We start from the raw sequence: 57,671 nt of genomic DNA, 5'->3' as shown, positions 1-57,671 counted from the left end.
TAAAAATGCCATTATTATTTGCATAGTATATTGAATGAATGCCATCATATCTCCAACTTGCATCATTCCTGAATCTACACCTTTCGCTCCATTCCATACTATAAGTACCGTAATACTATTCATCACAAACATCATACCTGGCATCATACATGCCATAACTCTATTAACAAAAATATTTGTTTTTGTTAAATCCTTATTAGCCTTTTCGAATCTAGCTTCTTCATGCCTTTCTGTACTAAATGCACGTATAACTGGAAGTCCTGTAAGCATCTCTCTTGCTACTAAATTTAATTTATCAACTAAACTTTGAACTATCTTAAATTTCGGCATTACTACAGCAAACATAAATATAACTAATACTAATATAGAAACTACTGCTACACCTATAATCCATGACATTGATGTATCTGTATTTAATACTTTAAGTACGCCTCCAACTCCAAGTATTGGTGCATAGAAAACTACTCTAAGTAAAATTACCATTAACATCTGAATTTGTTGAATATCATTTGTACTACGTGTTATTAGCGAAGCTGTAGAAAATTTAGTCATTTCAGCATTTGAAAATGACATGACTTTTTTAAATACTCCACTACGTAAATCTCTACCTAAAGTTGCTGCCACTCTAGACCCTAAGAATCCTACTAAAATTGTAGCTAACATACTTATTATTGTTATACCTAACATTTTAGCACCAGTTGTTAATATATAATTATTTTGAGTCTTTTCAGTATTTATTCCTATATTTTCATATTCAGCCTTAACATAAGATACTGCACTCTGACTAATTATACTTTCTGGCATATCATTAAATTTTTCTTCTATACTTTTAGTAATTTCATCTAACTGTTTACTTGGCATCTTTGATAATATATTAAAAAAATCATCATTTCCTTTTTGAGTCATTTGAGGAGGAAGATTCGATAATATTCCTTCCTTCATTTTTTTCGTTTCCTCATTATCTGAAGATATACCTGAAGCTATTAAAATTGGCTTTCCCATTATATTATTTAATTCTTCTATTTTTTCTTTATTATCAGTCGTTAATTTATAAAGAGATTCTTGATTTAACTTTGGATAAAGCTCTTTATATTTATTAAATTCTGATTTTGTAAAAGAATTTTTATCTAACAAATCATAATTATTCATTACTAAGTTTTTATCATTATCGTTCATAAACAAAATAATTTTGTCTAATTCACTTTTTCTAATTATTTTTGGAACAGCATTTTCTACTCCTCCTTGTTGTATACCTACATTTACTATTTTTGATGTATAGTCTGGTAAAGAGAGGTCACATACCGCTTGAATTACCAACAAACCTATTATGGCTATTATAGCTACAGTAGATTTTTTTAAATATTTTATTAATTTAAACATACTCTTCTCTCCTTCCTAAAGTTGATTTTCTCTTAATGTCTACCAATTTTTAATCCATACAAGATTTTAAATTATCTTTTATCTGAATTAATAATCTTCTTATTATTATTTTTTCTTCCACTGTGAAATTTTGAAGACATTCTTTTTCCATCTCTTCATTTATTTCATATAATTTTTTGCACTTCTCTCGACCTTTTTCTGTAATAAATATTCTTGAAGTTCTTTGATCATTTTCATCTTGTTTTCTTTCTATTAATTCAGTCTTTTCCATTCTCTTTATCATTACATTAATCGTTGATGGTTTTACTTTTAGTTTATCCGCTAACATTTTTTGACTTTGACCATTTTCTTTTTCTAATAATAAAAGTAACGGAGGTTGACCATGGTATAATCCCGTTTCCTCAAGTAATGAATGTGTTCTTAAAAAATGAACTCTCATTACTTGCATCAAAATACCATTTAAAGTTTCCTCACATTTCATATACACAACACTCCCTTTAATTAGTCGACTAATTATTATATTATAATATTTTTCTTATTAAATCAATAAAATATTATTTTTTATGTTTATGTTAATGAATTTAAATTAATTCCCTTTATTTTATGTATTTTATATATGTTAATTAGCCAACTAACTATATCTTTATTTTAATTATGTATGTAATTAATATAAAATCTAATTCTTCAATAATAATTTACTCAAACTAAAAATAGTTATTTCTAATTTAAATAAAACAATAAATTAAAATAACTATTTTTAATATTATAAATAAATATTTTTAACTATTCCTTAATAACATCTATTCCGCCAAGTGCAATATGTGCAACTCCTGCTCCAACTAAAAGAGCCCCCGCCATATTTTTATAATCATTTTTCTTAAAATGTCTTTTTTTATTTTGATTTGAATCTAAAGCTAACCCTGCTGCTGTAACTGCTGTACCTACTGCCATCGGTAAAATTCCTTTTTTCATAATTTTAAACCTCCTTGATGAAATTAACTTAAATATAGTTTATGTATTATATTAAATATTTATAATAAGTAAAATATCTTTGCTTAGTCATTTAAAACCATTTATTTAAATTTTAAATATTTCAAACTTATTGTAATTGTTTTATTTGATATTAATTATCATTTTTATTTACATTTCAATATCATTATGTTATTATTTAAGTAAATTAACAATAAGGGGGTAATTTTATATGAATAAAATTAATATAATTTATTGGAGTGGTTCAGGTAACACAGAAACAATGGCTGAATCTGTATACTCTACTTGTAAAGATAATGCTCATTCAAAACTATTAAGTGTTGATAAAGCTAGTATAGAAAATATAAACGAAGCAGACATTTTATTTTTAGGTTGTCCATCTATGGGCGATGAACAGCTTGAGGAAAGTGAAATGGAGCCTTTTATGGAAACTATCTCTTCATCTATAAAAGATAAAAAAATAATATTATTCGGATCTTATGGTTGGGGTGATGGTCAATGGATGAAAGATTGGGAAGAAAGAATCAAATCTCTAGGTGGAATATTAATTGAAGATAGTATCATTTCAAACTATGAACCATCTGAATCTGAAACAGATTTACTTAAATCTTTAGGTAAGAAATACGCTTAAAAATATTAATATCCTTGGGGATTATCTCAAAATAAAATTTTATGATTAACATATCGATTCGCCTGAGTATAATTTTGAGACACCCCATAGTTTTTAGGTTTCTAAATTTGTAATAAAAAATAGCAAAAACACGATATAAATATCGTGTTTTTTAATATATATTAAAATCCTTTTTTAATGCATTTTGTAGGACAAGCTTTTACGCACTCTCCACATCTTATACAATCTATAGTATTCGGTTTTTTATAAACTTCTATATTCATATTACATTTTCTTTGACAAGCCTTACATCCTGTACATTTTTCTTCATCCACTTTATATTTATAAAAACTAAATTTATTAAATACAGAATAAAATGCTCCAAGTGGACAAATGTATCTACAGAATGGTCGATAAACAAACATAGATAGTACTATAATAGCAATTAATATAAAAAGCTTCCATGCAAATAAAAATCCAATTGTTTGTCTTAATGATTCATTAAGTAATACTAATGGTATTCCGCCCTCTAATGTTCCTGCTGGGCATATAAACTCACAAAAATATGGTTTAGCCATACCAAATTCATTAGTTAAAAACATAGGTAATATTACTACAAATAATATTAAAATCACATATTTCAAGTATTTAAGCACATTATCTACTTTTTTATTTACATTTATTTTTTTTACTTTTACTTTATATAACAAATCTTGAATAAATCCAAATGGACATAGCCATCCACATATTAATCTTCCAAAAATAACTCCGAAAAATGACATTATTCCTAATACATAAAGAGAGATATTGTACTTCATACTACCTATAACAGCTTGTAATGATCCTATCGGACAAGATCCTAATGCTCCAGGACATGAATAACAGTTCAGTCCTGGAACACATAGTTTCTTAGTATCTCCTTTAAATATTCCTTTTTCAAAAAAACCTTTTAAATTAGCATTAGTAAGTATAGTAGCAATTAATTGAGTGAAATTTCTTTTATCCAATTCCTATACACTCCAAACATATATTAGTAGCCTTATTTAAAACTATTTTAACTTCATTTCTATATACTCCACCTACTATAAAACAAATGCTCATAAATAATACTATACCTCTTAATAATCTTACTTTCATAGAAATTCCCCTTTAATTAAAATCATTATTAAAGCTGACCTAAAACTTTTTCTATCTGTGCTTTGTATTCTTCTTTACTTGCCGTTCCTACTAATGCATTTCCAACTATCTTTCCATCTTTGTCTACAAATATTGTAGTTGGTGTTCCTTTTACATTTTCCATAATCCATTTACTTAAGTTTTTATCTGGAGTTATATTATCAAATTTAGCTTCTTTTTTATCTACTATCTCTTTTGCTAGTGCTTTATTTTCATCATCAGTTGCATCTGCTACTATACCAATAACATTAACATTGTTACTCTTAACTTCTTTTGATAATTTTTCTAGTTCTGGCATTTCATCTATACATGGCATACAGCTTGTTCCCCATATATTTATCATAGTAAGCTTATTTTCTTTAAATATAGAACTATCTATATCTTTACCTTTTAAAGTTTTTGATTTAAAACTAATAGTTCCTTTTAAAGACTCTTCTTTAGCCTTTTCTTCTTTCTTTTCAACAGGATTTTTCACTGGATCAAATGCTTTTATACTTTCTTTAAAAGTATTCATATTATCATAAATTGCTTTCATTTCTTTTTTACCGTTGTCAGATAAATTACTTTCATCTCCTTGTTCATTGTATAAAAGATAATATTCATAGTTATTTAATTCTCCTACTTTATCTTTCTTTTTATATTTTGAACACTCTTCATTGCTTAAAAAATCTTTTGCTTTATTTTTTTCTATTTTCACTATTGCACATATTTCTTTATTTCTTTGTGCATATTCTTTAATTAAATTTTCTTGTTCTTTTGAATCTGTTTTTCCATCATTTTGTATTGATTTTTCTTGAATTTTTTTAGACATTTCTCCTATATATTTTGCATCATCTGTACTCATAAAATTAAAAACCATTTTATTTGAATCTTCGACTATTGGTTCTATATTTTGCCAAGCTTTAGGTTTAACTAATTTTATTCCTAACTCTTCTAATGCCATTTCATCTTCATTTTTTTCCTGACTTGTACTTTGAGTTTGTGACTTAGTATTTTTAACTTCATTATTTTTACCCTTTGTACATCCACTTAATGATAATGTTGCTATTAAAAATCCTGCTATTAAAAATCTTTTTCTCATTTTATTTATCCCGCCTTTTATTATAATTTATAATTCTATAATACATTTTCTATATTAACAGTTAATAACATAAACCTTAAATATTCCTTAAATAAAGTAGATTTTTAACAACAAAAGAAATCTTAATTAAATTTAACTAAGATTTCTTTTATAAAATTTATATTTATAAATTATTTTATTATAATTCTTTTATCTATAACAAATGCTATTTTTCTTATTATCCAAGTTATTACTAACATTAAAGGATAAGTTAGTATAATAAATACAAGTAATAATAAAATTTCTCTTATACTTACATGATGAATCATAAATACCTTTCCTAAAAATATAATAGATATTAAAAATAATATAATCATACTTCCTATTAATATGATCCTTTTATAATTAAACGGTTTTGAAATTCTAAATAAAATTAAAAATCCAGTATATCCAGTTAATATCGTAGCTAAAGTAGATATATCACTTGTGCTTAAATTCATCCTATTTGAAATACTCATTATTCCTACTATGTTTATTACTATAGTAATTGCTCCTATTAAAGCATTTCCTATTACATTTTTTATGAAATTTCCTTTTACTATATTTGTATTCGATTCCAAGGCGAAAAAGAAAGATGGTATCCCTATTGTCAATCCACTTATAAGTGTCAGTTGAATCGGTACAAATGGATATGGATTTTTAAAAAATAAAACCAATATAGATAGTAATAATGAATATATTGTCTTTACTAAAAATAAAGATGCGGTTCTTTGTATATTATTAATTACTCTCCTTCCTTCCATAACAACCTTAGGCATATATTTAAAGTTTGAATCCATTAAAACCAATTGAGATATATGACAAGCTGCATCACTTCCTGATGCCATTGCAATACTACAATCTGCATCTTTAAGTGCTAGAACATCATTAACTCCATCGCCTATCATAGCAACAGTATATCCTATATTTTGAAATTCTTTGATTATTTCTTGTTTTTGATTTGGTGTAACCCTTCCAAATATAGTATAGTTTTTTATTATCTCTTGAATTTTATCTTTTGATGTTATCGATGAAACATCTAAATATTTGTCTGCATCTGAAATTCCAGCTCTTTTTGCAATTTCACAAACTGTAACTGGATTGTCTCCTGATATAACTTTTATATTCACTCCTTGTTTATCAAAAAATTCAAATGTTTCATTTACATTATCTCTAATTTTATCTTCCAATATTATAAGTGAAATTATTTCTACATCTTTGTCTATTATGTCTGTATTAAGCTCTCCATTATACTTTACAAGTAAAAGTACCCTGTCTCCCTTTAAAGAATATTCTTCTACTTGAGACTTTATTTTTTCATAACTACTGTTTAAGACAAACTCAGGTGCTCCAATAATATAAGTTCCTTGTTCATTAAATGATACTCCACTCCACTTTCTAACTGATGAAAAAGGCACCTTTTTTGAGACATTCCATTTTGATTCTTCTTTAAAATGCTCTTTTAATGCATTAAAAGTTGAATTATCATCATTTAGTGCTTGAGTAAACTCACTAATTATTTTTGAAATTTTATTCTCATCGTAATTTGAGTTATTCAAAGATGCTATATCTTTTACTTTCATTTTACCTTCTGTTATTGTGCCTGTCTTATCTATACATATCATATCAACTCGAGCAAGAGTTTCAATACAATATAATTCTTGCACAAGAGTCTTACTTTTCCCTAATCGTACAACTGATACTGCTAAGGCTATGCTCGTAAGAAGATATAATCCTTCTGGAATCATTCCTATAACAGCTGCTACTGTTGTAACTAGAGATATTTCAAATCTACTGTTTAAAATATAAAATTGTTTTATAAAAAGAATCATTCCTAAGGGAATAATAATTACAGCAATTACTTTAATTATTTTATCTAAAGAATTCATTATTTGAGAATTTACTCTTTTTTTCTTTTTTGCATTTTGTGTAATTTTAGATGCATAACAATCTAATCCTACTTTTTCTGTTCTTACACGACACTCTCCTGAAATAATAAAGCTTCCGGACAATAAAGTTTCATCTAATTTTTTTAATATCGCATCTGGTTCTCCTGTCAAAAGTGATTCATTTACTTCTACTTCACCACTTACAATGATAGAATCCACACAGACTTGGTCTCCTGATTTTAGAATTATAATATCATCTAATACTACTTCATCTAAATTGACTTGTTTTTTACTAGAATCACGAATCACATTAGCATAAGATGCTGAAAGTAACGAAAGCTTATCTATCGTTTTTTTTGCTCTAATTTCTTGTACTATACCTATAATTAAATTAGATATTACAACCCCCATAAACAGTGCATTTCTATATGAACCTACTAAGATAATAAGAGTTGCTAATGCAAAATTTAAAAAGTTAAAAAATGTAAATACATTACTTGTTATTATTTCTCCTATAGTCTTTGATGGCTTGTCTATATTTATATTACAAAGACCTTCTTTTATTCTATCTTGAACTTGCTCTTTTAAAAGACCCTTCTGAGGATTCGGATTAAATCTTTTTATATTAATTTTTTCTTTTTTATCCTTACCCATAATATATCCTTTCTTTTATTTTTTTCATAAAATAATATTTTTCAAACTAAAAAACAACTTTATATAATATTATTTCTATATTTACATAATCCTATCCTTATCTCTAAATTTATATAGATATAAAAAAGCTGCCTCTAAATATAATAATTTTGAGACAGCTTTTTTTAAATTTCAAATTTTACTCTTCTAATAAATTTATTTAATACACTAACTATAATTAATTGTATCACGCTTACTATAACAATAATCCCTCCTGGAGCTAAATCCATATAAAAAGATAAAATCACCCCACTAAGTATTGCTATTTCTCCAAATAATATAGAATAAAATAATGCACTTTTAAAACTTTTAGCTATTTTTAAGCTTGTTGCTACAGGTATTGCTATTAATGAAGATACTAATAATACTCCTACTATTCTCAATGTCATAGTTATACTTGCTGCTACTAAAATCATAAAAATTGTATTTATAAACTTAACTGGTATTTTAGATAATTTTGCTCCTTCTTCATCAAAAGTTATGTATACGAGTTCTTTAAAAAATAATTTTATAAAAGTTATTATTATTATTGATGTAATAATTATAATAATAACATCTTCCTTTGTAACTGTAGCTATACTACCATACATAAAAGAAAACAAATCAAAGTTCACATTTGACATACTCATTAGTATTCCGGAAATACCTACACCTAGTGCCATTATTATTGATATTGATAAATCTGCATATTCTTTTAAATTCACCCTTAATTTATCAATTATTACAGCCGCTATACTTGATGCAATTAAAGACCCAATTATAGGATTTCCATTAAATATTGTTGCTGTAGCTATTCCTGATAATGCAATATGTGATAAACTATCTCCTATTAAAGATAGTCTTTTAAGAACTACAAACATCCCCATAAGAGGGCATATCAGTCCAACTATAGAAGCTGCTATAATTGATCTTATCATAAAATCATATTGAAAAATATCCATATTTCCCCCTCCTTTTTACATGTCAAAAAGGTCTATTAGTATGTCATTATTTATATCATCCTTAGTATTTTTCATTACTTTAACTTTCTTATCCTTTATAAAAGCTATCTTTTTTACTTCCTTCTTAACTATGAATAAATCATGAGAAACTATTATTATAGTAAGACCTAATTTACTATTTAATTTATTTAAAATTTCATAAAATTCCTTTTGACCATTTACATCTATACCTACTGTTGGCTCATCTAAAATTAATATTTTAGGAGATTTAATTAAAGCTCTTGCAATAAATACTTTTTGTTGTTGTCCACCAGATAAACTCCCTATTAACCTATCTTTATATTCATAAAGCCCTACTAATTTTAAAACTTTATATACTTCATCAAGATGATGTTTTTTAATATGCTTAAATAAGCCTATTTTAGAAGACAAGTTCATAGAAACAACTTCTGTTACCGTAGCTGGAAATGAAGATGTGAATGAATTTGATTTTTGGTTAACATATCCTATTTTTTCCCATTTATTGAAATTTTTTATATCATTACCTAAAAGTTCAATATTTCCCTTTATTGGACTAACCTGATTTATTATTAATTTTAACATAGTACTTTTACCTGCACCATTTGGACCTACAATACCAATATAATCACCTTGTTCTATATTAAAGTTTATTTCTTCAAGTATTGTTTTATCTTCATATCCAAAACTTACATTTTTAAACTTTATAACCTTATCCATAATATCTACCTACTTTAAAACTAATTTTAATGTTTCTAAATTTTTTTCCATTAAAGATATATATCCTTCATTATTATCAAAGTCTTGCTTTGTTAATCCATCTATTGAATATAATACTTTTGTTTTTATTTTTGCTTCACTCGCTATAGTTTTTGCTACCTTTGGATTTACTAGCCCATCTAATAATACATAATTTAGATTTTTATCTTTTGCAAAGTTTGTAAGTTCTATAATTTTATTAATAGATGGCTCTTGATTTGGACTTATTCCTGTTATAGATATTTGATTTATTCCATATTGTTCACATAAATATCCATATGCATCATGTGATACTAACATGTTTTTATTCTTTATACTTGATAAACCTTCATCATATTTACTTTTTAAATTTTTCAACTTATTTGTATACTCGTTATAATTTCTTTCGTAAAAATCTTTATTGTTTTTATCTGCCTCTATTAATGCCTTCTTTATATTTTCACATTCCTTTATTGCTAAATCTACATTTAACCAAACATGAGGATCGTATTCTCCATGATTATGTACATCTTCATGCTTTAATTCATTGTCATGCTCTTTTTCATATGCTGTAGGTTTAATACCTTCTGTAGCAACTACAATCTTTAAATTTTTAGATTCACTTTTAATTTTATCAGCAAAACCATCTATACCTAATCCATTCTTTATAAGTAAATTTGCATTTTGTATATCTTTCATATTTTTTGCCGTTATCTCGAAATCATGCGGTTCCCCTCCTGGTGGTACAATATAGTTAACATCAATTTTATCTTGTCCTATATTTCTAGTAAAATCATATATAGGAAATATAGTTGTATAAACTTTAATCTTTTTATTTTCTTGAGTTTTATTTATTTTATTTTCTTTAGAACATCCCATAACCCCTATACCTACTAATATACTCAATATAGATATATACCATTTTTTCATAGTAAATTCTCCTCCTTAATATCTATGTTTTATTTATTGTATAAATCTAATTTAAAATATAATTATAAAATAGATTCATTTTAATTGATAATTAATATCATTGTATATTATAACTCTTTTACACACCTTAGTGTCAATATATTTATTAAATAAAGATACTTATTTCAAATTTTATGCTAAAAAATAAGCTAAAATACTTATTTAGAATAAGTATTTTAGCTTATCTCAAGACTACTTTTCACTTTCTAGCAATTCATTTAATGCATCATACGTAAAATTGATTATTTCATCACAGCCAACTTTATTTCTTTTTAAATTTAAACATATCTCTGAATTGTATTTTTCTCTTACTTTATTCATTAATTCTTTTGTATACTTTCTAGCTTCATTTTGCTCTAGCTTATCATTTCTACCTTTTATAAATCCTATTATAATAGCTGCAGCATTTACAGCTCCACATACACTACCTACTGTCATTCCAACTCCCAAACCACTTCCTAAAGAAACTGGTATATTAGTTTTATGTTCTTCGTTATATGATTTTATTAAAGCTTCTGCACACGTATATCCTTCACTATGGTAAATAGATGGTCTAGTCATATTAAAGCCTCCTTCATTCTCTCTAATTTATTTTTTATCATTAGGTTCTTATATATACTATTATTTTTTTTAAGTTTTTTCTGTGACTTTATCACTAAAATATATTAAAATTTAAATATAAAACTTAAATAAATATGAGGTGATACATTATAAATAAAAATAAAATTAATTATTTAAAAAATAATCTTCCATTTTTTAAAGATTTATCATCAGAAGAATTAAATAACCTAATTCTTATTAGTTATCTAAAAAAATATTCTAAGGGTGAATTAATTCATTCAAAAAATTCTAACTGCACAGGAGTTATCTTAGTAATAAATGGTCAACTTAGAAGCTTTCTCGATTCCTCATCAGGAAAAGAAATAACTATGTTTCGATTAATAGATAGAGATATTTGTCTTTTATCTGCATCCTGTGTTTTTAAAAATTTGACTTATGATATAAGTCTTGAAGCTGAAAAAGATTCCTTAGTTTTAATAATTGAAGGAGCGTACTTAAAAAAATTATCTGAGTCAAATAGCCATGTTCAAAAATTTTTATTTGATTTAACTCAAGATAAGCTATCAGAAGTCATGTGGATAATTGAACAAATAGTATTTTTAAACTTCGATCGTAGACTTGCTAATTTTCTTTTAAATCAAAGTTATCTAGAAAATTCTACTACGCTTAAAATCACTCATGATGCAATTGCTAATCATTTAGGTTCTGCTCGTGAAGTAGTTAGTCGTATGCTTAAGAGATTCGAAAATGAAGGGCTTATTAAGATGTCTAGAGGTACTATTGAAATCATTAATTTAGAAAAATTAAAATAAAAAAAAGAGTGAATCAAAATAATTCTTTATTTAAAAGATAAATTTTTGATCACTCTTTTTTATTTATATATTATTTTGCTGCACTTACACATTGTTGTAATACAGTTTTATCTATTCCACCTATTTCTATAAACTTACTAGCTCCTTTTAATATACTCTTATCACTGTTATTCTGTACTAATACCATCGGCTTATCTTTTGCTAATGGTGAAGCTGTTAATGAATCTACTAACTGATATCCTTTTGCTAAATAAACTTCATCTATATCATCATAAAAATATTGTATAACCTTTTTATTTGTTTCAAATCTATCTATTCCTCCCAATCTAGTTGAATTGGTTTCATTTAATAAATTTTGGCTCATAACTGACGTTGATCCTATAACATAATTTTTCGTATTAGAAGGTTTAAATGTTGTATTATTTCCATTAGTAAGTATTATTGGATTACCTTGCTTATTTGCTACTGGTGAGATACTCATAGCATCTGCTTCTCCCTTATATCCATTTGCAAAAAATACTTTGTCTATTGTTTTAATACTAGATATTTCTTTTGCTACTATATAACTAGTTTCAAATCTATCTGCTCCTCCTAGTCGTTTTACTTCTATTCCTTTTGATTGTAATTCTTTTTCTACTTTAGTACTGATTACATTTGTACTACCTATTATATATACTTTAGTTACTCCATTTATTCTTTTATATGTTTCTGATGGTATTGAATCTTTTTGAGTAAGTAAAATTGGTGCATTTACTGCTCCAGATAATCCACTTGCACTTAATCCATCAGCTAATGAGTTTGTAGAATTCACAAGTATAACTTTATTATAAGTTTGCTTATCAGCAATTAATCCTGCCGTTTCATATCTATCTTTACCCTTTATAGATTGTATATCTATTTTCGTTGTGTCTTCTACATAATCCATACCATTAATATATGAATACTTAGTACTGTTACATGCATCGTAATTACTTCTTATCCAAGTATGATCTTTTTCTATTTGACTATCAGTAATATTAAAATAGTTATAAGAAACTGTATCTTTTATATCGATTTCATTTACAATTGGATCATCCCAAGTTACATCTACATGATATTTTTCATTATCTATAGTTACCATATTCCAAACATGATTCATTTCTTCTGAATCAACTCTTATACACTCTATTCCAATTTTATTTAAAAACAACTGAAAAGCTTTAGAGTATCCATCACAAACTGCCACGTTTTCTATTAACGTTCCATATACATTATGAGAATCAATAGGTATATTACTTCGTTGATCATATTCCGTATTTAACACTAGATAGTCATGTATAGCCAGTTCTTTTTCTAAATCACTCATATTAGAATTTATAACATTATTAAGAATATATTGTATCTTATTATCTAACGTACTCTTCATACTTAATATATTTGCTTTTGGATAAGCATATGAAAATTCTAATTTAAGTATTGTGTCATTTCCACTATATCTAATTTGATTAGTCATATAGAAAATTTGAGGATTTTCCTCTAATACCTGTGCATATATATTTGCTGCATCATCACCTGTTGAAAATGTAAAATATTTAGACAAATCTATACTATCTTCTAAATTAATAATCGCTTGATATATTTTGTTATAAATTTCATCGTTATTTCGTGTATTTAAAGTTGTTGTAACTTCTTTTTCACTATTTCTTAATTCTCCTACATTAACTACTTTACTTTTTTTGTAATAAGTGTCAGCATAAGTCGTATTACTTTCTCCAAGCATGGCAATACCTATAACTAATATCAGAGATATTTTACTAATATTTTTTAATACTGATTTCATCTGTTTCCCCCTTTATTGTTTTTTGCTTTTGATAAAATATTATATCATATTAAAATTCATAATTATATTTATATTTATACGGATATAATCATAAATTTTTCATACTAAAAATAAAAAAATAACTCTTAACTTAAATAAAATAAGTTAAGAATTATTTTTTATCACATATCCTGCTTTTTTTCATTAAATGTTATGTATGTAATATTCAATCCATTAATAGTCTATCTTAAAATAAATATTTATACTTCTTTTACAGATTCTATTTTTTGTTGTTTTTTATAATTACCTGTATTTATAAATGCAAACACAATCGTAACTATTGGAGCAACAAAGCAAAGTAAAGCAAATCTAAAGTATTCTGTACATGAAATTCCAGTAACTAAATTTACTATTAAGGCATTTATATTCCACGGTATAATTGGAGCAATTATAGTGCCTGTATCTGATATAGTTCTAGCCAATATGCTCTTATTTACTCCAAGCTTTTTGTATTTTTCCTTTAATAACTTTGACGGTAATACTATTCCCATAGTCTGGTCACAAGTTATAACGGTCAATATACTACTAATTACTCCTGTTTTTAATATTAAATCTTTTCTGCTTGTGATTTTTTGTATTATATCTTTAGTTAAATAACTTATAATTCCAGTACCTTGTAATATAGATGTTAAAGCTATTGCTCCAATCACAATAAATATTACAGATACCATAGATATCATTCCACCACTAATTAAAGTTTCATTTACTATTGTCGATGTTGAATTTGCATTAAATCCAAATATAATATATTTTAAAAGTGATAATACTTTTATTTTTTGAAAAAAGCAAGTAACTATACTTCCTACTATTATGCCTGAAAACATACAATAAGATGATTTAATGCCTATTATAGATAATATTATTATTACTATCGGTAAAAAAAGTAGATATGGAGATATAAAGAATTCTTTTCCCATTGCATTCTTTAATTCTAAAATACTATTTATTCCTACTGAATCCTCATATTTTATTCCAATAATATAATATATAATCGCACAAATTATCATTGTTGGAATCATAGTATATATAGCTGATTTTATAGCTTCCTTATAATTTATTTCTGTTGTTGCAAGAGTTAAATTTAAAAGTCCTGATATCGGAGATATTTTATCAGCTAAAAAAGCACCTGATACTATTACTCCTACTAGTATGTTCATTGGTATTCCAAATCCTTTTCCTATTCCAAGTATAGCCACACCTATCGTACTTATCGTTCCAACTGCTGTTCCCATAAAAATCGCACTTATAGAAATTAACATAAATGAAGCAAATAAAAAATTTACTCCTTGCATATATTCTAATCCATAATATATCATCGTTGGCACAACTCCAGATGATAGCCATACAGATACCGTAGCACCTATTAGTAATATTATCAAATATAAACTGCTACACTCTTTCACTCCTTCATATGCCATAGATTTAATTTCTTTTAGCTTAAATCCACTTTTTAAAGACACTATTGTAGTGTAGATTATTCCTACTACAAATGCATAAATTAAAGATATATCTTTAATTACACAAATAACAATAGATAAAATACACAAACACAAAATCTCATATATTTTTTTCTTATTTATCTTGCAATCATTCATAAAGTTCCCCCATTTTAATATTGTTAGAATTCTACTATATATTTTATTTAAATTTACCCTTGTATAATTTAGATTAGATATAAAATCGGTAATCGTCAACAACTTTAATATTAATTATATATAAATCAACTAATTTATATCTCTGTATTTTTCTATTTTATTTTTTATAGAATTAAAATAACCCATCTAAAAATAAATTATTATACTTTTAAACGGGTTATCTTTAAATTATTTAATTTTATTTACTCCTTCAGATTGATAATGATCATTTATTTTATTTCTTATATTCGGTCCTGCTCCAGCTTTATTTTCTAAATGCTTATTTCCATTTGCATCTATTTCTAATACCTCTGATTTATCTGTATTAGTATTTTCACTTTCACTGTATAAAAATTGCTTTACTAAATTATTTGTATCTCCTGAAGATGAATTATCCTTCATTTTTTAATCACCTCTTAATTAAATATTATATTTTTATTATATAAATATACTTCCCATTCAAATAATATCTATGAGTTAGTTATAAAATATTATTTTGATAATGAATTTCATTTACATTTATTCAAAATTATGTTATATTATATTTAAAGTTAGAATTAAGGCAAATAATTTAACCTAATTTTAATATATTCAAAATAATATAAAACCACTTTACACCACGAAAATATAATATTTTTCAAAGGATATATTATTTAAATTAAATTTTATTATTGATGCTCTTATTCTTGCCATTAGTTAACGCAACTTTATGATAATAAAGATGTTTGTTAATTTTAAATTACACTCAATTTTACATAAAAATCACGATAAAGTTGTCATATCGTGATTTTTTATTTTTTTGATAATGAATTTCATTTACATTTATTTTTTTTTATGATATATTATTTTTAGGCTTTAAATTATCGCGGCAATTTCTAAAGATTTTTAAGGAGATGATAATTATGGCAAAAATGATGGGACCTAGATTTAAAAAATGTAGAAGATTAGGATTAAATGTATGTGGACATCCAAAAGCAATGGATAGAGCTGCTAAAGGGATTGCTCGAGATGAAAAAAAACTATCCCCTTATGGGACTCAGTTATTAGAAAAACAAAGATTAAAAGCATATTACGGAGTACTAGAAAAGCAATTTGCTAATTACGTTAAGAAGGCAACTAAATCTAAATCTTCAACAGGGACTGCTTTAGTAGAGATGCTAGAGTGTAGATTAGATAATTTAGTTTATAGGTTAGGTTTTGCTTCATCTATAAGACAAGCTCGTCAAATGGTAGTACATGGGCATATTTTAGTTGATAATAAAAAAGTAGATATTCCTTCTTACAATGTTTCAATAGGTGAGGTAATTTCATTAAGAGAAAAATCTCAACAAAATAAATTATTTAAAGAAAACTTTATTGTTAATACAACTAGTACTTACCCTTATTTAGAAAAAAATATAACAAATTTATCAGGCTCTCTTATAAGACAACCTGAAAGATTTGAAGTTCCAATCGAAATTGATGATATTTTAGTTGTTGAATTCTATTCAAAACTTAAATAAAAAATTTCTAAAAAAAATAGAAATGCCTATGATAAATTATCTGGCATTTCTATTTTTTTATAATATTTTAATTAGATTAAATTATCTTTTTTTAATAAATTATATAGAGTTGGATTAAAGTCAAATTCATTAATTAAATTATTAGCCTCATTTAAAGACTTTTCCCTTTTATCACTAGATATATTAGATTTTGATGCTCTAATTAGTATATTCTTAGGAGAATGAGCTATATCTATAAATTCTAAAAGTTGAGTCTTATATCCTACACTCTCTAATAGATTAGCTCTCACAGCATCAGTCATAAGAGCTGCTACTCTTTCTTTTATAATTCCATACTTAGTTAATATAGATAAAGATTCAGATGTCATCTGATGATTAAACTCATGTTGACAACAAGGTACTGAAAATATCATTTTACTGTTCCATTTAATTGCATTATACAAAGCATAATCCGTTGCTGTATCGCAAGCATGTAATGTAATTACCATATCAACCTTATTGTTATATTTAAATCCATTTATATCTCCAAGTTCAAAATGTAAATTTTCATAATTATATCTTTTAGCTATCTCATTACATTTTTTAATGACATCTTCCTTTAAGTCTAATCCTATCATTTTTACATTTATTTTTTTTATTTCTACAAAATAATAATATAATACAAATGTTAAATAAGATTTTCCACAACCAAAATCTAAAATAGTAAGTTCTTTAAAATCATTTTTCTTAATCTCATCATCAATAATTTCTACAAATCTATTAATTTGCTTGTATTTATCATACTTAGAGTTAACTACTTTGCCTTCTTTTGTAAATACTCCCAAATCAATAAGAGGCTGAATTAACATTCCTTCTTTAAGTATGTAATTTTTTTCCTTGTTATGTTCTTTGTTAACAAGTTTTATATTGTCATCTTTCTTTTTACCTAAAAAGACTTTCCCTTTTTTAGATACTTTTAAGTCAAATGTAGTCGTATTCGACCATGCTGATGCTTGTTTATAGTCAGAATACATAAATTCTAATATTTTTTCACCCAAAGCATCTTCTTCAATATTTTCATGAAAAACCTGCTTATCAGTATATTTTTCTATTTGATAATATTGATTGCTATTTTTTTCTTTTAAAAGAAATACTATTTTATTGTATTCTATTTCTTTATTCTTTTTATTACTAATAACTACTTTTATAATATCTTGTTGCACTATTTCATTAATTGCTTTTTTTAAATCTTCCATTTAGACACACCTTATCATTTATTTTTGAATTAATTTTTCTATACAACAATATTATTATATATATCAGATTAATTCAAATTGTTTTTATATAATTTTATTTAGCAAGTCCAAAAGAAACATTTATAAAACTATTTAACTATATAATGTTATTTATTATTTTTATCAAATATAGTTTTTGTAGTATCTATATCTTTTGTTACGCATCTTTGACTATTTACTCTTTCTGATACTAGCATCATTTTAACTAAATCTTTTAATTCTTTAATAATATTTTCTATATCAGATTTATTAACTTCTTCTGATTTATCATTATTGTCAAATATAGTTTTTGTAGTATCTATATCTTTTGCTACACATCTTTGGCTATTTATTCTTTCTGATACTAGCATTTCACCTACGATACCTTTAACTTCTTCAGTTAATTCTTTTATATCTTCTTTAGTAAATTCTTTATTTTCATCACTTGAATCAAATATAGTTTTTGTAGTATCTATATCCTTTGCTATACATCTTTGACTGTTGATTCTTTCTGATACTAGCATTTCATTTGCTATACCCTTTATTTCTGTTGTCAATACTTCTAACTCTTTACCTATTGAATTTAAATCATTTTGAGTAAATTCTTCTGTTTCATCCTTATGATTTATAATAGTCTTTGTAGTGTCTATATCTTTTGCTACACATCTTTGACTATTTATTCTTTCTGATACTAACATTGTGTTTAAAATTCCTGATAATTCTCCTACTAAATTATTTAAGCTTTCTTTTAAGTTTTTCATATGACCCACCTCGTTGATTAAATTTTTATATTTTATAAAATTCACAGAATACAAATACTTTTTATTTTAACTGTGAAAAATTCTTTTCACTTTATTTTACTTATACCCTAAATTTTAAAAATCAATCAAAAATACATAACCTATATTTATAAAAAATTTAGGTTTTTATTTTTTTAATATTAAAACTCTTTAATATCTAATTAAGTTAAACGTTTGCATTAAATCCTTACTAATTATACTATTTTCATATTTATTAATCATTATTCTAATAATGTTTTTCTTTTTCTTCCCTCTATAAGTTATTTTCGTCTTTTTTTCCTAATACTTTAATATTTTCACTATTACAGATATCACATTTTTATAATTCTCCATAGATTGTTTTTTCTTAATTTTTACTATGGTTATTGATAATTTTTTTCTTCTAATATTATATCCTCATAATTTCTAAAAAATAATTTATTCTATTTTATTTTTACCAATCACCTTAGAAGAATACGCATTTGTTTCCTATTTTTTAACTTATGTTGACACACTCCCCATAGATAAATCTAGGGGATTCTTGGTGGCTAACTCACTTATTCATACTTAAACAGTACAACAGAGGTGGTTACAAAGCCAAGCTACATGGACGGTGTCTTCGCCACTACTACCTTAAACGGTAGATACTTTTAAATTAATTGGTTGCTTGTGGTTTATTCTAAAGTCTACTAAATCATATTTATGTTTTTTATTTAGAATATTCCATGCTCCAACTATATCTCTATGAGTTTCATAACCACAAGTGCAACTATAATTTCTTCCTGTTGGTTTGTGTTTTTTAGAACACTTTGGGCAAGTTTGGGAAGTGAAATGTTCTTTAACCATTTTTACTTCGATACCTTGCTCTTTTGCTTTATATTTTATATAGTCTTTAATTCTACCATACTCCATTTGAGATATTTTCTGCCTATTAACTCTATTTAATCTTTTCTTTTTCTTAGTATCTTTTTCAATTCCTTTTATATCGCCAAGAATTATTTCACAGACCTTTTGCTCTACACAAAAGTCTATAAATTTTCTAGTTGTTTGATGATATAAATTCATTAATTGATTATCGGTTTTACTTCTTATCTTATTCTTTAATTTCCATAACTTCTTTGATTGCCTACTGCCTTTTTTGCATCTACTTAGTCTTTTAGATATATATGCATACATCTTATTTCTAAATTGTTTAATACTTCTACCTTCTCGATTAGAGAGTATAAGCCCTGCACCTTCATTTGTTACTGATGCTATTGAATGTATTTCACCCATATCAACACCTATGGTGTTAGTGCCTTCGGCTACAATTCCATCTAATCCATTATCAAATGTATAATATAAATAATAACCATTTCTCCAAACTATTTCGGCAGTTTTTATATTTGGTATATAGAAGTCTAACTCTAAGTATCTACCTTTAGACATTGATAGTTTTAGATTACCTTTAGCATTAGTATTTATTGCACTAGCCTTAAAAGGTATTATATAAAACTTCTTAGTCTTATATGGATATTTTGCTTTAGTGTTACCTTTCTTTCTTAACTCTGAAATAGTCTTTCTATTAGCATCAAACTTGTCTGATATAGCTTGAATAGTTTGACTATGTAGATTATATTTACCTTTGATTAACTTCTGTATATCATTCTTTTTAATCCATTGTTTATGTTCAAAATAGTATTCTTTTGACAAGCTAACTATGTGATTCCAACAATTAGCTGATTCCATTTGCTTTTCTCTTACTAATTCAAATTGTGGTTTTGTTAGGTTTAATTTTACTCTATGTGTTTTTATCATTTTTTCTTTGTCCTAACTTGTTGATTTTCTATATATTGCTTGACTGCTTCCAAGCTAACTGAACCAACTGTTCCAACAAAATAACTATTAGTCCATAAAGTAGGCATAGTTGATTTTAGGTGAGGAAAATTTTCTCTAAGAACTCTTGAACTAAATCCTTTTAAACCTTTCACAACTTTATGAATACCATATTGAGGGTTGCAAGATACTAACAAATGAACGTGGTCGAGGTCAGTTTCCATTTCAATTATTTCTGCTCCTAAAGTTTCGGCTTTAAATGGCAATATTTCTTTTAACATTTTTTCAACATCACCTTTTAATACAGGTTTTCTATACTTAGGACACCATATAACGTGATATTTACAGTCATAAACTATATTATTATTTGATTTATACATTACAAATAACACCTCCTAAGTATTAATATAACTTATCAAGTGTTATTTTTCAATACCCTATATAACATTTCGAAATATTAAGACCTTGCCTTTCATCTCCCATAGCTAAAGCGAGGGGCTTTTCGGCAATTTTATTGTAAAATAGTTATTTTTTATAAGTATAGCTATAAAGTCAGATATAGGTTGAGAAATACAGTATAAATAAAAAAGAGTAGTTCCAAGTACTTGGTTCTACTCTTATATATCAATTTTAATTATTTCTTATACTGTAGTTCCAGTAGATCCAAATCCACCTTCTCCTCTAACTGTTTCATTTACTTCATTTACTTCATTAAATGTACAGTGATATACTTTTCTTAAAACACCTTGAGCTATCTTAGTATGTTTAGGTATTGTTATTGAAAATTCCTCTTCATTTTTTAACATTATACCAACTTCACCCCTATAATCCATATCTATAGTTCCCTCATATACTGTTATATCTGCATTTTTTCCTGAAGTTGTTGGAACACCTTTTACTGTTATACCTGATTTATTCTTTATTTGAATACCCCAACCAGTTGGTATCTCAAATATTAATCCTGTTTTAGCAATTGCTTTTTTTCCTGCTTCAACTACTACATCTTCAGCTGTGAATAAGTCAAATCCACTATCAGTTGGATGAGCAAAAACTGGTATTGTAGCATTTTCATTTGTTTTTTTAACATTTATTATCATAAGTAGTATCTCCTTTTAGTCAATTATTTTGCTTAAAAATATATAGAGAAGAATGTCCACATTCTCCTCTATATAAAATATAATATTTTATTTTATCATAGTTTATAAATTATTACATTATTATTAATTAATGAATTTTTCACATCTATAATTCTTTGATTTGAAGATCCTCTTAGCATAATAGATAAATTTCTCTTTTCTTCTTCGAATTTTCCATCTATAAGAACATCTATATATTTTAAAACTTCCACTTGAAGCTCATTGAACTGTTCAAAAACATATCCTGTCCATAAATATATAATTTTTTCTGGATAATTTTTTTTAAATTCTTTACAAAGATCTATTACTCCATCAATATTTTGGGAACATAATGGCTCCCCTCCTAAAACAGATAAGTTTCTTTGAATATTATTTTTATCTATATTGTCAAATATATATTGTAAATCATTGTTTGTAAACTCTTTTCCACCCTTAAAATCCCAAGTTTCTGAGTTAAAACATCCTTTACAATGATGAGGACACCCTTGTGTCCAAAGCGACATTGTTATTCCTATTCCATTTGCTATATCATTATCTTTTATCTTAGAAAACTTCAATTTTCTCACTCCAAATCTTATAGATGTAGTACTCTTTCTCCTATTTCTTGAGTACGTCCTTTACCCCACATATTAGATCCTATATATCCACATGTTCTTCTCATAACTTGCATTTCATCCTTATTTCTATTTCCACAGTTAGGACAATACCACTCTAGATTTTCATCAAGTTTTATTTCTCCTGTGTAATCGCACTTAAAACATACATCTGGCTTAGTATTAATTTCAGCATATTGTATATTATGGTAAATAAAATTAATTATTTGTTCCACAGCAGGTAAGTTTTTACTCATATCAGGAACTTCTATATAACTTATACATCCACCTAAACTAATGTCATGGAATTGACTTTCAAATTTAAGTTTTTCAAAAGCATCTATCTCTTCTGAAACATGTACATGATATGAATTTGTATAATACATTCTATCTGTTACATTTTTTATTTCTCCAAATTTTTGCTTATCTATTCTACAGAATCTTGAAGTTAAACTTTCTCCTGGAGTTCCATATAACCCAAATCCAAGTCCTGTATCTTCTTTCCATTCTTTACATTTTTCATTTAAATAATGCATAACTTCTAAGGCAAAATCTTCTCCTTCTTTAGTTGTATGAGAAATTCCAAGCATTGCCTGCGTCATTTCATATATTCCTACATAACCTAAAGATAGTGTTGAATATCCATCCTTTAATAAAGAATCTATTTTTTCACCTTTTTTAAGTCTTGCTATACCTCCATGTTGCCAGTGAATTGGAGATACATCTGATGTTGTTCCTAGTAAAAGATTATGTCTTACCATTAATGCTTCTTTACAAAGATCTAATCTTTCATCTAGTATTTGCCAGAATTTATCCATATTTTTATTTGCTGTTAATGCCACTTGTACTAAATTTAAACTAATTACACCTTGATTAAATCTTCCATACCACTTGTAATCACCATTTTCATCTTTCCAAGGGCTTAAATGAGACCTACAACCCATTGGTGGGAAGGCTTCGCCTTCATAATTTTTTCTCATTATCTTTGCACTTTGATAATCTGGAACTAATCTTTTAGTATTACATTTTGCAGCTAGCCTTGTAATATAATCATATTTACCACCCTCTAAACAATTATGTTCATCAAGTAAATATACTAATTTAGGGAACTCCTCACCTATTTCTTGACCCCTATAATTCTTCATTCCCTCTAATCTCTGATGTATCATTTCTTCACAAATTAATGCCATTTCTTTTTCATATTCATGTCCTTCTTCAATTTCTAAATATATAGTTGAAAAAGGAGCTTGACCATTACTTGTGTGTAATGTAGATAATTGATATCTTATCGTCTGTATTCCTGATTTTAGCTCTTCCTTCATTCTTTCTTCTGCTAATTCATGAGACATATTTTCAGAATATCTTTCCTTATATTTATTTAAATATTTATCATATGAAACCCTTAAAAAAGGAGCGATATGTTTTATAGTTATAGAATTACCACCATATTGACCACTTGCAATTTGAGCTATTATTTGAGTTACTATAGTACAAACTGTTCCAAATGATTTAGGTGGTTCTACTAATTTATTATTAATTACTGTTCCATTACTAAGCATATCTTCTAAATTTATAAGCATACAGTTATGAATTGGTTGCATAGCATAATCCATATCATGGTAATGAAGAACACCTTCATCATGTGCATGTACAATATGTGCAGGGATTAATTTTCTTCTTGCTATATCTTTCGATACTTCTCCTGCTACTAAATCCCTTTGCGTTGAAGCAAGTAGACCATTTTTATTAGAATTTTCATTTAAAACATCTTCATTTGTTTTATCAAGCAAACCTAATATACTATCATCTGTTGTATTAGTCTCTCTCTTAAATGATTGAACTGCTCTATAACCTTCATAAGCTTTAGCAGTTAATTCTTTTTTATAATTAATTAGTTTTTGATATACCATATCTTCTACTTTATATACTGTTGGTGAAGTCAATTTTTCGTGACAATTATTTTCTATTTCAGTTGCTATTTTTTTAGCTACATCTTCTTCATATATTCCACTACCATACTTCATCGCCTTTAGTATTGCACTTTCTATTTTTTCTTTATCAAATTCAACAATACTACCATCTCTTTTAATTATATTTAATTTACTATCCATAAAACTCTCCTTTTGTCTACTTCTTTAATGTATTATATTACATAAAGTTGTATCAAATTTTGCAAAAATAAATCTAATTTATTTCTGCGAAAAGTATTGACTTTTCAAGTTTTATATACCTTGTACAAGGAATATAAATACTATATGTAGTAACACCTTGTCTATTCTATACTATATATAGTATAGTATCAAGTTTTTTTACAGTGTTTTTATAAATTTATTTTTGTCAATATGATAAGGATAAAAACATTTAATTTTTATAAAAATCAAAAAGTCTCAAAAGGTATTTTTAAATCAAAATACATTTTGAGACTTTATTTATTTTCTAAATATAAGTATTAAATATTATTCATAAATAAACACCTTATTTATATAATCACATGCTGTTAAATAAAGAACATTTCCATAGAATAATTTAAAACAAATTATATCTCCTAATTTATATTCTTTATCACTATCTTCTATATCTATTATTAAATGGTCACTACTGCTACCCAAAATTTCAATACCACTTGCTAATGGTATTAAACTATCATGTGAAACAAAATCTTGTTTACCTACGCCTAATATAGCTCTTTTTCTTGTTCCTCTATCCTCAAATGACGGTTTATTCCCAAATGCATCTACGTACATCTCACCAATTGGTTGTGATGGCTTATTTTTAATTTCTATAATTTCTGCTTTTAATATTACAGTATCTGAATACATATTATCTAAATCATGGCCCCAATAATATGGTAAATCCTGGCCAACTAATATAGCTTCTCCTACCCTCAGATTATTTATTTTTTTTGGAATTCTACCTTCTAATACCAGAGGTAATGTAGTTGTAGCTCCTCCTGATATTATATCTAACTCTCTATGTATTTTATCTTCTATTTTACAAGCAACATCACATAGTTTACTTAAATTATCATATGTTGGCTTTATTGATCCATAGCAACTTAAATTTGTTCCTATTCCATAAAGTTTTACATATTTTAATTTATTTTCTATATATAAACAAACGTCTATTAATTCTTTCTCATCTATAAATCCTTCTCTTAAATCTCCCAAATCCATCATAATAACTACTTTATGTTCTTTATTTTGTTTTTTACACTCTTCTTCTATTTTATTTATTATCTCTATTTCTGAATTTAAACTAATATCTACGTATTGTACTAAGTCTTCTATTTCAGTTAGCATCGGAATTCGTATTAGCATATTTGCTTTATTTAAACCATTGTTTTTTAAATCTATCAATTGTTCTATTCTAGAACTAGAGATATATTTACAACCCCCTTTTACCATTTGTTCAACAATTGTAGGTTGTGCATTTACCCCTTTTATTACTCCTGTTATATTTATCCCCTGTTTCTCACATATATTTACTAAGGTTTTTGTATTTTCATAGATTTTATTAATATTTATTTCTATTAATGGATATTTTATTTTTTGTGGCATGTTTTATATCCCCCTTGACTATATATTATTTTAATTAATTAAATTCTATTATTAAATACTATTTCCTTCTTTTATTTACAAATTATCTTTTATTTTTTCAAAATTCCTATTTTTATTTAATTTTTGTAATTTACTATATTAATTCTTATCATATTTATACATAAAATTCAAAAAATAAAGTTTGATTTTTCTAGCAAATATTGTTTTTATTACTTTTAATTGCGTTTGCCTCTACAATACTCTACACTTAAATTATCAACGGGGATTTTACAGTAAAAATATTTTTATCTTAGATTTTAGGGGGAATAGAAAATGAAAAAATTAGTTGTTACAGACAGATCTCAATGTCAAGCATGTCTTTCTTGTGAAATAGCTTGTTCTGAAGCATTTTACAAAATGTATAATAATTTTGATACTCCATGTATTAGAATTGATGTTAAAAAAGATAATTCTTTAAATGTAAAGGCGTGTAATCAATGTGGTGTATGTGCTAAAAAATGTCCTGAAGGTGCTATCAAACAAAATGCTAAAGGCGTATATATGATAAACAAAAAACTATGTACTGGATGTCTTACTTGCGTAGATGCCTGTCCAAAAGGTATTATTGCAAAAGTTGAAGACAAGCCTACTCCATCTAAATGTATTGCATGTGGTATCTGCGTAGATGCCTGTCCAATGGGAATTCTTGAAATTCAAGAAGTTACAGATTAATTGCATATATTTATATAATTGAGTAAAATCTAAATAATTATTTTATTTAGCATCATCAAAAAAAGTTGTCCTAAAATTTAATTTTGGACAACTTTATATTTACTAAGAATCTAATTTTTCTTTTAAAAATTCATATGCTTCTTTTATTTCTATAGTCTTTTCATGTATTTTTTTCATTTCTTCATCTGATAATCCCTTACTTTGATGTAAATCTGGATGATATTTTTTCATAAGTTTTTTATAAGCCTTTTTTAACTCCTCTAATGTAACATCTGTATCTACATCTAGTATTTTATAGTATTCATCCAATGATTTTGATTGACTTTTCTCATATTCAAAACTTGAATTAAATCTTTCATATTCAGTTCTTGATATTCTAAATATATACATTATATCTTCTAGTATTGATTTTTGTTTGGAACTTTGTTCACCATCTACTTTGCTTATTTTAATACAATTGTACAAAATAGTTTTTTTTATATCTACATCTCCATCACACAGTGTATCTATAATATCATTTAATTCTTTAACTATTTTATTGTCATAATTATATTGTTTTGTTTCGTTAAAAACATTAGCACACCACATTATCTTACTACTTGAAAGTTCAAAATCATTTTTTAATATACTTCTTAAACTCTCTACTTCGTTTTTAGTAACTACACCGTCTGCTTTTGATATATAAGCCGTTAACTTTACAAAATCTTGCATAATATCATCAACAGTATCTTCTTCCTTATATATCTCATTTCCAACTTTTCTAAATTTTTTGCCACAATCACATACATAAAATCCATCATCTGCATTATAACTTACTTTGCAATATGGACATATACAATTAGCCTTTGAATTATGATTATTATAGTGCCCAAATTTTTTATTTTTAATTTCATCTTTAATACCAATTCCAACTCCAACTAAAAATACTAATCCCAATATAAACACAATTGGTAATACTATAGGGATAACAACTGTAACCCCTAAAAAAATAACTATACCTATAACACAAATAAGTCCTATATTTTTTAAAATATCATCCATAAATATTCCCTTTCTTCCCTTACTATAACATTATGTCTTTTTTATTTACTAAATCATATATTAGCTACTTTAGTTTAAATCTTATCGTTACAGGATTATGGTCTGTATATTTAAAATTAAAATTACTTCCTTTAACTTTTGATATTTCTATGTTATCAGAAACTAAAAATCCGTCTATTACCGATAATAAATTTTCACCTTCTTTATAAGATATATCCAAAGTACGGCATGTAGGAACTTCTTTGTCTACTGCCCAGTTAAATCCTTTTAGATTGAAATCTTTTGGTATATCTTGTAGCCAACCTGGTTTTTCTTGTGTTGTTTTAAATAAATTATAATCTGTTCCTGGCAATTGTTGATTAAAATCTCCGCCTAAAATCACATAATTTCCTTTTTTATATTCTTTATTTAAAAACTCTTTTACAAATCCTAATTGTTGGACTCTTATTTTTCCACCCTTGTCATATGCAGATAAATGTGCATTTATTAAAACTAACTCACGTTCATCTTCAACAGATATTCTACTAACCATCATACATCTATCTAAATCAGCAAGTTGGTGTATAAAATTTTCTTTTCCTGGTAAATCATATCTTACTGTATTTGCTACATTGTATTTTGACATAGTCGTAATTCCTGCCAATACCTTTCCATGAGGTTTACTTAATGGAACAGGAACCCACGGTACTTTATAATTTATAGCAAACATACATCCATATTCTTTAAACTTATTTTGATAAGCTTCATACTGATTTACTTTAAAGCTTCTTGTCGCACTTTTATCTACTTCTTGTAAAAAATAAATATCCGAATTTAACTTATCCATAATATTAATTATTCCATTTACATTTTCATTTACTCTTTCTTTGCTTATTGCTCTAGACATAGTTCCTCCATCCATAAAGAAATCTACATCCTTATCTGTACCACAATATCCTGTGTTAAAAGTTGTTAGAGATATCTCCTCATTTTTGTTAATTTTATTAGATTGATTATTTTCATTTACTATATTTACCTCACTTTTAGGCTTATAATCCGTAATAATCATAAATAGTACATATACTATTAAAATCAAAAGTATTATTGAAATTATTATCAATCCAATTTTAAATATTTTGTTAAACTTCAATGATGCTCCCCCTTATAATGTTTTTTATTGTAAAAATAAATTCACAAATTATACTATAACATTATTATTGTAAAAATTACCAGCTTAACAATTATTTTTATTTACAACCACATAAAATCTGCCTATTATAAATGGAGTTATAAAACTTCCAAACCTATATATAAGCATTGAAGATGCTACTGTTACTTATTCTATAAAAGCAATTCCTGTAGGAACCCCATAATCCTCGACTAGAGGTAGAGTGTGCTTTTATATAATGCTACTTAGAATTTTTTGAACTTAAGTTTAAACAAAAAAACCACTTTCTATTTAGCATAGAAAAGTGGTTTTTTATTTTATCATTTCTTACATAGAATTTAACTGTAGAATCATTTACTATCATTCTATTAAAATAGAATCTCAAGTTACCTTCTAGGGATTTTAGTACCGTGTTTTGGCTATACTTCATTTGATAAAAAAATATTAGTTATCTACTTCTATGTCTATACTTATCAATAATTTCAGATGATACAAGTTGTAATTGAGCATTTTCAATTATATAAATACTATCACAAAGTTGTTCTATATCCTCAAAGTTATGGCTTGTTAACAATATAGTTCGACCTTCATCTTTAAGGGATTTTATTATATTTTTTATATCTTTATAAGTATTATAATCTAAGGCATTAAAAGGCTCATCTAAAACTAAAATATCTTGATCTTCCATTATAGCTTGAGCAATTCCTAACTTTTGTTTCATGCCAAGAGAATAATCCTTAACTTTTGCTTTATTGTCTGGATTCAAGCCAACACTTTCCATAGTAATTTTTATTTTTTCATTGTCTATTTTTTTATTTATATCAGCTAAAAATTTTAAGTTTTGAAAACCATCAAATATACTTATATACCCTGGTTCATTAATAAAAACACCTACATTTTCAGGAAAATCTATTTTTTCACCTAGCTTTAATCCCCTTATATATGTGTTTCCATTATCAGGAGATATAAATCCACAAATCACTTTAAATAAGACTGATTTCCCACTCCCATTAGCTCCTATAATACCGGTAGTTTTTCCTTTACTTATTTCTAAATTTATATCATCCAAAATGGCCATCCCATTGTATGACTTAGTTATATGTTCTAACTTTATTGCAGCATTCATATTAATTCACTCCCCTTAAATTTACTTAACTATTAATTTTTTATGTCTTGAATTTAGATAAATAAGTATTATAGCAATTAATATTGATAATTCTAAAAGTACATTTTTTAAATTGAGGCCATAATTTATTCCGTAGTTATTTAATATAAATTGATATCTACACAAGCTTGAAATACCAAAAGGTATGTAATAAATAAATTCAAATGGAATTATACTAATGAGATTAAATATTATTAAACTAAAAAATGACATAGTTATATTATTGGTAAAACTATAAATTAAAAATAAAATAAGGAATTCAAATATTATATTCAGCAATTTGATACTAAATATTGTGAAAATCAATCTATATAAATCAGTTTCTGGACTTAGACCAAGCAATATACTTATACAAATAGGTATCAATATACTTAATACTGTATATATTAATATATATTTGAATGAAACTTTTATAATAGATTTAAACCATGCTAAGCTGGTCTTTAATCTTATGTTTAGAAATATAGTTCTATCATTGCATTCCTGCTCAATGAATACACTTAATAAGTATATAGGTGTTAAGTTGAATACTAGCATCTCCAATATAATAAGTGGATTAAATTCTCCAATCGAAGAGCCCGAAAAAACATTTAATAGGTATTTATTAATAGATAGATTATCATTTGATGATACTAGTTTCCACATACTCATTATTAATAATACAAATACAATAGATAATATATTGTACTTACTAAATAAAGACTTATTATGATATCTATAAACCCCTGAGCTTTTTGAAGTATTTTTAATAATATTACTAATAGTAATATTATTTATATTTAAGCTAATATCTTTATTCCAGTAATCTTTATTTATTTTACAAAAAATTAAAATAAATAAAATTTCTATTACTAAATTTATTTTAATTTCAAAACCAAAAATAAAACCATGATAAAAAATTATATAAGTATTAATAATTAAAAAAGATATAAACTTTAAGCTTAATATTTTAATGCTACTAAAAGAAAGTAAATAAATAAATATAATTATCTTTATGGCTGTTTTTTTACTAAAAAAATTATTTATAGTACATATAACTAAGCTAATCATAAAAAATCCTAAAATCATATAAGAAGTTATATACAAAATAAGATTACTTGGAGTAGAAAATTTATTGGAAAAAAAATCTAGAATTTTATATACCGTAGGATTTATACCTTCAAAACTATTATTACTTTGTAGTCCTATAGACATAATCGCTATTATTAAAGCTTGCGATAAAACAAATACTATAGAAAATGTACCATAAGCATATATCTTTGATTTAAAGTAGTTCCAATAGTTTTTACTTCTAATTAATATATACTCATTATCATCATCTAAGCTTGAAATAAACATTAATAAAAACATAGGTATCATAAAATTTATTATATAGAAATAGTTAGATAAGGCATCTACTATAAATTGTTGTGAAGATAAAGTGCCATTTATTCTAGCATCAAGATTACAAATAATCAAAACTAACCATAAAAATATTAATTTTTTAGATAACAATTTATTCATTTCTAATTTATATAAAGAATTCATAATATCACCTACAAGTTATACACTTTTATTTTTTTAAATTTAAAAATTATTAAAAATACTATTATAAATAAAAGAGCTATATTTGGCCCAACTAATAAATTAAATATATTAGTATCAGTCATACAATTAATATAAAACGACGCAATTAATCTTTGTTTATGAAAGCCTAAAGTAGCCATTGTAAAATTATCTAGAATAACATAAATAAAAGGTCCTGTAAGAATTACAAATATATTGTCTAGGTAAAGGGATAATACAAATCCAATAGTAGCTACAATCATTGCTAAAAATCCATCCCATAAACAATGAATAAATACGTATAAATAAGTATGATTTATTAGAAAATCAGGCATAAATAAATTTGTATAAAAAGGAGGCTCATAAGATGCCGGTGGATGAATATTATGTAAAAAGGATAATGATACTAATCCACCTATAAGCATAGGTATAAATATAATTAAAAATGCACTTAATATACAAACAATCCATTTTGAAAGTATATAGTCTTTTTTAGATACTCTCGGAAATGTATAGAGTAAAAAATTATTTTTTCTTTCATAATACATAACCCAACAAGTAGGGCATACAACTAAAATTGGGAATATTATAGCTATATAATCAATTGATACCTTCCAAAACTCAAAATTATTTTGTACATAATAATAATTTCCCATGTTTATCACAATAGCCAAAAACAATATCGTTGTAATTATTAATGTTGCAATGACTGGTTTTAATACTTTCTTTATTTCTAATTTAATTAAATTGACCAAATTAATCACACTCCTTAAATTAACTATGGGAACACCGAGATGCGTGTCAAAATCGAATATATCATTAATATAGTAATGAAAAACAGTCCTATAATCCTATAAATACACATAATAATTAATGCTAAGTTTGGTAAAGTAGTATATATAAAAATAGTTTTCCGTTTTTTAATCATTTACTTGGACTATTATAACATGGTATTTATTACAATTTATGCTTTTTTATTACAAAAATTACGACATATTACTACAAATTAACTATTTCAATAAGCAACTTAAAAAAGAATAACAAGTTGGGACTAATATAATAACTTTAGTCTCAATTATAGTTACTATATTAAGTATTATAGTTGTATTTATAGAAAAGAAGCGATCAATATCTAATATAACTGTTAATGCTAAAGTATAATTTATCAAAAATCTACTAGTTAAATCTAGTAGCTTTTTATTTTAATTTTGGTGTAATCTTAGGTTTTTATATTTGTTGGAGTTTTATTAGTGTAAAATTTAACTAGTACAACGAGTTATATTTTATATTTTTTATTACACCAACTTTTAGTTATGCTATAATTTTAATATAAATAATTTACATATACGCTTAATAATTCGACTTTAATCATATTCATAAAATGCCTATATGTTGATAATTTCTAATAATAAGGTGGTTATTATGAGTCAACAAACAAGTAAAAAATTTAATTCAAAAACAATTACTGAACTTGCACTATTAATAGCATTAGAAGTAATATTATCAAGATTTTTATCAATACATACACCTATAGTTAGAATAGGATTTGGTTTTTTACCGTTAGCTATAATGGGAATATTATATGGATCATGGACTGCTGGAATTGCAGCTATATTTGCTGATTTAATTGGATTTATTTTATTTCCAACTGGCACATATTTTCCTGGTTTTACATTAACAGCTTTTCTTACAGGATTTACTTATGGCATTCTTTTGTATAACAAACCTAAGTATACTATAAGAATACTTATTTCCGTTTTAGTAGTATGCCTTATCCTTAATTTAGTTCTAGATACATTATGGTTATCAATACTTATGGGCAAAGGTTACATTGCTTTACTACCTACTCGTATTATTAAGGTTTTAGTTATGATACCAGTTCAATTTATTTCAATAAGTCTTGTTTGGAATAAATTTTTAATTCGAGTAAAAAGTTCTTTTAACTTAAGATAATTAAAATAAAAAAATAAGGGATTGTCTTAAAAGTATAAAATTTTTGAGACAATCCCTTATTAAACTTCAATTATAAATATTTTATTAAGCAAATAATTTTTTTATTGAATCAAATATTTTTTTTATCCAAGACTTATCTTCTTTGTTTTCGCCTAATTTTAATGCACTAATTTCTTCTTTATTTTCTATTGATTGTGTTTGTAGTAAACTAGATTGTTCAACTTTATCTCCTTCTAAATTTATAGTTACATTTGCAGAGGCATCTGCTTTAGCTGCTTGTGGTGGTATTATGTGTTGAATAGTTTTAACCCCATCTATATCCATAGAACTAATAACTCTCTCTGTATACTCTTTACCATCTATAGTAACTTTATTAACCATACGTACTCCTCCATTTATTAAAATCTATATTAATTTTGATTATATTATGATATTAATTTACATTTTGTGATACCTTTAAAAATACTTCTTTTACTTCTTCTAGCATAGTTTTTAATTCCTTAAAATAATTCAAAAAAGTACTACATTGATATTTAAAGTTAGAAGTTAACTGGTCGTAATCTTTTGCAGTCATTTCAAAATATTTTTGTCTTATATCAAATAAAAATTTAGTTAAATAGCTTCCTAAGTAATAACTTATTGTACTATATTCAAATTCATCTATAATTTCCATTATATATAAAAACTGTTGTAAATTTATATCATCTTCTTTCATATCCATTAATGATTCTTTAGCTTTACTATTTAAAAGTTTGTTACACAAATTTATACACTCATCTGATTTATATATAAATTTATTTATATGTTGTAGTATTGATTTTACTATTTCACTTGAGTCTATACTTATAGATTTGTCAGGAACTAATTTTTTAACACATTTAGAAAAATTTATAGATGTTATTACTTCTTCTAATTCCTTATGAGGGGCACCTATTATATCTGCTCCATAAGATGCATTTATAAACTTAACATCATTCTGTTGTTGAATTATTTTTATATACTCCTCAATCTTCATCTTAAAAAAATTTAATGATAGTGTTGTTTTTATTTCATTTCCATATACATCCTTCACTAAAATTTTTTCTAATTCACCTGGATTTTTATCTATATCAAAAGTCGCATTATCAGAATGATGTTTGTCATAAGTAAGTGCACAATCTTGACCGACTAATATTATCGGATTACATCCCATAAGTCTCGCTGTATCTATACAAATATGAGCAACTGAACCCCCAGTGTAAGTACCTGTTAAGTTTTTTAAATCTTCTATTGTTCTTGAAAATAATTGCGATATATATATTTTTTCACCTTTATATTCTTTAACTAAATCTTTGTTACTATATTCGTAAAAAGCGAAAGGAACATCACTATTTAGATATTTTTTCATCATATCATAATTTATTTGTGCTGGATCTACAGATATAACTAGATTAGGAATAATTTCATTTTCTATTAGAGTTCCCATAGTTCTATTTCCTGCTATTATAAAAAATTTATCTAAATAATCTTTGTACTTTAACATAGTTTGAATATTTTCATCTAATGATGGTCCTGCAGACACTATTATGGCTGGTATATTATTATTACATTCTATATATGAATTTAAAGGCGATGAATTGTTTAGCTGAGACAAATTTGAAATCATATTTTCAAAAAATATCTTTCTGAACATATTATCTAATCCTAATGTTGACATAGCTACTAAATATCTATTATCCAAGATTTCTATGAATTTTTTATATTCCTCTTTATATACATTCTCGTAGTTTCCAAAGCTATGAACAAATAATCTATTAAAATTTTTATAATTTATTAATCCTTTAAGAAAATTCTCAATAACCTCTTCATCATATAGTATCAATTTTATATTATCTTTTGATATGATTTCCTTGTGACTTTCATAGATTTCTTTATTTGGTTCTATTATTATAACTTTATTATAACTACATATATTATTTTCTAACTCATTAATATATTCTCCACTATCAATACCAAATATAAATACTATAGAATCAAATAAAAGTCCCTCTAAATTATCTATTAAATCCTGTATATTTTTTTTATAATTTTCTTTATCTCCTAAAAAATATACTTTATTATCAATATCTACTTCATATAACTCATAGTTATCTTTACTTTTATGCTTTTTTAAGTTAAACATAGATCCTCCTAGTATAATTACTATATTTTTTTAATATTAAAATTGAAGATTAGCCATAAGCTAATCTTCTTTTAATTCATATTATTAACTGTATACTCTAATAGTTAACTTTTGAGATGTTGGAACAGTTACTGCATATCTTCCTTGATTGTCTGTAAAAGTTCCAGTAAAAGCATTAGCTATACTTTGATTCGCAACTGTTGTTATAGTCCAAACCAAAACTGCTGCACTTGTTACAATTCCTCCACCTGATAATTTAGCTGTACCATTTAATAATATATGGCTCCATAATGCTGTAGTTAACTTTTGAGATGTTATTATATTACTCTTAGGACTAATAGCATTAACACTAACTGCTTTAGGTTTATAACTATTTACTGCCATAATATCTCTCCTATATAAATATATTAAGGATTTATAAATCCTTAATATATGTATATTCTCAAATCGCACTAATGTTACTTTATTCTACTTTTTGTCGTATATTAATTAGTTTTTTACTAATCCAATAGTTCCACTTATTTTAAACAAATAATACTTATTAGAATAATTTTTATCAATTTCATATTTAGGATTTAATATTATTTTAAATTTATTTATATCAAAGTCTTCATCTTTACTTAAACAAAATTCTAAATGTGAAGATATTTCACTCTTTTGCAGAGCATATATTTTTAAGTTTTCCATACATGCTTTAGTGGTATAAAGAGCTATAGAGTAAGTTATACATAAATATAAGCTTATTTTTTTATACTCTACAATTGAATTTACCTTTTCTTTGCAATCTGGTAAGATTACATCAACATTAAAATTCTCAATATTTTCATCTATATATAAATCTTTTATTATAGGATTATTTCCATAGCATATAATGTTTTCAAGTTCGTCAATATTTAATTCTTCTTTATTTACCTGAATAAGTAAATCAATTTCACCTATTTTTATAATTTCATTACTCACATTTATACTACAAATAGCTGATTTAGTTTCATCAAGCATAGAAATTACAATTATTTTTGTTTTTCCTTTACCTACTGCTGATACTAATCCATTTTTATTAACTGTTGCTACAGTTGTATCTTCTGATAAATATTTTACTTTTTCAAAATTAGATATATTAGCATGTACTTCAGGATTTATAGTTACAATAGAAGTGATTATTTTAGATTCTCCTATATATAGGTCTAATGATGTTGGATTAACTTGTATTTTATCTATCTTTATAATTACTTTCCCTGTAATTTCTCCATTTGAGCCTCCTCCTATATCATTTGCATTTCCTGCTTTGTCTGCAGTTATTTCTCCATCATTTAAAATTAATTTTCCACTAAAATTTCCATTATATCCTCCTCCTATTCCTGCTCCTCCATATTTTTCTAAATATAAACCTCCTTTCGCCGTTATACTACCTCCATTTATAATTACTTCTCCGCTTAGATTTCCTCCTTTGGTTATATTAATTGCTCCTCCTATTCCTGAGGCTCCTTCTCCTCCTATAGCTAATACTTCTCCTTTATTTATTATTAATTTACCACTTAAATTAGCATCATATCCTCCTCCTATTCCTGCTCCTATTCCATATTTTCCTGCTACTGAAGTTATTTTTCCACCATTTATAATTACTTCTCCGCTTAAATCTCCACTACATCCTCCACCAATTCCAGATCCTCCATAATTACCAGATGTTATATTTAAATTTCCATCATTTATAGTTACATTTCCACTTAAATTTCCTCCTCTTATTGTTCCATTTCCCCCTCCTATTCCTGCTCCTTCTCTTGTTGATAATATATTTATAATTCCTCCTTCTATTATCAATTCGCCATCCAAATCATCTCCATATCCTCCTCCTATTCCTGCTGCTGATGTTCCCGACTCTATATTTAAACTAGACAAATTTTCTTCACCTTTTATCAAAACTTTACACTTACCATTCATCTGTATGCCCGCATAGTTATCACCACTTTTAAGTTTATTTTCACCTCTAAGTGAAATGATTACATTTCCAGACTTATCTACATCAATTGCTGCCTTTGATTCTTTACTTACGTCTATATCTACATTATCTAAAATTATAGTCGCCTTAGAATTCACATGTATATTATGTACTTTACTACTCCCTATAATTTCATACTCACCTATACTATCTATAGTCACATCCCCATTTGATATATTCAGTTTCACTTATTTTCACTACCTTTCTAACAATTTCTAGCATAACAATTTATTGCACTAATAAATTTGAGTTTAAATACATAAAAAGGTTGTTTACTCTTCCTTATTAAAAATCTATAACTAAGAATAAACAACCAACACATAGGATTTACCTGTTAAAAGTGAAATACCATAGCTTCCATCTTCAATAGTAAAAGTCACTCCTATACTATATTTTTGGGGTGGATTTGTACTGTTATCTACTTCAAAAACTTCTATAGCTGCATTTGGAAGTGTTTCTCCTTTTGGAGTATATACAATTCCTTTTAGAAAAAAATATTTATTATTCGCTAAAGTTGTATTAATATTTAAAACTTCATTTTCAACTAAGTTTTTCCCTGATATTATAATTTTTTTTGACTCACTCATATAATTTCTCCTATTACTAATTTAGTGGCGAAAATATAGCTAGTTCATAAAACTTATCGTTGAAAGCATCTATAGTAAATGAATAAAATCCATATTCATCTGTAAAAGTAAAACCTAGAAATTTAGTTATTTTTGTATCTGGGTCGATTTCCGAAATTTGAACAAATGCTCCATATACAAATTCATTTCTTTCATTATATATAGTTCCTTTTACAGTATATGTTTTATTTTCAGCATTATTTTCATATACTTCAACTGCATCAATTGTATTTTGGGTTCTAATGTCTATATCTGCCATCCTATTTCCTCCATGTAGTATCTTAAATATGTCTCTTATTTCCAGTATATGATTTTTTCTAAATTTAGAAACTACTTTAAATATATATAAATTATATTTAATCAATTAATTGAAAAGTTAATGGTGTACCTTTTTTAACATATCTATTTACCTTTTTACCTAAAATTTCATTATAGTACCTTGGATGCAATCCAAAACCTGGTCTTATTGATTTCACATTATCTTTAGTTAGTTTCTCCCCACATTTAATATCTTCAACTATAAATAAAGACCTTGAAAGTTCTCTACTTTTTTTCTTATTGTCTGTTAATTCATAATCTATAAATCCTATAGCCTTTTCTACTTTTCTAATAGAGTCTACCATTTCTTTAAATTGATGTGGTTCTAATGAAAAGGATGCATCAGGTCCTCCTATACTTCTATCCAATATAAAATGTTTTTCTATAACTTTTGCACCTAAGCAAACTGCTGTTATAGGAACTTCTATATTTATAGTATGATCTGATAAGCCTGATAAAACATTAAATCTATTTTTTAAATCTGGTATAGTTGCTAGATTTGCATCTTCTATTTTAGATGGATACTGAGATGTGCATTTTAATAAAATTATATCGTTATTTCCTTTTTTTCTACATGCGGTAACTGCTTCTTCTATATCTTTTATACTTGCTATTCCTGTAGATATTATAACTGGCTTGCCTTTAGATGCTATATATTCTATAAGTGGTATATCTGTTATTTCAAAAGATGCTATTTTATATGCTGGCATATTTAAAGTTTCTAAAAAATCTACTGCACTTTTGTCAAATGGACTTGAAAAACAAATCAATCCTAGACCCTGTGCATATTCTTTAAGTTCATTTTGCCACTCCCACGGTGTATATGCTTCTTTATATAAATCATAGAGTTTTTTTCCATCCCAAATAGTTCCTTGTTTTATTTGAAAGTATTCATTATCACAATCAATAGTCATTGTATCAGCAGTATAAGTTTGTAATTTTATAGCATCTGCTCCACATTCTTTAGCTGATTTTATAGTTTTTTTTGCAATTTCTATATTGTGGCCATGATTTGCTGATAATTCAGCTATTATAAAACACGAAGAGTTGTTATCTATTTTAAAGTTATCTATTTTCATATTTATCCTCCAAACTATGTTGGTACTTTATTATTTCATCAACTATATTTATAACTCCATTACTATCTATACTACTTGATGATATTTTACTCATCTTCGCTCTTATATCTATGTTATTGATAAGTCTTATAACTGCTTTATTTATTTTAGATAAATCTATTTCATTGTATTTTCCTAAATTTATCATCATACCTAAATCATTTGCTTTTTTTGCTATATTAACTTGATTATCAACTTGTGGAATTAATATCGTTGGTACTCCTAATACTCCTAATTCATATATTGTTGTTCCCGATGCAGAAATTGCCAAATCACACTTTTCCATGACTTCTTTCATATTAATCGGATTGAATATAAGATTTATATTATTATTTTTTTTAGCTATATTAATTAAATTCTCTTTATATTTAAATACATTTGAAACTACTACATCTATAATTATATTATATTTTAATTTTGATAAACTTTCTAAAGCTATAGGTGTGAAATTATTTACATCCACTCCTCCCATACTAACTAATATTCTATCTACATTAGGTTTTATTTCTATTGGATTTATATCTTGAAACTCTTTTCTAAGTATAGAATATTTAGTTCCAAGTAATGTAACACAACTTTTATTCTTGAGTTTATAATTTAAATCTTTAGCATGTATATTAGCATTTATAACTATATCACTTGGATATTCATACAAACTATTATCATCTATAGATATTAAAATTTTAGAAATCATTTTTAATCTTTCTAAATATTCATTGCTTAGCCAATATGAATCCGTTAAAATACAATTTATTTTTAGTCCTTTTAAAATTTTTTCAATTTCTTTTATTTCATCCTTTATATCTATAGATTTTATATTTATATATTGTAAATTGTGTGAGCTTAATAAATCGCTTACACTTTCATTTTGTTTAGTTATAAAGATTGGTTTAATTCCTCTAGCATTAAATTCTTTTGCTATAGATGTACATCTCACTATATGACCCATTCCTTTATTACAGTCACCATCTGCCCTTATTCCTATATACTTCATACAACACCTCTAAATTATATAGACACAAACTTTATATATTCTTTTTCAATAATTTTTTTGTATCCTGCACCTTCAAACGCTTTAATTGATGCAATATTATCATGTTTTACTAGTCCTACTAATTTTTTACCTTTCATAAATTCCTTTATATATATAAGAATTTGCTTTCCTATTTTTTGTCCTCTAAATTCTCTAGCTATACTATAACTTATAATATATTCTTCTTGATTTTTTTCAATTCTAATTACTCCCACATCACAATCATCCTTTAGTATTATATATAACTTAGTATTTTCTTCTTGTAATTTTTTTTTCAACCATAGTTTATGTTCTTGTATATCTATATTCTCTGAATTAAAGGAGTTTTTTCTTACTGCTTCATCATTAATCCATTTAAATAATAAATAACAGTCTTCGTAAGTTACTTTCCTCAAATTAAGCAAACTCACTCCTCCTCAATTATCTTTTTTTGTTCAATATCTTTATTTATATAATACAATTTAGGATTTTTCTCCATAAATTTTACTACTTCATCTAAATAAAAATCATGCTTTCCTTTATAGAAATGCTCATATATTTTTTTTATTAATATATAATCCTCTTTCGTATCTACAGTCCATCTATACTTTGAATAATCAAATTTATTTAAATAATAATATATATTTTCAGCATGTTCATATATATATGGTGTTACATGTTCTCTTTGGTAGGTTTTATTTGCATTTTCATTGGCAAGTCTAAGCATTTTAAATGAAAACACTTCAGTATCTAGTCCTCTAGGATATGTTCTTTTTGATAAATCAGCTACAGCATTTGTTACAATATCATAGCTATTTTCTAAATAATATTTAACTAAATTATCTATAATATTAGGATCTATAAGTGGACAATCAGATGTTATTCTAACAATTACATCAGCTCTCCTTGATTTAGCTGCACCATAATATCTACTTAAAACATCTAATTCATTTCCTCTAAAATATAATACACCTATTTTATTTACTTCTTTGACTATATCATCATCTTTATCTAAATCAGATGTTGCTATTACTATCTCGTCTATATATTTACTTTGTTTTACCCTTTCAACCACATGAGCTAAAATAGTCTTTCCTTTTATATTTTTTAATACTTTTCTAGGAAGTCTTGTTGAACCTACTCTAGCTTGAATAATTGCCACTACTTTTTTCTGACTCATTGCACTCCTACTTTCTATAATAATCTAAAACCTTATTTACAGCTTTTATTACATCACTAAAATCTTTGTCATCCATTTTTGGATAAAGTGGTAAAGTTATTATAGACTTATAAAGTTTTTCGGCTATTGGACATAATCCTTTTTTGTAACCCAATTTTTGATAATATGGATGTAAGTATACAGGCAAATAATGTACATTTACTCCTATATTTTCAGCAAGCAAAGCTTCAAATATCTCTTTTCTACCTACTATAAACTTATCTAAATCAAGATTTATTATATATAAATGTCTGCTAGTATCTGAAAATTCCTCTTCTTTTTGAATAATAATTCCATCTATCTTACTTAATTCTTCATCGTACATATTAACCAGTTCTTTTCTTCTTTTTATAAAGTCATCTATCTTATCAAGTTGACTTATCCCAAGCGCACATTGTAAATCAGTTATTCTATAATTATAGCCTAAATCTATTTGCTCATAATACCACGGACCTTTATCTTTATTATTCATAAAATCTTTATTTTTGGTTATACCATGTGTTCTAAATAATATTAACTTTTCATAAAATTTTTCACTATTTGTAGTTATCACTCCTCCTTCTCCTGAAGTTATTGTTTTTACAGGATGAAAACTAAATTCCGTCATATGTGATATGCTTCCAATATGTTTATCCTTATATTTTGTTCCAAGTGCATGAGCAGCATCTTCTATTACTATAAGATTATACTTTCTTGCAAGTTCTAATATCGGATCTAAATTCACACTTTGGCCTGTAAAATGTACAGGTATTATAGCTTTAGTTTTGTTAGTTATTTTTTTCTCTATTTCTTTTGGATTTATATTATAGGTATGTGGATTTATATCTGCGAATATTGGCTTACCACCACAATATAATATACAATTAGCTGAAGCAGCAAAAGTAATCGGTGATGTTATAATCTCATCTCCATTTTTTATTCCTGCTGCATAACAAGCCGAATGCAGGGCTGCTGTTCCATTAGATACTGCTACAGCATACTTTGCACCTACATACTTTGCTACTTTATCTTCAAATTCTTTTATTTTTGGGCCTGTAGTTAAATACTTTCCATTTAATACATTTACAACAGCTTCTATATCATTTTTGTCTATATATTGTTTTCCATATGGTAAGTAAGTACTTCTTACCGGCTTGCCTCCATGTATAGCCAAATTGTTTTCCATATAAATAACTCCTCTATTATATATTCGTTATATGTTTTAAAATTGTAATTATTAATCTAAAAATTTAGTTGCAATAATAGCATTTTGGGATAATAAGCATGGTATATCTTTTATTACTGGATATGCTAATAAACTTTCTTCTGAGAAGTACGCATTGTTCTTAAAAATAAGATCTGATTTTGTTATTGGGGAACAAATTGGATTTGAAATTTTATCATTAGTTAATTTTAAACAATATTCATTTTTTCAATCCTCCAATTAATATATCCCTACACTATTTAATTCTTCTCTTAATTGATTTACACTTAACCATTGTGTGTTAGTTCTAGAATTATATTCAAATCCTTCTTTTATAAGCTTTCCACCTTGTATAAAGAATCTTTCTTTATTCCACCATTGAAAATTAGGATATATTATATAATGTTTTTCATATTCATAAGTAGTTCTTGAATCATCTTTAGTTATCATTATCTCATGTAGTTTTTCTCCTTCTCTTATACCAATCTGTTTAAGCTCACAGTTTGGCAATATAGCGTGTGCTAAATCTTTTACTTTAAATGAAGGTATCTTTGATATATATGTTTCACCACCTTTTGATTCATTTAATGCTTTTAATACTAAATCAATTCCTTCATCTAGACTTATCCAAAACCTTGTCATCTTAAAATCCGTAATAGGTAATTCTGTACAACCTTGATCTATCAAGCTTTTAAAAAAAGGTATTACTGAACCTCTACTACCTGCAACATTTCCATATCTAACTATTGAAAATATAGTTCCTTTATTTGCTGCATATGCATTTGCAGATATAAATAGTTTATCTGAAACTAACTTAGTCCCACCATATAAGTTTATAGGATTTACTGCTTTATCAGTAGATAATGCAACAACCTTCTTTATTCCTCTATCTATAGCAGCGTCAATTACGTTTTGTGCTCCATGTATATTAGTTTTTATAGCTTCAAAAGGATTATATTCACACGTTGGAACTTGCTTCATTGCAGCTGCATGTATTATATAATCAACTCCATCAAAAGCTCTATATAATCTATCCTTATCTCTTACATCTCCTATAAAAAATCTCATTTTATTTATTTTGTCAGGAAATTTCATGGATAGTTCTTTCCTAAATATATCTTGCTTAAATTCATCTCTTGAAAAAATTATTATCTTTTTTGGATTGTATTTATTTAATATTCTCTTGGTGAATTCTTTACCAAACGATCCTGTCCCTCCTGTAATAAGTATTGATTTATTATTTAACATAATATATCTCCTTTTATACAAATCTAATTATCCAAATTAATTAATATTCAATATAGTATATTACTGAACAAGCCTAGTTTGTGATATATATTTTATATAATGTTAAAAATAAGTCCCAAAACCTAAAAAGCTATAGGTAAATTTATTTTTACACAAATTTACCTATAGCTTTTATTTTTAAATCTAAATCTAAATCAACTTAATTAATTCTATTTTACTGATTTATTTATTTTTTTTAATTAATTATTTATTTTCTTTTTTTATTTATTACAAGTCCTGCTACTGAGGAAATTCCCAGTCCTAAAAATCCTAACAAAGACATATCTCCTGTTTTAGGGTTATTACTATTATTTAATACCTTACTTTTTTTATCTGATGATTTTTTAATTATATTTGATTGTTTATTTTCTTTGTCTGATGATTTGTCAACTGAATTTATTGATTTATTATCTTTGTCTGTTGTGACCTTTTCTTGATTTGTTTTATTTTTATCTTCGTCTGTTGTGTCCTTATCTTGATTTGTTGGATTTTTATCTTCGTCTGTTGTTGATTCTCCACCTGAACTTGATGATCCTCCTGACTTTTGTGAATCTCTATCTGAGCTTGATGGTCCTCCTCCTGGTTTTATTGGATCTATAGGATTTACTGGCACTTCTGGTACTTCTGGTTGTTTCTCTATTAAACTATAATATTTATGATATAATTCCATAGCAGTATAAGAAGTCCAAGTATTTATATTAAATTTATTTGCATCAACTAAGTTTCCTAATGCATCTAAAGCCACTATTTTTTCTTCTCTACTTAAGTTACTTTCAAAGGCATATATAACCTTATCCATAGATTCTCTCATTTTAGAAGCTAGTTTAGCAGTTTCATCTACTTGGCCTAGATGTGCTTTTAAATTATCCATATGTTGTGTATAATTTTCTAACCCTTCTAATACATACAATCCTTCTAATCTATCAGATGGTGCTTGTGCAAATGCTACCATTCTATCAAAGTTATCTTTCATCGTTAAATCTTTGTTTTCCTTACAATTTACAGCTTCTCTTACTTCTTCTATTGCGTATCCTAATTGAATTACTGATTCATCTAATTCCTTATTCCAATTAGCATACAAATCATGATACATTTTATATGCTGATTCTGTTGTATATGTATTTAAATTTAGTCGTTCTTCATTAGCTATAGTTCCTAATATATCTAATACTATTTGCTTATTTTTTAATATATCTTTTCTTGCTGGCTCAAATACTGTTTTTACATTTTCAATTGACTGTGTCAATCTTGCCGCAGATAATTTCTTTGACTCTACTTCTTTTAATGTTTCTGTTATCCAGTCTATATGTTCTTTTTCATTAGAGTTTGCTAAATTCTTATCTATTGATTCTATTCTTTGTTTTGCTGCCTCTGCGAATTTATCTAATCTCTCAAGATTCATTCCTAATGTTAAATCTTCATCATCTATCAAATTTACAGATATTCTCATTTCTTCTATCGCCATAGATAATTGTTCTCTATCTGATTCATTTAATTTGTCTTTTACTTTATCTTCTGTGTTTGTATCTACTTCTTCTGTTGTCTCTGATTTTTGTGTTGTTTTTGTTGCTTCCTTTGTTTCTGTTTTTTCTTTTACTTCTGTTGATTCTTCTAATTTTTCTTTTTGTTTTGTTTCTAATTCTATAGCTGATTTTTCTGTATCTTTTACTGTTAACTCTGATTTTGTGTCTGTACTTTCTTTAACTATAGTTTGATTTTCTGCATCTTTATTTTCTGTAGTTTTATTTTCTATAACTGTAGTTGGTTCGTTTGTATCATTTTTTATTGTACCTTCTATCACCGTATCTGATTGTATTTCATTTGCATTTGCTATTAATGGTGCTGACATTGTTATTGATGTTATTATTGCTGCTGAAGCTATCTTATATTTATTTCTAAAATTTCTACTTGCTTTAGGCATTTTTAACTCCCCCGACTTAAATATTTCCTTATATTGTTTACTAATTTATCTCTTAAATATATGATAACAATTTGCTTTTCAAATTAAATCAGCACTCAGTATACATTTTTGCTATACTTTAGTGTATTTTTTACGTTTTAAAGCACTAAAATAAAAATAAGCACTTATATCTCAGTGACATAAGTACTTATTTTTAACCTATCCTATTTATTTATCATTCTTAGCTAGATATTTATACAAAAAAATATTAATGTGTATTTATTCAACTAAAATAATGGCTCCAAAACTATTTCTAATAATTCTGATGCCACTATTTTTAATTTTATTTATATTGACCAGTTTTTAGCTTCCTCCATTTGATTGTACATATCATAATATCTTTTTTTATTTTGTATCAACTGATCATGCGTACCCTTTTCTTCTATTTCACCTTCATTTAACACTATAATTTGGTCTGCATCTTTTATAGTATTTAGTCTATGTGCTATCACTATAACAGTCTTATTTAATGTTAGTTTTTTTATAGCTTTTCTAATTTCCAACTCATTATCTGCATCAAGTGAAGCTGTAGCTTCATCCAATAATATTATAGGCGCATCTTTTAATATAGCTCTAGCTATAGATATTCGTTGCTTTTCTCCTCCTGATAAAGTTGACCCACCTTCTCCTATCATTGTATCGTACTTATTTTCTAGCTTTTCTATAAATTCATGACAATTTGCAATTTTTGCTGCTTCTATTATTTCTTCTTTGGTTGCATTTTGATTTCCTAATTTAATATTGTTATATATGGTATCATTTAATAAATATACATCTTGAAATACCATACTTATATGTTTTAATAAATTATTTGGATTTAAATCTTTTATATCTTTTTTACCTATTTTTATTTTTCCTTTATTTACATCCCAGAACCTAGCTATTAAACTAGTAATCGTTGTTTTTCCTGATCCAGAAGGTCCCACTAGAGCTGTAATAGTACCTTCATTTGCTTGAAAGCTCAAGTTTTGTATAGTCTTTTGATTTTTTTCATATTCAAAACTTACATTATCAAACTCTATATTATAATTTTCAAAGTTTAATTCTTCATATATACAACTCATTTCTGGCTGATTATAGATATTTATTAGTTTTTTTGATGCTAATTTTAAATATCTAAACTCTCCATATTTAGTAGAAAATGCTCTTAAAATATTAGTAAGTGCTATATTTATTATTATAAATGTTAAAAATTCTGTCTTTCCAATACTTCCTCCGCCAAATTCTATTGTCGCTATAAGTAGTAGTATAGGAAAGCTTAAGTCTACTATAACTTGAAATACAAGTACAAAAGGAACTATTGATATTTCAGTTCTTATACATTCCTTCTTTAAATTTCTAAAAGATTTTTCTAATCTTTCAAATTTTTCTCCTACTAGATTGTAAGATTTAAATACCTCTATTCCACTAATATATTCAACCATCCTTGATATAACATCATTCATTACTTTCTTTTTTTCTTTACCTATCTTAGTAACTTTATGTCCCCCCATTAAAATAATAGGAGTAGCAATAAATACAGCTAGTAGTTGAATAACACCTAAGTGGAAATCAATAAAAAATGTTATTGTAAGAAGATATATACTAAGAAGTACTGTTTTTATTAATTCATCCGTAGTATGAGTCATTATTTTTTCAAAATCTTGCAAATCATTAGTCATTATGTTAGATAAACTTCCTATACTATTTTTATTAAAAAAACCTAAATTTATATTTCTAATATGATCTCCTAAAGATATACGCATATTTTCTATTACACGAGCTCCCTTTTCCTGTATTCCTGTGTATCCTAGTGCATTAATCCAAGCTCTTGCTATAAAAGCTATAATCATTGATATCGAATAAATTTTAATTTTATAAAAACTAAATTTATAATTAATTAAGTCTAGTAGTACAAAATATAACATTGAATAAAAAAACATATTAAATAAAGTATCAGTGGTTAATAAAATTATAGGTTTTCTAAGCTTTTTTCTTTGTTCTCCTAATAATGTTTTTATATCTGATAGCATAATTATATACTCCTTTCTTCTAAAACTTCATAATCGTACATATCCCAAAGATGTCTATATAATCCATTTTTATTTATAAGGTAATTGTGATTTCCTTGTTCTACAATTTTTCCTTCATTTAAAACTACAATTTTATCTGCATTCTTTATTGTATATAACCTATGGGCTATAATTATAGCTGTTTTATTTTTCAATAAATTTCTAAGAGCTTCTTGTATTTTACTTTCATTTTCTATATCTGAATAAGAAGTTACTTCATCTAGAATTACTATCGGGCTATCTTTTAAAATTGCTCTTGCAATAGAAATTCTTTGCTTTTCGCCTCCACTAAGTTTAATTCCATTTTCGCCAAGAGATGTATTGTAACCATCAGGCAAACTCATTATAAAATCATGTATTTGTGCTTTTTTACTTACTTTAACTATATCTTCCATACTTGCATTAGAACCCATTCTAATATTTTCTAGTATGCTATCTTGAAGCATGAATACATTTTGAAATACAAAAGATACCTTATTCATAAGTTCTTCCATTTTAATATCTTTTACATCTATACTATCAATAGTAATATTACCTCTATTTATATCCCAAAATCTTCCTATTAATTGACCCAATGTTGTTTTTCCAGAACCTGAAGGTCCTACTAACGCAACTACAGTTTTAGGTTCTATTGTTAATGATAAATCTTTTATTACTTCTTTTTTATCATATTTAAAAGTAACATTATTAAACTCAACTTTACCGTTCATATTATCTGTTAACATTAGATTTCCTTCTGTCTGTACTTCTTGTTCAAGAATAGTTCTTACTTTGCCAGCACCTTCTAAAAGCATAGAAAAATTTGATCCAAATTCTAGCAATTGTCTAAATGAATTAAGAAAGCTTGAACTTAGAACTAAAAATAATATATAAGTCGATACATCTATACTCCCATTTAAAAACATTATTCCACCAATAGGTATTATAAATAAAAGCCCTGAATCTATGAGAACTAAAAATATTGCATACGTTGGAGCAAGCTTCATAGTTAATTCAATCCAGTAATCTGCATATTCTTCTGTTATGTCTTTATAGTTTTTAAATGATTTTGCAGTCAAATTAAAAGCTTTCATTATATTAATTCCATTTATATATTGAATAATAGACGAATTAAGTTTTTGAACTAAATCATGATAATGAATCATTCTTTCTTTCATTCCTCTAAACATAGCAATTTGACTTATAATACCTAGAATAACTGGAATAAATAACACTAAAGCTAATTTCCAATTTAAATATAAAAGATATAATATAATAATAATAGGAGTTACAACAGCTGAAGTTAAATCAGGAATTTGATGTGCTATAAAATTTTCTAATTTTTCTATATCCTCATTTATAGTTTTTTTAATTTCCCCAATTGTGTGCCCTGTAAAAAAACCTACATTAAGCTTTGAAATATGATTTATTGTCTTCATTCTAAGTTCATACAATATCGTATATGCCGCTATGTGTGAAAATACCCCTGATAATAAAAATATAGCCATTCTAATAACTACAATCACACTCACAATTATTGCTATAGATTTAATTTTTTCATAGTCTACTGTATCTTTAAAAAGTTCTAATATTATGTTATAAAGTAATATATATGGTACTATTGCAAGTAATGAACCTATTACACTAAATAAAGCAGCTATATATAATTTAATTTTTTCTTTACCAGATATCTCTAAAAGAAATCCTAAATTTGATTTTTGTTTCATAATTCTCTCCTTTCTAAACAATATTTTTCATCTAAAATAAGTATAAACGATAATCATTATCATATTCCACTCCAAAAAAAATAAAAACTGCTCCAAAAACAAAAACTTATTAAAGATTTTATTTAATGTAAAACATTTTTTATTTAATCATTTTTTATATTTAATTTTCTATATTTAATTTTCTATACTTTAAAGGTGTTATATTATTATATCGTTTAAATAAACTTGAAAATTTACTTGGATTTTCATATCCTATTTCATTCGCAATTTCTAAAATTGACATCTCTGTACTTTTTAATAAATATTTTGATTTTTCAATTCTTACTTTTTTAATATATTCATAAACCGTATCCCCTGTTATATTTTTAAATTCTTCTTGTAATTTATATATACTTATATTTAAGTAACTGGCTAATTCTTTAACTGAAGGTATGTTTTGAAAATTAGCTTCTATTATTTCTTTAGCCTTAATTACAATTTCTGTTTCTGTTTTATATTGTTTTAAATTAGTTGCCTTTTTTTCCTTAAACTTTTCTTGAAAAAATATGTCTAGAAACTCTATTGTTTTAAGCTTTAGTTTCATATATCCCATAATATTATCAACTGAAATAGAGTCTATTTCCTTAGCTAATTCTTTTATTTTTAAACTAGCCTTTTCTATTATCAATATATCCTCTTTAAATATGTTATTTGTGTATTTATTCCAATCTGTAATAATTCTATTTTCCCATATCGGATTTATCACATTTTTGATATTTTTTAAATTTATATGAATAGATATAGTTTGGCAGTTATTATATATAAATTTAAAATACTCTACATCATTTAGTGCTTTATATAAAAAAACATCTCCTTCTTTAAGTGTATATTCCTTATTCTGAGGCGATGAAAATATTTTTACACATCCACTATAACAATATCCAATCTCTAATATATCATCATTATGTTTTCTATTTTGAAAATACATGTCTGTTTTACTAATCTTAAGTGTTGAAATTTCTAATCCATCTTCTATTTTCATTCTATAAAAATTGCCTACCCCAAATTTTTTTGAAATAACATACTTTTTACCTAATAACTCCTCTGAGGTTCTACAACTTAATTCTTGTTCTATATATTTATAATACATATCTACAATATCTTGTTTTCCATTCATCATCATATCTCCTCATCTTACTTATATTTAATATATTCAAAAAAAGTATTTTTTATTAATAGATATACTCATATTCAATTGATGTTTATTATCACTAATTGAATTATATCATTCTTTTATTTATATTTCAAATTCCTACCTATATACTTTTATAAAACTTTCTACTTACAATAGCTCATACCTAATTACTATCTTGAACCACTTACATCTTTAAATTAAACTAAAAAATATGGCACCTATAAAATATAAGTGCCATATGATTGCTTAAATTTCTTTTTCATATTCAAATTGTAATTCTACTCATCATTTTCTATACTTAAACAATTTTGTTTTTTATTTATCTTATTCTTAACTGCATACCTTAAATATTTTATATCATCTATTATATATCTATGACAAATACTTGATACATCAAATTTAAATATCTTAAATATAAATTGTATGAAATGACCTAAGAATAAACTACTTATTATTGTTCCAATACCTACTTTACCTCCTAACAAGAAACCTATTGTAAGTGCTCCTATTTCAATTATATTCCTAACAAATCTAATAGATTTTCCAGTTTTTTTCTGAATAGCAACCATCATACCATCTCTTGCTCCAGTACCTATTCCAACGCCAATATATAAATAGCACCCTAAGCTCAATACAAGCATTCCTAAAAACATCATTATGATTCCTATACTAAAATTTGTTGATACTGGTACTATATTGTTCAACATAAATATATCAATGAACCATCCTATAATAATCATATTTAAAATAGTTCCCCACCCTACATTTTCTCCTATGATTATATTAAATAATACAACTATAATTGCAACTAGTATATTAGCTTGACCCATTGTTATTCCTACAAGTTTAGATATTCCTCCATGTAATACGTCCCAAGGAGCTAATCCTAAATTAGCATTTACCATTAAAACTATACCTAATGCACAAATTATAAATCCTAACATTAACCTTATAAACTTACATAATGTAAATTTCATTTTCATTCATCTCTTTTCTATAAATATAATTTATCCTCCAATAATAAAATAACATGACTTTGCCGTTATTCCAATATGTACTATAATTCCTATCATAATTAAAGTTTCCTCTAACTTCTTTTTTAATAAAATTAATCTTATGTCTAAAATTCTTATAACATCTGATACTTCACTTTTTTAGTCTTCTTGCTTAGTTTTTGCTATTACAATTTCTCTTATACATACATCTTGAGGCTGATTATATGCAAATTCTATGCAGTTGGCTATTATTATTTAATATAAATTAAGCTATCTATTATTAATAAAAAGGGTGTAGGTAAATTTATTTTCACACAAATCTATCTACACCCTATATTATCTTATTATTATCTCTATCCTATTTAAATTACTCTACTATTAGATTATTTTCTACATCAGAGTTTAAGTTTATTTCCTTCTCTGCTATTAAATCTTCTACTAACTCTTTAGTTTCCATTAATTCTTCTATAGACATATGCTTATACTCTTTATGATTAGCTGTTGGAACACTTATACCTTGCTCTCTTAAGAAATTATCTACTTGAGTTTGATTCTTCTTGTATAAGTAATATCCTGCAGCGCATATTCCTACTCCTACTAAAGCCCCTTTTACATGATCTTTATTTATTGTTTGTGGTATTATCATAATTCTTCCTCCTATATGTTAAATAAATTACTGACTTATTTTATATTGCAAAACACACCCTTATTTAAATTTCCTTGTCTTACTCTTAAATTTCCATTTAATCTACTATTTTGACTTTCTATTATTTCACTAGCAAATAGTTTAAAAGTATCTATTCTTTTCTCTTTTTCAATACTTGGTACTACAGATATGTCATAACATGATTCACTAGAGCATTGAGACTGAATTCTCTCAATGTTTATTATAAAACTTTCATAAGACTTTTGTAATATATGTCTACCAAATGTTGTTATCCATGTTATAAGTGAAGCATTAACCATATTACCTTTTCCAATTGAATTTGCTAAATACATAACAGACATTACTTCCGGATCTATAGTTCCCATTTGGCTCATTTCATGATAAGCATGTTCTCCTATAGCACCTACTGTAATCCCTGTTGCTATCCAGTTGACGAAATCTTGAACTTGATTTACTGGATTTAAAAATTTAATTATATTTGCTCCTAATATAGATATCATGGAGTAATATGAAAGTAATGGCATATTATTTTTATGACAATCTGATATAAACTTAATTTTAGATAAACCATACTCTTCAGACATAAATATAGCTATTTTTATTATAACATTCTCACTACTTATAGTCGCTGGATTAAACTTTATAAGCATTGATTTTATATGCTCATTATATCTAATATAAGTTATTCCCTCTACTCCTTGTATAAATTCTTCAGCTTGTTTAATATCTATTACCGGATGAGATATCTTTACTCTAATTCTACCCTCTAATTTATGTACCATTACTATTGTTGGATAATTCAAATTAATTCCACCCTTGCATTTTATTTTCTTATATTTTCTAAATTGGTAAATAATAATCTAATTGAGTTAGAAACTACAAATATTGTACTTGAATTATGAAGAACAGCTCCCCAGAACACTGGTAATACTCCTGCCGCACTAAATACTAACCCCAAACTATTTATACCTATTACAAGACCGAAATTTTGTTTAACTACACTCATTGTTTTTTTAGATAAATTCATTATAGCTGGTAAAGTCATCGGATCATCACTTTGTATCGTTATATCTGCAGTTTCTATTGCTGCATCTGTACAACTTCCGCCTAAAGATATCCCTACATTTGAATATGCAAGTGCAGGAGCATCATTTATACCATCTCCGACCATTATGACCTTTGAATTTTTAGATTGTAATTTAAGTATAGTTTTAGCTTTATCTTCTGGTAATAGTTCTGCTTTATATCCATCTATTCCCATTTTTTTAGCAACTATTTTAGCTTGTTCTTTTAAATCACCCGTTAATAAAAGTATTTCATCTACACCTTGATACCTTATATTATTAAGAGATTTTTTCATGTTTTCTCTCATTTTATCTTGTATTCCTATTATGCCTAATAACTTATTATTTTTAGCTACATAAATTATACTTTGACCTTTTTTCTTTAAGTCTCTAACCTCATCATTCAAAACATCCACATCTATATCATTTTCTTGTAAAAACAACCTATTTCCAACTCTTACTATATCTTCTTCAATATTAGTTTCTACACCCTTAGCTACATGTGTTATTATTTCGCCATGTTGTGGTACTTCAATACCTTGCATTCTAGCCTTAGAAAGTATTGCATTTGCCATAGGATGTGATGATGTTTCTTCTGCTGTTGCGGCAATTGCTATTAGCTCTTTGCAACTTACATCATCTACTGTAACCATATCTAAAACTTCTGGCTTTCCTTGTGTTAAAGTTCCTGTTTTATCTAAAATTAAAGTATCAGCTTCTGCTAATGCTTCTATATAATTTCCACCTTTTATTAAAACTCCATTTCTAACAGCAGTATTTATAGCTGCTGAAAAAGCCGTAGCTGTAGATAATTTTATACCACAAGAGTAATCTATTATCATCATATTTAATGCTCTTGTCATACTCTTAGTTGCAATATATGTCGCTCCAGCTAATACGAAATTAAATGGGATTAAATAATTTGAAAACTTATCTGCATAGTCTTGAATCTTAGCTTTATTATAAGCTGCATCTTCGACTAAATTTATAATTCTAGAAACTACAGTATTGTCTCCTGCTCTTTGTGTTTCAACAATTATATTACCGTTTTTAACCAACGTACCTGAAAACACTTCACTTCCAACCTTCTTGATATCAGGCATATACTCACCTGTTACAGCAGACTGATCAACTATAGCCTCTCCGTTTATCACAATTCCATCTACACATATTTTTTCGCCTGTATGAACTACTATCTTATATCCTACCTTAACATCATCTACTAATATACGTCTTACAGAACCATTTTCTTCTTGTTTCCATACATAATCTTCGTTCAAGTCCATCATATGCTTTATGGATTCTCTAGTCTTTTTCATTGTATAACTTGTCATAAATTCAGCTATATCAGATAAAAGTATTATAGTAAGTGCTGAGGTTCCCTTTCCTGTTAATATACTAGCTAAAATAGAAGATATCGTAAGTGTATCTGCATTAGGCTTTTTAGTTTTTAAAAGTCCACCTATTCCATCATTGAATAAAGATTTTGTAAGATACACTGCACCTATTGCTGGAACACTCAAAAACCTTTTATATATAGGATCTGTTGCACTAATCTCATTTTTTTTTGTAGCTAAAGAATATCCTATTAAAGATACATTTATAGCTAATCTTTTAGCAATATCTTTAACATCTTCTTCTCTTTCTCTAACTATTATATTTGATGCTTCTTCTTTTCTTTCTTCTTTATAAGCATATAATGAGTAACTAGACAGTACTTCTGTTACAATTTTCATCAAATCATCTTGATCAATCATATTACTATCATAATTTATAAGAATGTTCTTAGTTATATTATTTATGCTAGCTTTTTTAATTATTTTAGTATCTAATAAATCTCTTAAAATCTCTTCATTAAACTCGTTAAGATATCTTAACGCTCTACAATTAAGTCTTATCCTCCCCGTTAATGAGTGCTTTATAACTAATTTAAATAAATCTTGTTTCTTTACAAACATAATCTCTATTCACCTAACTTTTATATTGTATTTACAATTTCCCTCAGTTTTTGTTCTAATGTACCTACTACATAGCTTGCGTTGGTTTCTCCATATTCTTGAATAAGCTTTATATCTTGCAGTACTATTTCTAAAACTTTATTTATCCATTTTATAACCTTATCCTCATATACCTTAGTAGTATCATAATTTATCAATACACTACCTGTTAAATAATTAAACTCTACATGTTCTATTCCATCAAGAATCCTAATCCCTTGTATAACATATCTATCATATTCTCTAGCTTCTTTAGGTATCTTTGATGCATTACTAACTTTAAGCCTTATTCTTCCTGGTATTGTATGAACCACCTTAAACCTTGCAAAATGCTTTATTATATAATTTTTAAAATCTATCATCTCTATTAAATCTCCAGTCTTAGTAAATACTTAAATTTTATCAGCTAACCTAGAATATATCCACCATAAACATGTATATCCACAAGGTCTAATATCTGGTCTAGCTTTTATATCATACATAGCATAACCACCTACTAAAATCATTATCATTCCCTTTAAATCTATTATTCCATTAGTTTTTTCATGTACCGTACGATTTAGACTTTCTGCAATATTAATACTTTCTCTATCAATTAATGAATCTGTCCCTTTTTTAATTTGATTTTCTAATCCTAAAACTTTTAAAATAATTCCCATTATAAGTACTGGTTCTAGACTATGAACATCATATTCTACTAATATTGTCCCTATGCATTTATTTACTATAATTTTATTTATACCTGGTATCTTCTTACAAGTATCAACTAATGCTTTTTCTCCTGCTTCGTTGTTTTCTAAAACAGGGCAATTAAGTCTAATCCTACTCGGTATATAATGTTGTACTTCTAATATCCCCCTAAAATTTGGTAAGTTATTTTTAATCTTGTCCTTATTTGATTTTTCTCTAGATATTAAAAATCCAGAGGCTAATAAAGCTATCTTTACCATATTCATCTTCTATCCCCTCCTACTTTTTTGTAATAATTCAAATTATTTATATTGCGTCAAAATCTAATATTTTTTAAGTATATCATAAATTATATATATTTTTCCACTAAATACCTTTTTTTGCAATATTTAATCGTTTATATCTTATTTTAAACAAAATTCATTTTTATAACTTATAAAATATAATATAAATTAAGCTATCTATTTATTAATAAAAAGAATGCAGATAAATTTGTTTTTACACAAATCTATCTGCATTCTTGAATAATACCCTCAGAGCTAATATTCTCCTATAAAATCATTTTATTTTATTTTATTTTCATTCCAATTCCCGCAAAATTTATTTTCCATCCATCTACAATAATATTTTTAGCCATTTTGCCTGAATTATATAAGTAATACCATTTATTACCTACTTTTTCCCAACCTATTGACATTTCTCCATTATTTCTTAAATAGTACCATGTTCCATTTAAATTTATCCATCCTTTTTGCATTGCTCCTGAATTAGATAAATAGTACCACTTATTTCCTACTTTTTCCCAACCTGTTGACATTTCTCCGTTATTTCTTAAATAGTACCATGTTCCATTTAAATTTATCCATCCTTTTTGCATTGCTC

Annotated in this window: 54 protein-coding genes and 1 pseudogene (1 of these 55 running past the window's edge); 5 read left to right on the top strand and 50 right to left on the bottom strand. The window is 25.9% G+C overall.

Translation table 11 applies throughout. The features are described 5' to 3' along the window. The 3 genes from CHF27_RS08890 to CHF27_RS08880 form a co-directional block, all read right to left on the bottom strand. A protein-coding gene (locus CHF27_RS08890; RefSeq protein WP_095406857.1) for an ABC transporter ATP-binding protein crosses the window boundary here: on the bottom strand, nucleotides 1-1,380 show its 5' portion. The gene continues 876 nt to the left of window position 1, outside the view; 1,380 of the gene's 2,256 nt are visible here — the first part of the coding sequence; the start codon lies at nucleotides 1,378-1,380; its stop codon lies beyond the left edge, outside the window. A gap of 49 nt (nucleotides 1,381-1,429) precedes the next feature. Next, nucleotides 1,430-1,861: a MarR family transcriptional regulator gene (locus CHF27_RS08885; protein ID WP_095406858.1), complete on the bottom strand. Its 432-nt coding sequence runs from the start codon at nucleotides 1,859-1,861 to the stop codon at nucleotides 1,430-1,432. Nucleotides 1,862-2,163: 302 nt separating this feature from the next. After that, nucleotides 2,164-2,352, bottom strand: coding sequence for an asparagine synthase (locus CHF27_RS08880; protein ID WP_095406859.1), 189 nt, complete (start codon nucleotides 2,350-2,352; stop codon nucleotides 2,164-2,166). 229 nt (nucleotides 2,353-2,581) lie between these two features. Between CHF27_RS08880 and CHF27_RS08875 the strand changes: the two genes are divergently transcribed. Continuing rightward, a complete protein-coding gene (locus CHF27_RS08875; RefSeq protein ID WP_095406860.1) occupies nucleotides 2,582-3,001 on the top strand; it encodes a flavodoxin in 420 nt (139 codons plus the stop codon). Nucleotides 3,002-3,162: 161 nt separating this feature from the next. Here the strand turns inward: CHF27_RS08875 and CHF27_RS08870 are convergent, their stop codons facing one another. The 8 genes from CHF27_RS08870 to CHF27_RS08840 all read right to left on the bottom strand — a co-directional run bounded on the left by CHF27_RS08870 (nucleotide 3,163) and on the right by CHF27_RS08840 (nucleotide 11,064). Further along, nucleotides 3,163-3,987 carry a 4Fe-4S binding protein gene (locus CHF27_RS08870; RefSeq protein WP_095406861.1) on the bottom strand — a complete coding sequence of 275 codons (825 nt, stop codon included), beginning with the start codon at nucleotides 3,985-3,987 and terminating at the stop codon, nucleotides 3,163-3,165. Next, nucleotides 3,980-4,117 carry a CD1871A family CXXC motif-containing protein gene (locus CHF27_RS14380; RefSeq protein ID WP_095406862.1) on the bottom strand — a complete coding sequence of 46 codons (138 nt, stop codon included), beginning with the start codon at nucleotides 4,115-4,117 and terminating at the stop codon, nucleotides 3,980-3,982. Before CHF27_RS14380 ends, CHF27_RS08870 begins: the two co-directional genes overlap by 8 nt. Nucleotides 4,118-4,145: 28 nt before the next feature. Continuing rightward, complete coding sequence (locus CHF27_RS08865; RefSeq protein WP_095406863.1) at nucleotides 4,146-5,237, bottom strand: TlpA family protein disulfide reductase; 1,092 nt, start codon at nucleotides 5,235-5,237, stop codon at nucleotides 4,146-4,148. A 170-nt stretch (nucleotides 5,238-5,407) separates the two neighbouring features. Beyond that, complete coding sequence (locus CHF27_RS08860) at nucleotides 5,408-7,798, bottom strand: cation-translocating P-type ATPase (RefSeq protein WP_095406864.1); 2,391 nt, start codon at nucleotides 7,796-7,798, stop codon at nucleotides 5,408-5,410. Between the two features lie 164 nt (nucleotides 7,799-7,962). Further along, a complete protein-coding gene (locus tag CHF27_RS08855) occupies nucleotides 7,963-8,778 on the bottom strand; it encodes a metal ABC transporter permease (protein ID WP_095406865.1) in 816 nt (271 codons plus the stop codon). 15 nt (nucleotides 8,779-8,793) lie between these two features. Beyond that, entirely contained in the window at nucleotides 8,794-9,516 is a 723-nt protein-coding gene (locus tag CHF27_RS08850) for a metal ABC transporter ATP-binding protein (protein WP_095406866.1), read from the bottom strand. Between the two features lie 9 nt (nucleotides 9,517-9,525). Further along, on the bottom strand, nucleotides 9,526-10,464 hold the full coding sequence (locus tag CHF27_RS08845; protein ID WP_095406867.1) for a metal ABC transporter solute-binding protein, Zn/Mn family: 939 nt from the start codon (nucleotides 10,462-10,464) through the stop codon (nucleotides 9,526-9,528). A gap of 231 nt (nucleotides 10,465-10,695) precedes the next feature. Next, nucleotides 10,696-11,064, bottom strand: a complete 369-nt coding sequence (locus CHF27_RS08840; RefSeq protein WP_095406868.1) for a C-GCAxxG-C-C family (seleno)protein — start codon at nucleotides 11,062-11,064, stop codon at nucleotides 10,696-10,698. Nucleotides 11,065-11,210: 146 nt separating this feature from the next. Here CHF27_RS08840 and CHF27_RS08835 point away from each other — a divergent pair, with 146 nt between their 5' ends. Then, a complete protein-coding gene (locus CHF27_RS08835; protein WP_330409781.1) occupies nucleotides 11,211-11,876 on the top strand; it encodes a Crp/Fnr family transcriptional regulator in 666 nt (221 codons plus the stop codon). Nucleotides 11,877-11,946: 70 nt separating this feature from the next. On the opposite strand, the gene CHF27_RS08830 is transcribed toward CHF27_RS08835, so the two are convergent. From CHF27_RS08830 to CHF27_RS08820, 3 genes are all read right to left on the bottom strand, one after another. Next, nucleotides 11,947-13,695: a cell wall-binding repeat-containing protein gene (locus CHF27_RS08830; RefSeq protein WP_095406870.1), complete on the bottom strand. Its 1,749-nt coding sequence runs from the start codon at nucleotides 13,693-13,695 to the stop codon at nucleotides 11,947-11,949. Between the two features lie 239 nt (nucleotides 13,696-13,934). Continuing rightward, complete coding sequence (locus CHF27_RS08825) at nucleotides 13,935-15,329, bottom strand: Na+/H+ antiporter NhaC family protein (protein ID WP_095406871.1); 1,395 nt, start codon at nucleotides 15,327-15,329, stop codon at nucleotides 13,935-13,937. Nucleotides 15,330-15,557: 228 nt separating this feature from the next. Further along, a complete protein-coding gene (locus tag CHF27_RS08820) occupies nucleotides 15,558-15,770 on the bottom strand; it encodes a hypothetical protein (RefSeq protein ID WP_095406872.1) in 213 nt (70 codons plus the stop codon). 500 nt (nucleotides 15,771-16,270) lie between these two features. Between CHF27_RS08820 and rpsD the strand changes: the two genes are divergently transcribed. Beyond that, nucleotides 16,271-16,870, top strand: a complete 600-nt coding sequence (gene rpsD, locus CHF27_RS08815; RefSeq protein ID WP_095406873.1) for a 30S ribosomal protein S4 — start codon at nucleotides 16,271-16,273, stop codon at nucleotides 16,868-16,870. Between the two features lie 71 nt (nucleotides 16,871-16,941). On the opposite strand, the gene CHF27_RS08810 is transcribed toward rpsD, so the two are convergent. The 8 genes from CHF27_RS08810 to CHF27_RS08775 all read right to left on the bottom strand — a co-directional run bounded on the left by CHF27_RS08810 (nucleotide 16,942) and on the right by CHF27_RS08775 (nucleotide 26,003). After that, complete coding sequence (locus CHF27_RS08810; RefSeq protein WP_095406874.1) at nucleotides 16,942-18,105, bottom strand: class I SAM-dependent methyltransferase; 1,164 nt, start codon at nucleotides 18,103-18,105, stop codon at nucleotides 16,942-16,944. 146 nt (nucleotides 18,106-18,251) lie between these two features. Then, nucleotides 18,252-18,884, bottom strand: coding sequence for a hypothetical protein (locus CHF27_RS08805; protein ID WP_095406875.1), 633 nt, complete (start codon nucleotides 18,882-18,884; stop codon nucleotides 18,252-18,254). Nucleotides 18,885-19,535: 651 nt separating this feature from the next. Next, nucleotides 19,536-20,699 (bottom strand): RNA-guided endonuclease InsQ/TnpB family protein, encoded by a 1,164-nt coding sequence (locus tag CHF27_RS08800; protein WP_095406876.1) that lies wholly within the window; start codon nucleotides 20,697-20,699, stop codon nucleotides 19,536-19,538. Continuing rightward, nucleotides 20,696-21,097, bottom strand: a complete 402-nt coding sequence (gene tnpA, locus CHF27_RS08795) for an IS200/IS605 family transposase (protein ID WP_095406877.1) — start codon at nucleotides 21,095-21,097, stop codon at nucleotides 20,696-20,698. Before tnpA ends, CHF27_RS08800 begins: the two co-directional genes overlap by 4 nt. 261 nt (nucleotides 21,098-21,358) lie before the next feature. After that, entirely contained in the window at nucleotides 21,359-21,814 is a 456-nt protein-coding gene (gene dut, locus CHF27_RS08790) for a dUTP diphosphatase (protein ID WP_095406878.1), read from the bottom strand. A gap of 95 nt (nucleotides 21,815-21,909) precedes the next feature. Continuing rightward, nucleotides 21,910-22,410 (bottom strand): anaerobic ribonucleoside-triphosphate reductase activating protein, encoded by a 501-nt coding sequence (gene nrdG / locus CHF27_RS08785; RefSeq protein WP_095406879.1) that lies wholly within the window; start codon nucleotides 22,408-22,410, stop codon nucleotides 21,910-21,912. A 17-nt stretch (nucleotides 22,411-22,427) separates the two neighbouring features. After that, the gene (nrdD, locus tag CHF27_RS08780) at nucleotides 22,428-24,557 is read right to left on the bottom strand and encodes an anaerobic ribonucleoside-triphosphate reductase (protein WP_095406880.1); all 2,130 of its coding nucleotides are present in this window, start codon (nucleotides 24,555-24,557) and stop codon (nucleotides 22,428-22,430) included. A 345-nt stretch (nucleotides 24,558-24,902) separates the two neighbouring features. After that, entirely contained in the window at nucleotides 24,903-26,003 is a 1,101-nt protein-coding gene (locus CHF27_RS08775; protein ID WP_095406881.1) for an alanine/ornithine racemase family PLP-dependent enzyme, read from the bottom strand. A 312-nt stretch (nucleotides 26,004-26,315) separates the two neighbouring features. Between CHF27_RS08775 and CHF27_RS08770 the strand changes: the two genes are divergently transcribed. After that, nucleotides 26,316-26,714 (top strand): 4Fe-4S binding protein, encoded by a 399-nt coding sequence (locus CHF27_RS08770; protein WP_095406882.1) that lies wholly within the window; start codon nucleotides 26,316-26,318, stop codon nucleotides 26,712-26,714. 102 nt (nucleotides 26,715-26,816) lie between these two features. On the opposite strand, the gene CHF27_RS08765 is transcribed toward CHF27_RS08770, so the two are convergent. From CHF27_RS08765 to CHF27_RS08745, 5 genes are all read right to left on the bottom strand, one after another. Further along, complete coding sequence (locus CHF27_RS08765) at nucleotides 26,817-27,755, bottom strand: DnaJ domain-containing protein (RefSeq protein ID WP_095406883.1); 939 nt, start codon at nucleotides 27,753-27,755, stop codon at nucleotides 26,817-26,819. Between the two features lie 64 nt (nucleotides 27,756-27,819). Continuing rightward, a complete protein-coding gene (locus CHF27_RS08760; RefSeq protein ID WP_243444981.1) occupies nucleotides 27,820-28,884 on the bottom strand; it encodes an endonuclease/exonuclease/phosphatase family protein in 1,065 nt (354 codons plus the stop codon). Between the two features lie 466 nt (nucleotides 28,885-29,350). Then, nucleotides 29,351-30,028: an ABC transporter ATP-binding protein gene (locus CHF27_RS08755; protein WP_095406884.1), complete on the bottom strand. Its 678-nt coding sequence runs from the start codon at nucleotides 30,026-30,028 to the stop codon at nucleotides 29,351-29,353. Between the two features lie 21 nt (nucleotides 30,029-30,049). Then, the gene (locus tag CHF27_RS08750; RefSeq protein ID WP_095406885.1) at nucleotides 30,050-31,594 is read right to left on the bottom strand and encodes a hypothetical protein; all 1,545 of its coding nucleotides are present in this window, start codon (nucleotides 31,592-31,594) and stop codon (nucleotides 30,050-30,052) included. Between the two features lie 8 nt (nucleotides 31,595-31,602). Then, nucleotides 31,603-32,367, bottom strand: a complete 765-nt coding sequence (locus CHF27_RS08745) for a hypothetical protein (RefSeq protein WP_095406886.1) — start codon at nucleotides 32,365-32,367, stop codon at nucleotides 31,603-31,605. Between the two features lie 667 nt (nucleotides 32,368-33,034). Here CHF27_RS08745 and CHF27_RS08740 point away from each other — a divergent pair. After that, nucleotides 33,035-33,565 (top strand): folate family ECF transporter S component, encoded by a 531-nt coding sequence (locus CHF27_RS08740; protein ID WP_095406887.1) that lies wholly within the window; start codon nucleotides 33,035-33,037, stop codon nucleotides 33,563-33,565. A gap of 84 nt (nucleotides 33,566-33,649) precedes the next feature. Here CHF27_RS08740 and CHF27_RS08735 read toward each other — a convergent pair whose 3' ends face one another. From CHF27_RS08735 to CHF27_RS08620, 23 genes and pseudogenes are all read right to left on the bottom strand, one after another. Then, nucleotides 33,650-33,946 (bottom strand): hypothetical protein, encoded by a 297-nt coding sequence (locus tag CHF27_RS08735; RefSeq protein WP_095406888.1) that lies wholly within the window; start codon nucleotides 33,944-33,946, stop codon nucleotides 33,650-33,652. 52 nt (nucleotides 33,947-33,998) lie between these two features. Beyond that, the gene (locus CHF27_RS08730) at nucleotides 33,999-35,726 is read right to left on the bottom strand and encodes a motility associated factor glycosyltransferase family protein (RefSeq protein ID WP_095406889.1); all 1,728 of its coding nucleotides are present in this window, start codon (nucleotides 35,724-35,726) and stop codon (nucleotides 33,999-34,001) included. Between the two features lie 84 nt (nucleotides 35,727-35,810). Continuing rightward, complete coding sequence (locus CHF27_RS08725) at nucleotides 35,811-36,110, bottom strand: hypothetical protein (protein ID WP_095406890.1); 300 nt, start codon at nucleotides 36,108-36,110, stop codon at nucleotides 35,811-35,813. A 105-nt stretch (nucleotides 36,111-36,215) separates the two neighbouring features. Then, a complete protein-coding gene (locus tag CHF27_RS08720; protein WP_095406891.1) occupies nucleotides 36,216-37,910 on the bottom strand; it encodes an Ig-like domain-containing protein in 1,695 nt (564 codons plus the stop codon). Nucleotides 37,911-38,021: 111 nt separating this feature from the next. Beyond that, nucleotides 38,022-38,309 (bottom strand): carboxypeptidase regulatory-like domain-containing protein, encoded by a 288-nt coding sequence (locus CHF27_RS08715; RefSeq protein ID WP_095406892.1) that lies wholly within the window; start codon nucleotides 38,307-38,309, stop codon nucleotides 38,022-38,024. A 16-nt stretch (nucleotides 38,310-38,325) separates the two neighbouring features. Continuing rightward, nucleotides 38,326-38,607 (bottom strand): hypothetical protein, encoded by a 282-nt coding sequence (locus CHF27_RS08710; RefSeq protein ID WP_095406893.1) that lies wholly within the window; start codon nucleotides 38,605-38,607, stop codon nucleotides 38,326-38,328. 97 nt (nucleotides 38,608-38,704) lie between these two features. Further along, nucleotides 38,705-39,745 (bottom strand): pseudaminic acid synthase, encoded by a 1,041-nt coding sequence (gene pseI, locus CHF27_RS08705; RefSeq protein WP_095406894.1) that lies wholly within the window; start codon nucleotides 39,743-39,745, stop codon nucleotides 38,705-38,707. Continuing rightward, nucleotides 39,732-40,778, bottom strand: coding sequence for a UDP-2,4-diacetamido-2,4,6-trideoxy-beta-L-altropyranose hydrolase (gene pseG / locus CHF27_RS08700; RefSeq protein ID WP_095406895.1), 1,047 nt, complete (start codon nucleotides 40,776-40,778; stop codon nucleotides 39,732-39,734). The genes pseI and pseG overlap by 14 nt, the downstream gene beginning before the upstream one ends. 14 nt (nucleotides 40,779-40,792) lie before the next feature. Then, nucleotides 40,793-41,221, bottom strand: a complete 429-nt coding sequence (locus CHF27_RS08695) for a GNAT family N-acetyltransferase (RefSeq protein ID WP_158534739.1) — start codon at nucleotides 41,219-41,221, stop codon at nucleotides 40,793-40,795. A gap of 2 nt (nucleotides 41,222-41,223) precedes the next feature. After that, nucleotides 41,224-41,976, bottom strand: a complete 753-nt coding sequence (locus CHF27_RS08690; protein ID WP_095406897.1) for a cytidylyltransferase domain-containing protein — start codon at nucleotides 41,974-41,976, stop codon at nucleotides 41,224-41,226. Nucleotides 41,977-41,983: 7 nt separating this feature from the next. After that, nucleotides 41,984-43,180 carry a UDP-4-amino-4,6-dideoxy-N-acetyl-beta-L-altrosamine transaminase gene (gene pseC / locus CHF27_RS08685; protein ID WP_095406898.1) on the bottom strand — a complete coding sequence of 399 codons (1,197 nt, stop codon included), beginning with the start codon at nucleotides 43,178-43,180 and terminating at the stop codon, nucleotides 41,984-41,986. Nucleotides 43,181-43,438: 258 nt separating this feature from the next. Next, entirely contained in the window at nucleotides 43,439-44,446 is a 1,008-nt protein-coding gene (gene pseB, locus CHF27_RS08680) for a UDP-N-acetylglucosamine 4,6-dehydratase (inverting) (protein ID WP_095406899.1), read from the bottom strand. A gap of 247 nt (nucleotides 44,447-44,693) precedes the next feature. Next, nucleotides 44,694-46,406 (bottom strand): LPXTG cell wall anchor domain-containing protein, encoded by a 1,713-nt coding sequence (locus CHF27_RS08675; protein WP_095406900.1) that lies wholly within the window; start codon nucleotides 46,404-46,406, stop codon nucleotides 44,694-44,696. A 326-nt stretch (nucleotides 46,407-46,732) separates the two neighbouring features. Continuing rightward, nucleotides 46,733-48,457 carry an ABC transporter ATP-binding protein gene (locus CHF27_RS08670; RefSeq protein ID WP_095406901.1) on the bottom strand — a complete coding sequence of 575 codons (1,725 nt, stop codon included), beginning with the start codon at nucleotides 48,455-48,457 and terminating at the stop codon, nucleotides 46,733-46,735. 2 nt (nucleotides 48,458-48,459) lie between these two features. Next, nucleotides 48,460-50,202, bottom strand: coding sequence for an ABC transporter ATP-binding protein (locus CHF27_RS08665; RefSeq protein ID WP_095406902.1), 1,743 nt, complete (start codon nucleotides 50,200-50,202; stop codon nucleotides 48,460-48,462). A 160-nt stretch (nucleotides 50,203-50,362) separates the two neighbouring features. Beyond that, complete coding sequence (locus tag CHF27_RS08660) at nucleotides 50,363-51,358, bottom strand: helix-turn-helix domain-containing protein (RefSeq protein WP_095406903.1); 996 nt, start codon at nucleotides 51,356-51,358, stop codon at nucleotides 50,363-50,365. A 296-nt stretch (nucleotides 51,359-51,654) separates the two neighbouring features. Beyond that, nucleotides 51,655-52,353: a YczE/YyaS/YitT family protein gene (locus tag CHF27_RS08655; protein ID WP_095406910.1), complete on the bottom strand. Its 699-nt coding sequence runs from the start codon at nucleotides 52,351-52,353 to the stop codon at nucleotides 51,655-51,657. A 385-nt stretch (nucleotides 52,354-52,738) separates the two neighbouring features. Then, nucleotides 52,739-53,017 (bottom strand): hypothetical protein, encoded by a 279-nt coding sequence (locus CHF27_RS08645; RefSeq protein ID WP_199533649.1) that lies wholly within the window; start codon nucleotides 53,015-53,017, stop codon nucleotides 52,739-52,741. Nucleotides 53,018-53,052: 35 nt separating this feature from the next. Beyond that, a complete protein-coding gene (locus tag CHF27_RS08640) occupies nucleotides 53,053-53,841 on the bottom strand; it encodes a hypothetical protein (protein ID WP_095406904.1) in 789 nt (262 codons plus the stop codon). Nucleotides 53,842-53,861: 20 nt separating this feature from the next. After that, a complete protein-coding gene (locus CHF27_RS08635; protein WP_095406905.1) occupies nucleotides 53,862-56,060 on the bottom strand; it encodes a heavy metal translocating P-type ATPase in 2,199 nt (732 codons plus the stop codon). Between the two features lie 20 nt (nucleotides 56,061-56,080). Then, nucleotides 56,081-56,461: an HMA2 domain-containing protein gene (locus CHF27_RS08630; RefSeq protein WP_243444980.1), complete on the bottom strand. Its 381-nt coding sequence runs from the start codon at nucleotides 56,459-56,461 to the stop codon at nucleotides 56,081-56,083. 30 nt (nucleotides 56,462-56,491) lie between these two features. Continuing rightward, entirely contained in the window at nucleotides 56,492-57,055 is a 564-nt protein-coding gene (locus CHF27_RS08625) for an HMA2 domain-containing protein (RefSeq protein WP_095406906.1), read from the bottom strand. Between the two features lie 302 nt (nucleotides 57,056-57,357). After that, nucleotides 57,358-57,671 (bottom strand): annotated as a pseudogene (locus tag CHF27_RS08620) (choline-binding protein D); the annotation flags it as partial.

The organism is Romboutsia maritimum, assembly GCF_002251085.2.
GTDB lineage: Bacteria > Bacillota > Clostridia > Peptostreptococcales > Peptostreptococcaceae > Romboutsia_B > Romboutsia_B maritimum.
The sequence above is the reverse complement of the archived record's forward strand: the minus strand, read 5'-3'. Positions and strand labels throughout refer to the sequence as shown.

Coding starts and splice junctions, on each gene's coding strand:
- CHF27_RS08885 (WP_095406858.1), bottom strand. CDS start 1,861: ATGAAATGTGAGGAAACTTTAAATGGTATTTTGATGCAAGTAATGAGA.
- CHF27_RS08880 (WP_095406859.1), bottom strand. CDS start 2,352: ATGAAAAAAGGAATTTTACCGATGGCAGTAGGTACAGCAGTTACAGCA.
- CHF27_RS08875 (WP_095406860.1), top strand. CDS start 2,582: ATGAATAAAATTAATATAATTTATTGGAGTGGTTCAGGTAACACAGAA.
- CHF27_RS14380 (WP_095406862.1), bottom strand. CDS start 4,117: ATGAAAGTAAGATTATTAAGAGGTATAGTATTATTTATGAGCATTTGT.
- CHF27_RS08865 (WP_095406863.1), bottom strand. CDS start 5,237: ATGAGAAAAAGATTTTTAATAGCAGGATTTTTAATAGCAACATTATCA.
- CHF27_RS08860 (WP_095406864.1), bottom strand. CDS start 7,798: ATGGGTAAGGATAAAAAAGAAAAAATTAATATAAAAAGATTTAATCCG.
- CHF27_RS08855 (WP_095406865.1), bottom strand. CDS start 8,778: ATGGATATTTTTCAATATGATTTTATGATAAGATCAATTATAGCAGCT.
- CHF27_RS08850 (WP_095406866.1), bottom strand. CDS start 9,516: ATGGATAAGGTTATAAAGTTTAAAAATGTAAGTTTTGGATATGAAGAT.
- CHF27_RS08845 (WP_095406867.1), bottom strand. CDS start 10,464: ATGAAAAAATGGTATATATCTATATTGAGTATATTAGTAGGTATAGGG.
- CHF27_RS08840 (WP_095406868.1), bottom strand. CDS start 11,064: ATGACTAGACCATCTATTTACCATAGTGAAGGATATACGTGTGCAGAA.
- CHF27_RS08830 (WP_095406870.1), bottom strand. CDS start 13,695: ATGAAATCAGTATTAAAAAATATTAGTAAAATATCTCTGATATTAGTT.
- CHF27_RS08825 (WP_095406871.1), bottom strand. CDS start 15,329: ATGAATGATTGCAAGATAAATAAGAAAAAAATATATGAGATTTTGTGT.
- CHF27_RS08820 (WP_095406872.1), bottom strand. CDS start 15,770: ATGAAGGATAATTCATCTTCAGGAGATACAAATAATTTAGTAAAGCAA.
- rpsD (WP_095406873.1), top strand. CDS start 16,271: ATGGCAAAAATGATGGGACCTAGATTTAAAAAATGTAGAAGATTAGGA.
- CHF27_RS08810 (WP_095406874.1), bottom strand. CDS start 18,105: ATGGAAGATTTAAAAAAAGCAATTAATGAAATAGTGCAACAAGATATT.
- CHF27_RS08805 (WP_095406875.1), bottom strand. CDS start 18,884: ATGAAAAACTTAAAAGAAAGCTTAAATAATTTAGTAGGAGAATTATCA.
- CHF27_RS08800 (WP_095406876.1), bottom strand. CDS start 20,699: ATGATAAAAACACATAGAGTAAAATTAAACCTAACAAAACCACAATTT.
- tnpA (WP_095406877.1), bottom strand. CDS start 21,097: ATGTATAAATCAAATAATAATATAGTTTATGACTGTAAATATCACGTT.
- dut (WP_095406878.1), bottom strand. CDS start 21,814: ATGATAATAAATGTTAAAAAAACAAATGAAAATGCTACAATACCAGTT.
- nrdD (WP_095406880.1), bottom strand. CDS start 24,557: ATGGATAGTAAATTAAATATAATTAAAAGAGATGGTAGTATTGTTGAA.
- CHF27_RS08775 (WP_095406881.1), bottom strand. CDS start 26,003: ATGCCACAAAAAATAAAATATCCATTAATAGAAATAAATATTAATAAA.
- CHF27_RS08770 (WP_095406882.1), top strand. CDS start 26,316: ATGAAAAAATTAGTTGTTACAGACAGATCTCAATGTCAAGCATGTCTT.
- CHF27_RS08765 (WP_095406883.1), bottom strand. CDS start 27,755: ATGGATGATATTTTAAAAAATATAGGACTTATTTGTGTTATAGGTATA.
- CHF27_RS08755 (WP_095406884.1), bottom strand. CDS start 30,028: ATGAATGCTGCAATAAAGTTAGAACATATAACTAAGTCATACAATGGG.
- CHF27_RS08750 (WP_095406885.1), bottom strand. CDS start 31,594: ATGAATTCTTTATATAAATTAGAAATGAATAAATTGTTATCTAAAAAA.
- CHF27_RS08740 (WP_095406887.1), top strand. CDS start 33,035: ATGAGTCAACAAACAAGTAAAAAATTTAATTCAAAAACAATTACTGAA.
- CHF27_RS08735 (WP_095406888.1), bottom strand. CDS start 33,946: ATGGTTAATAAAGTTACTATAGATGGTAAAGAGTATACAGAGAGAGTT.
- CHF27_RS08730 (WP_095406889.1), bottom strand. CDS start 35,726: ATGTTTAACTTAAAAAAGCATAAAAGTAAAGATAACTATGAGTTATAT.
- CHF27_RS08725 (WP_095406890.1), bottom strand. CDS start 36,110: ATGGCAGTAAATAGTTATAAACCTAAAGCAGTTAGTGTTAATGCTATT.
- CHF27_RS08715 (WP_095406892.1), bottom strand. CDS start 38,309: ATGAGTGAGTCAAAAAAAATTATAATATCAGGGAAAAACTTAGTTGAA.
- CHF27_RS08710 (WP_095406893.1), bottom strand. CDS start 38,607: ATGGCAGATATAGACATTAGAACCCAAAATACAATTGATGCAGTTGAA.
- pseI (WP_095406894.1), bottom strand. CDS start 39,745: ATGAAAATAGATAACTTTAAAATAGATAACAACTCTTCGTGTTTTATA.
- pseG (WP_095406895.1), bottom strand. CDS start 40,778: ATGAAGTATATAGGAATAAGGGCAGATGGTGACTGTAATAAAGGAATG.
- CHF27_RS08690 (WP_095406897.1), bottom strand. CDS start 41,976: ATGAGTCAGAAAAAAGTAGTGGCAATTATTCAAGCTAGAGTAGGTTCA.
- pseC (WP_095406898.1), bottom strand. CDS start 43,180: ATGGAAAACAATTTGGCTATACATGGAGGCAAGCCGGTAAGAAGTACT.
- pseB (WP_095406899.1), bottom strand. CDS start 44,446: ATGTTAAATAATAAATCAATACTTATTACAGGAGGGACAGGATCGTTT.
- CHF27_RS08675 (WP_095406900.1), bottom strand. CDS start 46,406: ATGCCTAAAGCAAGTAGAAATTTTAGAAATAAATATAAGATAGCTTCA.
- CHF27_RS08670 (WP_095406901.1), bottom strand. CDS start 48,457: ATGCTATCAGATATAAAAACATTATTAGGAGAACAAAGAAAAAAGCTT.
- CHF27_RS08665 (WP_095406902.1), bottom strand. CDS start 50,202: ATGAAACAAAAATCAAATTTAGGATTTCTTTTAGAGATATCTGGTAAA.
- CHF27_RS08660 (WP_095406903.1), bottom strand. CDS start 51,358: ATGAATGGAAAACAAGATATTGTAGATATGTATTATAAATATATAGAA.
- CHF27_RS08655 (WP_095406910.1), bottom strand. CDS start 52,353: ATGAAATTTACATTATGTAAGTTTATAAGGTTAATGTTAGGATTTATA.
- CHF27_RS08645 (WP_199533649.1), bottom strand. CDS start 53,017: ATGATAATACCACAAACAATAAATAAAGATCATGTAAAAGGGGCTTTA.
- CHF27_RS08635 (WP_095406905.1), bottom strand. CDS start 56,060: ATGTTTGTAAAGAAACAAGATTTATTTAAATTAGTTATAAAGCACTCA.
- CHF27_RS08630 (WP_243444980.1), bottom strand. CDS start 56,461: ATGATAGATTTTAAAAATTATATAATAAAGCATTTTGCAAGGTTTAAG.
- CHF27_RS08625 (WP_095406906.1), bottom strand. CDS start 57,055: ATGAATATGGTAAAGATAGCTTTATTAGCCTCTGGATTTTTAATATCT.